The 57,671-nt window shown below is 41.7% G+C and carries 49 protein-coding genes (2 of these 49 cut by a window edge); 20 read left to right on the forward strand and 29 right to left on the reverse strand.

Features of this window, described 5'->3' with window-relative positions; translation table 11 throughout:
• On the forward strand, window positions 1–1,244 hold the 3' portion of the coding sequence (gene dxs, locus ACEZ3G_RS05185; protein ID WP_432424381.1) for a 1-deoxy-D-xylulose-5-phosphate synthase. It extends 526 nt beyond the left edge of the window; 1,244 of the gene's 1,770 nt are visible here — the last part of the coding sequence; its start codon lies beyond the left edge, outside the window; the stop codon is at window positions 1,242–1,244.
• A 1-nt stretch (window position 1,245) separates the two neighbouring features.
• Window positions 1,246–2,385 carry a DUF3078 domain-containing protein gene (locus ACEZ3G_RS05190; protein WP_432424382.1) on the forward strand — a complete coding sequence of 380 codons (1,140 nt, stop codon included), beginning with the start codon at window positions 1,246–1,248 and terminating at the stop codon, window positions 2,383–2,385.
• A 106-nt stretch (window positions 2,386–2,491) separates the two neighbouring features.
• Here the strand turns inward: ACEZ3G_RS05190 and ACEZ3G_RS05195 are convergent, their stop codons facing one another.
• Genes ACEZ3G_RS05195 through ACEZ3G_RS05215 form a run of 5 tightly spaced genes read right to left on the reverse strand, consistent with a single transcriptional unit; the run spans window position 2,492 to window position 6,347 of the window.
• Entirely contained in the window at window positions 2,492–3,379 is an 888-nt protein-coding gene (locus tag ACEZ3G_RS05195; protein WP_432424383.1) for a DUF5777 family beta-barrel protein, read from the reverse strand.
• 4 nt (window positions 3,380–3,383) lie between these two features.
• On the reverse strand, window positions 3,384–3,926 hold the full coding sequence (locus tag ACEZ3G_RS05200) for a YceI family protein (protein WP_432424384.1): 543 nt from the start codon (window positions 3,924–3,926) through the stop codon (window positions 3,384–3,386).
• A 5-nt stretch (window positions 3,927–3,931) separates the two neighbouring features.
• Entirely contained in the window at window positions 3,932–4,354 is a 423-nt protein-coding gene (locus ACEZ3G_RS05205) for an OB-fold protein (RefSeq protein ID WP_432424385.1), read from the reverse strand.
• Window positions 4,355–4,366: 12 nt separating this feature from the next.
• A complete protein-coding gene (locus ACEZ3G_RS05210) occupies window positions 4,367–4,723 on the reverse strand; it encodes a c-type cytochrome (RefSeq protein ID WP_432424386.1) in 357 nt (118 codons plus the stop codon).
• 19 nt (window positions 4,724–4,742) lie between these two features.
• Window positions 4,743–6,347 carry a hypothetical protein gene (locus ACEZ3G_RS05215; protein ID WP_432424387.1) on the reverse strand — a complete coding sequence of 535 codons (1,605 nt, stop codon included), beginning with the start codon at window positions 6,345–6,347 and terminating at the stop codon, window positions 4,743–4,745.
• Window positions 6,348–6,477: 130 nt separating this feature from the next.
• Here ACEZ3G_RS05215 and ACEZ3G_RS05220 point away from each other — a divergent pair, with 130 nt between their 5' ends.
• Together ACEZ3G_RS05220 and ACEZ3G_RS05225 are read left to right on the forward strand one after the other, a co-directional pair.
• Window positions 6,478–7,608, forward strand: a complete 1,131-nt coding sequence (locus tag ACEZ3G_RS05220) for a LytTR family transcriptional regulator DNA-binding domain-containing protein (protein WP_432424388.1) — start codon at window positions 6,478–6,480, stop codon at window positions 7,606–7,608.
• Between the two features lie 403 nt (window positions 7,609–8,011).
• The gene (locus ACEZ3G_RS05225) at window positions 8,012–8,869 is read left to right on the forward strand and encodes a hypothetical protein (RefSeq protein ID WP_432424389.1); all 858 of its coding nucleotides are present in this window, start codon (window positions 8,012–8,014) and stop codon (window positions 8,867–8,869) included.
• A 150-nt stretch (window positions 8,870–9,019) separates the two neighbouring features.
• On the opposite strand, the gene dgt is transcribed toward ACEZ3G_RS05225, so the two are convergent.
• Entirely contained in the window at window positions 9,020–10,372 is a 1,353-nt protein-coding gene (gene dgt / locus ACEZ3G_RS05230; RefSeq protein WP_432424390.1) for a dGTP triphosphohydrolase, read from the reverse strand.
• 192 nt (window positions 10,373–10,564) lie between these two features.
• Between dgt and ACEZ3G_RS05235 the strand changes: the two genes are divergently transcribed.
• The 3 genes from ACEZ3G_RS05235 to ACEZ3G_RS05245 all read left to right on the forward strand — a co-directional run bounded on the left by ACEZ3G_RS05235 (window position 10,565) and on the right by ACEZ3G_RS05245 (window position 16,064).
• Window positions 10,565–13,369, forward strand: coding sequence for a TonB-dependent receptor (locus ACEZ3G_RS05235; protein WP_432424391.1), 2,805 nt, complete (start codon window positions 10,565–10,567; stop codon window positions 13,367–13,369).
• 41 nt (window positions 13,370–13,410) lie between these two features.
• Complete coding sequence (locus ACEZ3G_RS05240) at window positions 13,411–15,456, forward strand: hypothetical protein (protein WP_432424392.1); 2,046 nt, start codon at window positions 13,411–13,413, stop codon at window positions 15,454–15,456.
• A gap of 236 nt (window positions 15,457–15,692) precedes the next feature.
• Entirely contained in the window at window positions 15,693–16,064 is a 372-nt protein-coding gene (locus ACEZ3G_RS05245; RefSeq protein ID WP_432424393.1) for a carboxypeptidase-like regulatory domain-containing protein, read from the forward strand.
• A gap of 76 nt (window positions 16,065–16,140) precedes the next feature.
• Here ACEZ3G_RS05245 and ACEZ3G_RS05250 read toward each other — a convergent pair whose 3' ends face one another.
• Complete coding sequence (locus tag ACEZ3G_RS05250) at window positions 16,141–16,500, reverse strand: toxin-antitoxin system YwqK family antitoxin (protein WP_432424394.1); 360 nt, start codon at window positions 16,498–16,500, stop codon at window positions 16,141–16,143.
• Window positions 16,501–16,878: 378 nt separating this feature from the next.
• Between ACEZ3G_RS05250 and ACEZ3G_RS05255 the strand changes: the two genes are divergently transcribed.
• A complete protein-coding gene (locus ACEZ3G_RS05255; protein ID WP_432424395.1) occupies window positions 16,879–18,081 on the forward strand; it encodes a porin in 1,203 nt (400 codons plus the stop codon).
• A 70-nt stretch (window positions 18,082–18,151) separates the two neighbouring features.
• Window positions 18,152–20,419, forward strand: a complete 2,268-nt coding sequence (locus tag ACEZ3G_RS05260; RefSeq protein ID WP_432424396.1) for an inorganic phosphate transporter — start codon at window positions 18,152–18,154, stop codon at window positions 20,417–20,419.
• 44 nt (window positions 20,420–20,463) lie between these two features.
• On the opposite strand, the gene ACEZ3G_RS05265 is transcribed toward ACEZ3G_RS05260, so the two are convergent.
• Entirely contained in the window at window positions 20,464–22,209 is a 1,746-nt protein-coding gene (locus ACEZ3G_RS05265) for a Na/Pi cotransporter family protein (protein ID WP_432424397.1), read from the reverse strand.
• 272 nt (window positions 22,210–22,481) lie between these two features.
• On the opposite strand from ACEZ3G_RS05265, the gene ACEZ3G_RS05270 reads away from it, so the two are divergent.
• From ACEZ3G_RS05270 to ACEZ3G_RS05285, 4 genes are all read left to right on the forward strand, one after another.
• Window positions 22,482–24,782 (forward strand): inorganic phosphate transporter, encoded by a 2,301-nt coding sequence (locus ACEZ3G_RS05270; RefSeq protein WP_432424398.1) that lies wholly within the window; start codon window positions 22,482–22,484, stop codon window positions 24,780–24,782.
• 56 nt (window positions 24,783–24,838) lie between these two features.
• Entirely contained in the window at window positions 24,839–25,558 is a 720-nt protein-coding gene (locus tag ACEZ3G_RS05275) for a DUF6503 family protein (protein ID WP_432424399.1), read from the forward strand.
• 166 nt (window positions 25,559–25,724) lie between these two features.
• The gene (locus ACEZ3G_RS05280; RefSeq protein ID WP_432424400.1) at window positions 25,725–26,636 is read left to right on the forward strand and encodes a CAP domain-containing protein; all 912 of its coding nucleotides are present in this window, start codon (window positions 25,725–25,727) and stop codon (window positions 26,634–26,636) included.
• A gap of 131 nt (window positions 26,637–26,767) precedes the next feature.
• Window positions 26,768–27,181 (forward strand): hypothetical protein, encoded by a 414-nt coding sequence (locus ACEZ3G_RS05285; RefSeq protein WP_432424401.1) that lies wholly within the window; start codon window positions 26,768–26,770, stop codon window positions 27,179–27,181.
• A 3-nt stretch (window positions 27,182–27,184) separates the two neighbouring features.
• On the opposite strand, the gene nadD is transcribed toward ACEZ3G_RS05285, so the two are convergent.
• From nadD to ACEZ3G_RS05320, 7 genes are all read right to left on the reverse strand, one after another.
• Window positions 27,185–27,772, reverse strand: a complete 588-nt coding sequence (gene nadD / locus ACEZ3G_RS05290; RefSeq protein WP_432424402.1) for a nicotinate (nicotinamide) nucleotide adenylyltransferase — start codon at window positions 27,770–27,772, stop codon at window positions 27,185–27,187.
• Window positions 27,769–28,377 (reverse strand): guanylate kinase, encoded by a 609-nt coding sequence (gmk, locus tag ACEZ3G_RS05295; RefSeq protein ID WP_432424403.1) that lies wholly within the window; start codon window positions 28,375–28,377, stop codon window positions 27,769–27,771. Before gmk ends, nadD begins: the two co-directional genes overlap by 4 nt.
• Window positions 28,377–29,234 carry a YicC/YloC family endoribonuclease gene (locus tag ACEZ3G_RS05300; protein ID WP_432424404.1) on the reverse strand — a complete coding sequence of 286 codons (858 nt, stop codon included), beginning with the start codon at window positions 29,232–29,234 and terminating at the stop codon, window positions 28,377–28,379. The genes gmk and ACEZ3G_RS05300 overlap by 1 nt, the downstream gene beginning before the upstream one ends.
• A 215-nt stretch (window positions 29,235–29,449) precedes the next feature.
• Entirely contained in the window at window positions 29,450–29,614 is a 165-nt protein-coding gene (locus ACEZ3G_RS05305) for an SdpI family protein (protein ID WP_432424405.1), read from the reverse strand.
• 19 nt (window positions 29,615–29,633) lie between these two features.
• Complete coding sequence (locus ACEZ3G_RS05310; protein ID WP_432424406.1) at window positions 29,634–30,458, reverse strand: 3-keto-disaccharide hydrolase; 825 nt, start codon at window positions 30,456–30,458, stop codon at window positions 29,634–29,636.
• A 32-nt stretch (window positions 30,459–30,490) separates the two neighbouring features.
• Entirely contained in the window at window positions 30,491–31,258 is a 768-nt protein-coding gene (locus ACEZ3G_RS05315) for a 3-keto-disaccharide hydrolase (protein WP_432424407.1), read from the reverse strand.
• Window positions 31,259–31,268: 10 nt separating this feature from the next.
• Window positions 31,269–32,321 (reverse strand): sugar phosphate isomerase/epimerase family protein, encoded by a 1,053-nt coding sequence (locus ACEZ3G_RS05320; RefSeq protein WP_432424408.1) that lies wholly within the window; start codon window positions 32,319–32,321, stop codon window positions 31,269–31,271.
• Window positions 32,322–32,632: 311 nt separating this feature from the next.
• On the opposite strand from ACEZ3G_RS05320, the gene ACEZ3G_RS05325 reads away from it, so the two are divergent.
• A complete protein-coding gene (locus ACEZ3G_RS05325; RefSeq protein ID WP_432424409.1) occupies window positions 32,633–33,097 on the forward strand; it encodes an ASCH domain-containing protein in 465 nt (154 codons plus the stop codon).
• A 59-nt stretch (window positions 33,098–33,156) separates the two neighbouring features.
• Here ACEZ3G_RS05325 and ACEZ3G_RS05330 read toward each other — a convergent pair whose 3' ends face one another.
• The 4 genes from ACEZ3G_RS05330 to ACEZ3G_RS05345 form a co-directional block, all read right to left on the reverse strand.
• Complete coding sequence (locus ACEZ3G_RS05330) at window positions 33,157–34,296, reverse strand: Gfo/Idh/MocA family protein (RefSeq protein ID WP_432424410.1); 1,140 nt, start codon at window positions 34,294–34,296, stop codon at window positions 33,157–33,159.
• Between the two features lie 63 nt (window positions 34,297–34,359).
• Window positions 34,360–35,586 (reverse strand): nucleoside permease, encoded by a 1,227-nt coding sequence (locus ACEZ3G_RS05335; RefSeq protein WP_432424411.1) that lies wholly within the window; start codon window positions 35,584–35,586, stop codon window positions 34,360–34,362.
• 14 nt (window positions 35,587–35,600) lie between these two features.
• Entirely contained in the window at window positions 35,601–36,044 is a 444-nt protein-coding gene (locus tag ACEZ3G_RS05340; protein ID WP_432424412.1) for a DinB family protein, read from the reverse strand.
• 15 nt (window positions 36,045–36,059) lie between these two features.
• Window positions 36,060–37,058, reverse strand: coding sequence for a sugar phosphate isomerase/epimerase family protein (locus ACEZ3G_RS05345; protein ID WP_432424413.1), 999 nt, complete (start codon window positions 37,056–37,058; stop codon window positions 36,060–36,062).
• 143 nt (window positions 37,059–37,201) lie between these two features.
• Here ACEZ3G_RS05345 and ACEZ3G_RS05350 point away from each other — a divergent pair, with 143 nt between their 5' ends.
• The 3 genes from ACEZ3G_RS05350 to ACEZ3G_RS05360 are packed head-to-tail and all read left to right on the forward strand — an operon-like array spanning window position 37,202 to window position 40,488.
• Complete coding sequence (locus ACEZ3G_RS05350; RefSeq protein ID WP_432424414.1) at window positions 37,202–38,914, forward strand: GMC oxidoreductase; 1,713 nt, start codon at window positions 37,202–37,204, stop codon at window positions 38,912–38,914.
• Complete coding sequence (locus ACEZ3G_RS05355; RefSeq protein WP_432424415.1) at window positions 38,914–39,561, forward strand: gluconate 2-dehydrogenase subunit 3 family protein; 648 nt, start codon at window positions 38,914–38,916, stop codon at window positions 39,559–39,561. Before ACEZ3G_RS05350 ends, ACEZ3G_RS05355 begins: the two co-directional genes overlap by 1 nt.
• Window positions 39,562–39,570: 9 nt before the next feature.
• A complete protein-coding gene (locus ACEZ3G_RS05360) occupies window positions 39,571–40,488 on the forward strand; it encodes a hydroxypyruvate isomerase family protein (RefSeq protein WP_432424416.1) in 918 nt (305 codons plus the stop codon).
• A gap of 791 nt (window positions 40,489–41,279) precedes the next feature.
• Here ACEZ3G_RS05360 and ACEZ3G_RS05365 read toward each other — a convergent pair.
• From ACEZ3G_RS05365 to ACEZ3G_RS05410, 10 genes are all read right to left on the reverse strand, one after another.
• A complete protein-coding gene (locus ACEZ3G_RS05365; protein ID WP_432424417.1) occupies window positions 41,280–43,766 on the reverse strand; it encodes a ribonucleoside-diphosphate reductase subunit alpha in 2,487 nt (828 codons plus the stop codon).
• Window positions 43,767–43,855: 89 nt separating this feature from the next.
• The gene (locus ACEZ3G_RS05370) at window positions 43,856–44,842 is read right to left on the reverse strand and encodes a ribonucleotide-diphosphate reductase subunit beta (RefSeq protein ID WP_432424418.1); all 987 of its coding nucleotides are present in this window, start codon (window positions 44,840–44,842) and stop codon (window positions 43,856–43,858) included.
• 443 nt (window positions 44,843–45,285) lie between these two features.
• On the reverse strand, window positions 45,286–46,200 hold the full coding sequence (locus ACEZ3G_RS05375; RefSeq protein WP_432424419.1) for a methyltransferase domain-containing protein: 915 nt from the start codon (window positions 46,198–46,200) through the stop codon (window positions 45,286–45,288).
• A 73-nt stretch (window positions 46,201–46,273) separates the two neighbouring features.
• Window positions 46,274–46,498 (reverse strand): hypothetical protein, encoded by a 225-nt coding sequence (locus ACEZ3G_RS05380; RefSeq protein WP_432424420.1) that lies wholly within the window; start codon window positions 46,496–46,498, stop codon window positions 46,274–46,276.
• 881 nt (window positions 46,499–47,379) lie between these two features.
• Window positions 47,380–47,994 (reverse strand): hypothetical protein, encoded by a 615-nt coding sequence (locus tag ACEZ3G_RS05385; protein ID WP_432424421.1) that lies wholly within the window; start codon window positions 47,992–47,994, stop codon window positions 47,380–47,382.
• Window positions 47,995–48,067: 73 nt separating this feature from the next.
• Window positions 48,068–48,418 carry a hypothetical protein gene (locus ACEZ3G_RS05390; RefSeq protein ID WP_432424422.1) on the reverse strand — a complete coding sequence of 117 codons (351 nt, stop codon included), beginning with the start codon at window positions 48,416–48,418 and terminating at the stop codon, window positions 48,068–48,070.
• Window positions 48,419–48,640: 222 nt separating this feature from the next.
• On the reverse strand, window positions 48,641–48,784 hold the full coding sequence (locus ACEZ3G_RS05395) for a hypothetical protein (protein WP_432424423.1): 144 nt from the start codon (window positions 48,782–48,784) through the stop codon (window positions 48,641–48,643).
• Between the two features lie 7 nt (window positions 48,785–48,791).
• Window positions 48,792–49,250: a hypothetical protein gene (locus ACEZ3G_RS05400; protein ID WP_432424424.1), complete on the reverse strand. Its 459-nt coding sequence runs from the start codon at window positions 49,248–49,250 to the stop codon at window positions 48,792–48,794.
• Window positions 49,251–49,790: 540 nt separating this feature from the next.
• Entirely contained in the window at window positions 49,791–50,156 is a 366-nt protein-coding gene (locus ACEZ3G_RS05405; protein ID WP_432424425.1) for a hypothetical protein, read from the reverse strand.
• Window positions 50,157–50,398: 242 nt separating this feature from the next.
• Window positions 50,399–54,376, reverse strand: a complete 3,978-nt coding sequence (locus tag ACEZ3G_RS05410) for a two-component regulator propeller domain-containing protein (RefSeq protein ID WP_432424426.1) — start codon at window positions 54,374–54,376, stop codon at window positions 50,399–50,401.
• A gap of 711 nt (window positions 54,377–55,087) precedes the next feature.
• Here ACEZ3G_RS05410 and ACEZ3G_RS05415 point away from each other — a divergent pair.
• From ACEZ3G_RS05415 to ACEZ3G_RS05425, 3 genes are all read left to right on the forward strand, one after another.
• On the forward strand, window positions 55,088–55,261 hold the full coding sequence (locus tag ACEZ3G_RS05415; protein WP_432424427.1) for a hypothetical protein: 174 nt from the start codon (window positions 55,088–55,090) through the stop codon (window positions 55,259–55,261).
• Window positions 55,262–55,346: 85 nt separating this feature from the next.
• A complete protein-coding gene (locus ACEZ3G_RS05420) occupies window positions 55,347–56,081 on the forward strand; it encodes a LytR/AlgR family response regulator transcription factor (protein ID WP_432424428.1) in 735 nt (244 codons plus the stop codon).
• Window positions 56,082–56,087: 6 nt separating this feature from the next.
• Window positions 56,088–57,671, forward strand: partial view of a tetratricopeptide repeat-containing sensor histidine kinase gene (locus tag ACEZ3G_RS05425; protein WP_432424429.1) — the 5' portion only. It continues 393 nt past the right edge of the window; 1,584 of the gene's 1,977 nt are visible here — the first part of the coding sequence; it begins with the start codon at window positions 56,088–56,090; its stop codon lies off the right edge, out of view.

Consider the following 57,671-nt stretch of genomic DNA (forward strand, 5'->3'; position numbering starts at 1 on the left):
CCATTGGAATCGACCCCAGCGTGGGGGCACTGAAAAAATACCTGACCAATGTGAAAAGGGGCGTTGCCAAAGATGAAAATATTTTCGAATGTCTCAACTTCGACTATTATGGCCCTGTTGACGGCCATGATCTAAATGCCCTGCTCAGCGAACTCAAAAGGCTAAAATCGGTCAAAGGCCCTAAATTGCTACATGTTATCTCCACCAAGGGCAAAGGCCTGCAACAGGCTGAAAAGGATCAAGTTACTTATCATGCCCCAGGCAAGTTCGATAAGAAAACAGGTGAACTGGAGAAAAGATCCGCCGACGGACTACCGCCCAAGTATCAGGATGTATTTGGACATACAATGGTTGAACTGGCCCATCAAAACAAAAAAATTGTAGGGATCACTCCTGCCATGCCTACCGGTAGTTCTTTAAAATATATGATGGAGACCTTTCCCGACAGGGCATTCGACGTCGGTATCGCCGAACAACATGCCGTTACCATGGCTGCCGGAATGGCCGCGGAAGGCCTGATACCATTTTGTAACATATACTCCACTTTTTTACAACGGGCCTATGACCAAGTCATTCATGATGTGGCCCTCCAAAATTTACCCGTTATCTTTTGTCTGGATCGTGCAGGCATCGTAGGCCAAGATGGAGCTACCCATCATGGCATGTATGATCTTGCCTACTTGCGCTGCATACCGAACCTTATTATTTTTGCCCCCTTGAACGAAACCGAACTCCGCAATATTATGTATACGGCCCAGATGGGATTGCAACATCCGATCGCGATACGTTATCCAAGAGGTAGAGGCGTCGTTACGGATTGGAAATTGCCCTTCGAAATAATTGAAATGGGAAAAGGGAAGGAGTTAAAGAAAGGTTCGAAAATTGCGATATTATCCGTCGGCCATATCGGGAATATGATTTCCGATTTAATCGAACGTCTTGATTTCAAATCACTTATCGGACATTATAATATGAGATTTGTCAAACCCATCGACAAGCATCTGCTACAAATGGTCTTTGACCAGTACGAGTATGTAATCACCGTAGAAGATGGTTGCAAAATAGGTGGTTTTGGCAGTGCCGTTTTAGAATCGGCCAACACCATGGGCCTAAAAAAGAATATTAAAATATTTGGGGTTGAAGATGTTTTTGTTGAACATGGAACTGTCGAAGAACTTCACCAAGTTGCGGGCATTGACATTTTGACCATCGAAAAATATTTAAGCTCCCTTGTCAATAAATAGTATGTACAAAAAAATTGCACTAAGTTTTTTCTTGTTTTCTTCATTGAATATCATTTGGGCTCAAGATACCATTCCACCTTCAAAGAAAGCGGATACGGTCTTAATTGAAACTACCATCGACACGATGGCAATAGATACGACGGTGGTCGACACTTTGGTCATCAGAAGAGAACAGGAAAGAATCAAGGACATAAAAAAAGGGGTTACCCTAAATACTTCGGTTATTTCCTTTAAGAAAACGAAGCCCTTGGACAAAGAGTATAAAAAGTTTCAAGTGCCGTCGTTCTGGCAAAAAATCAACCTATTGGGACTTAATTTTAGCGAAGTGGCGTTTGTCAATTGGAATGCGGGGGGAAACAACTCAGTATCCGCCTTGGCAAATATCCGTTTCGAACGAAATTACAAGTTTCGATATATTCAATGGGAGAATTACCTCGAAATGCGCTATGGTCTCAATGCCCAAGACAACCAAAAACTGCGGAAGACAGATGATGCATTACGCTTTAGTTCTACGTTCGGTTACCGCAGGGATACCATTAGCAATTGGTACTATTCTGCCAAGGCCAATTTCAATACACAGTTCTCGAACGGATATAAATACCCCGATAGAACCGCGCCCATTTCACGGTCACTATCGCCCGGATACTTCTTTCTAGGGGCAGGTACCAGTTATATTTCTGAAGGACGTAAATTCAATCTTTATATTTCACCCCTGACTCAAAAAGCGACCGTCGTTCTTGACCAAGACCTAGCCGATAAAGGCGCTTTCGGTGTGGAAAAAGCGGTTCTCGATGCCGATGGCAATGTAATTCAAAATGGGAAGAACCTTTTTCTCGAGCTTGGTTTTCTTGTCACCAACCATTGGGAAACCCAAGTTGCCAAGAACATAGCCTTAAAACATAGAATAAACCTATATACCGATTATTTGCGCAAATTCGGCAATATAGATGTAGATTGGGAGCTGAATATGGATCTACAGGTGAACGAATATATCGTCACGACAATCGGCACTCATTTGATATATGACGACGATATTCTTTTTGATCCGGTAAAAGATGCCGATGGAATTGTGATCGATCCCGGAGAGCCCCGTATTCAATTCAAGCAATTATTGGGGGTCGGGGTGTCGTATAATTTCTGAGATTCTGCAAAATAACGAAAGCCTTCCCGAAGGGAAAGCTTCCGCTTTTCATAGCAATTTCTCTCTTTGGCCCGAGAGCAGGGCTACTAACAGTCAAAAACTTACTTCAGTTTTGTTTTGCTTTTTTTACTTGAAAGGCCCTTGAAATATTGAATCCGAAATGGATATCCCCATTAAAAAAACCACCGTTGGTTTCGGCGATGAACCCTTTTTCGATCATCGACACCGCATTGGTAAAGACGAGTTGGAAGATGTGGCCCCCCGTCTCGATATCGACCCCAAAAGCAATCGAGTTCTTTACGTCGATTGATTCAAACGGATTCAAATTATAGTAATACTCCCCGTTAATAGAAACGCGCTGGCTTATTTTAATACGCGTACCAATGCCAAGTGCTACCATATCGTGCGGGTCATTATTCTCGGATACCGTATTAAAATGAATGAATGTGGGCATTAACTGTAATGAGACATTCGGGCCAAATTTTCTAGCCACCAATATTTGACCGGTATAGGTCAGCCGTTCACTAAAGGTGGGTTTGTTCTCTGGCAAGTAATCTTTTATCGTCTTTGCGGTTGTGCTACCAAAAAGTGTCATGCCAAAAGGAAATGGGTTTTCGCCCGACTTTTGTTGAAGCAGCCGGTATTTTCCATAGATATCAAAAGTCTTTTCGAACGAGCTGCGCCCAACGGCCAAGGTGAGCCTATCGTTCAAAGCATATTCAAAACCGAATCTTATGTTCGAATCATCAAGGCCAAAGAGTTGGTCAAAACCGGAATTTATGCGACCGAAACGGTGAGAAATCAAAAATTCCAAAACTCCCGTTTTACGGGTCTCTACAGAGTGCCCGTTCAACAATCGCGTGCCGTTAAAAGTGCCTGAAACCGTCAAAGTGGTGTCTGATGCCTCTTCCTCCAAAATGGATTCCAAATCTTGGGCCAAGTTCTTGAAAGGCAACACCGAGACAATGATGAATAAAAAGAGATAGTTCTTCATACGATTATTCATAGGGTTTGTGATGTAGTTCAAATGATACCTTAATGGTCTTTGCAATGTTATTTGCCACTATGGCCGGAATCTTAATCTTAAAATCGGCGACATCTACCTTAAAATCGCCTTTTAAGATAATCTCGTCATCCATCATTTTTATATCTACCATGGTGCTGATTTCCTTTTTCTCGCCATGAACGGTCAAGGTACCGACTATTTCGGTCGCCGTATTGGTGCCATCAATTTCATTTAGGTTCTTTATCTCGCCCGAGAAAGTAGCCTTAGGGTACTTGTGCGATTCGACATAGTTCTCATTGAAATGCTCTTGCATCAAGGCCTTTTCGAACATGAATGAACGCATCAAAAGCTGAATGGCAATCTTACCCGTGGTGGTATCGATTATGCTCAAGACCTGATTGTTATCGGCCTTGATATCTTCTACGATCGAATGCGAAAAAAAAGATACAAAACCTTCTTTGGTAAGAAACTTGTCTTGGGCACTTGCCATATTCACGGCGGACAACAAAAAAAACAATCCGAAAATTTTTGCCATAAATCTCATTCTACTATAGTACATCTTACCATTATTACATCTAGCAAATATCCTGTGCAGATGCCCTTTATGCCGATATCCTGTCCAACTTTTAAATTCAAAACCTTTCCGTTTTCTTCCGGTAACAAATGGCAAATAATACTGGATTCGGAATCTTCATCCTTTAAAGTAATCACGCTGTTGCCCTTTAGAGTAGATACTTCAAAAACCCTTCCTTTTACCAAAATTACACTTTCAGAGTATTTTTCATTGGTAGCAATTTCATTTTCCTGATATTCATCGATTAGGTTTTGCGCGGTCAAAACGTACGATGCTTCCGCCTGCTTGACATCTAGATGGGGTTTATTGTACCAATAAATCGAGGCCAATAGCAAAGGTATTGCCAGCAGTAAAAAACCTAGTATTATATTAAACCGTGTACCTCTCAAATCAATCGTTTTTTAATTGTTCATGGCTCCGTCATCCACCCAACACTTAATTGCGGTTATTTCGGCCATGGTCAAACTACCCTCTTTGGGCATTGCCCTTGATTGTGTAACATCTTTTATCAAACCCGCGATACCGGCAACACCATTGTATGTTGTAAGATTTGGCGCAAAAGGCTCACTACCGTCGCCATTATGGCAGGGCATACAGTTCGAATCGATCAAAGGCCTGATCGTTTCGCCGTAAAGCACCGGAGTTTCGCATTCGCCATCAACCTGTATTTCTTCATTTTCGACGTTATACTCACACGACAATATCGTTAATGCCATTGTGCCTATTGTCATACTCTTAAGTATTACTTTAATTCTCATATAGGTTTAAAGATAAAGATTAGTCCGTTAGGGGGCTGGTACCGGTATTTAGGATCGGCCAAACCCCCGGGGAAGGGAAACTGATTCCTTTATTGTCGCCACGTGCCTCATCTTGTCCGAAATAATATAATGGCCAACCTTTATACGTTAATTGGGTTCTACCAAAGACATCGATGGCGCCAAAATCGGCAGCGTTGAATATGCTGGGTATTTTGTCCAAAGTGATTTCAGCGATGGGCCAGACCGAGTTATTGGAAAAATCCGGGTTGGTGAAATTATTAGTGTCTTTGGTATCATTGATAAACCCGTAAAGTGTTCTTCCATCTATATCGGTCATATAAAATGTTGCCCCATCACCAGGAGAATAATCCCCTAAATAATTTACTCCATCATGACCCACCAATTGAGCACTGACATACATTAAGGAATAATCGGGTTTGGCGATATACCATACATTGTTCACAGCATCTCCATTAGTGTCACCTGCGGCCGAATCACCTACAAAATAATACAAGGGCCAACCCTTATAGGTGGTTTGCTTCGAACCATCGGATCGGTCGATTGTTGCAAAATCAGAGCTATCCAATCCATCATCGACAATAATATCTTCGCTGTAAAAAACGGGCCATGTGTTCAAACACCCATCAATGCATTGCGATGTTTCCTTTGAATCTAGAGAAAAAAAGTATAATGATATACCCTCGGCATCGGTCATAATACTTCCGAAGCCGGGATCCTCTGCAAGTTTGACCGTGCTCTGTGGTGCCGGCGCGATTTCTGTGTTCAAATTCGCTATTGGCCATACCCCCGGAGCCGGAAAACTAATCCCTTTATTATCTCCACGAGCTTCGTCCTGACCGAAATAATATAATGGCCAACCCTTATATGTCAGCTGTGTTCGGCCAAAAACATCGATCGTGCCGAAGTCTTCAACATTTAGAACACTAGGTATTTTATCAAGGTCAATTTCGGCAATGGGCCAAACGGCATCGTTCGAGAAATCAGGATTTGTAAAATTATTGGTGTCTTTTTGATCATTGATAAAGCGATACAAGGTATTGCCCTCAAAATCTACGAGATATGTGGTAGCACCATCACCTTGCGTATAGTCTTCCAAATAATTATTGCCATCATGGCCGACCAACTGGGCACTGGCATACATCAACGAATAGTCAGGTTTGGCGACGTACCAAATATCGTTGACCCCATCACCGTTGGTATCTCCTTCTGACGTATCGTTGGCGAAATAATACAAGGGCCACCCTTTATAAGTTGTTTGTTTGGCCCCGTCAGTTCTATCAATGGTAGCAAAATCAGCAGTATTCAAGCCCGTATCGACTGTAATGGTCTCTTGAAAGAAAACCGGCCAAGAACTTAGGCAACCATCTAAACACTCTGATGTATCCTTGGTATCGCGCGAAAACAAATAAAGTGATTTTCCTTCGGCATCGGTCATTATTTTTCCGAATGCAGCATTGTCTATGAGCCTAATTGTATTGGGCGTTGGTTCAGGATTATCAATTGGTTGGCCACCACCCGTCTCTGGCGGATCGGGAGCGTCATCTTTACTACATCCAAAGAGCAAAAAAACAATAGTTAGCGTTAAATGGCCTAGATTTTTCATAATTTGTGTTCTTTGTAGTTCTATTTAAAGCCTAAATTAAACCCGTTACCTCACCTGTATCAAATAAAAGACGGTGAACGTGAAAAAATCAAGCTTGAAACCGAATTATTAACCCTAAAGTACTTTCTCTTTGAAAAAAGATAATCTCTACCTGTTCACCTTATTGGCCATCTCGATCATCGTTTTCCTGATCGGCTATTTTAGCATGGCGTATATGGTAAAGGTGAGTACCAACCAATTGTTGGAGATTCAAATTGAGTCGAGCAAGCGAGAGGCACGTGAATTTGCCGAACTTGTTTCGTCGCAGTTGGCGAACGGAATACCCCGTGAGGTCGTCGTCGACAACATTCAAAAAAGTATAGAGGGCACCGACATAGAAACAGGTTTCGTATGTATGTTTGATTGGTCAGGGGTAGAAATATGCCATCCTGACCCCAATAAGATAGGGCAACAGACCAATCCGAACGAATCATATGTTAGATCTATCGAAGACCAGATCAATTCAGAGGATTTTTATGATCTCTTGACCAACAAGAAGTCACAAGGTGGAATCAGGGATTTTTCCAATGAAAATCGAAGCTCTGAGATTATCTACCTGTACCCGGTCAAAAATTCGGATTGGATTATCGCGGCCCACGCGAACATTACGAAAATCGAGAAACAGATCAAACAGTTGAAGTTCAACTTTATGTTGGTCTACCTGTTATCGAGTGCCACCATTGTACTATTATGCCTTCTTATGGTCCGGTTTTTAGGAAGCTATTACGAAAAGACCTTAGAAACCAAAAATGAAAAACTGGCAGAAGAGGTCGTAAATCTTTCGAAACTGAATACCGATCTAGGCAACTATCGCAATCGCATCGCCAAAAAAATAGAGGAGGAAAATCAGGTAGAAAACGACAATTCGGAAGATCAGGTGAAAATTAAGAATAGGCTGTTGACCTATTCAAAAGACAAACTGATAAGCATCAAAGTTGATGAAATCGCCTTTATCGGCACCGAAAATTCAATCACCTGGATCACCTCTCTAGATGGTAAGCGCTATAGCAGCAACTCTAGCCTTGATGAGCTCTATAACAGTTTGGATCCCATGCTTTTTTTCAGGGCCAATAGGCAGTACATCATCTCGGTCCAGGGCATCGATGAAATCTTAAGGTACGGAAACAATCAACTAAAGATAAGGCTGAACCCACCTTCGAGTGAAGCGATTATTATTAGTAAAAATAAGGCTTCAGAGTTTAAAAAATGGTTGAATATGTAGTTTAACGGCATTTTTATCAGTGCCGAACCATAGAAGTTCAGTACTAAAATTTCCGTTTCAAGCGTGATTTTTTCCCCTTCACATAGTTTTATTTGAAAATTGGCATGTAAATTCTTCCCTTTACACCATCAAACAAAAGGTGGTTCCCTACTATTGCCATTCTTCTTTTGTAAACTTTGGGGTTTCTATTGAAATTCTTTTAAAAAGGATTTTTTAAAACACGAAGTGAGCGAGATTATGACGGTTATTTAAGTCATAGAATCGCGGCAATTAATGCACAGGTAATATTCTATTTACCGGTGTCAGACAAAAAACTTCCCTAAGCATATTGATTGTTCGTGACGTCTAAGTCGGCGTACGAACAAAAAATATCGAATATTTAACCATTTTAATATATAATGCAATGAAAAAAAGGAAGTTTTTAGTCACACTAGGGATTATAGGGTTTATGTCCACATCATGCTCTGTGGATGACAATGGATTGAACGTGGCCAATCTAAGAGCGGATCTCGATGAACTCAACAATATTACTACCTCAGGTTCTTGGAGGATCGCTAATTTCTCGGAATCAGACGACGATCATACCAGTGACTTTACAGGATATGACTTTTTCTTTGAAGACGATGGCAGCTTATTTGCCATTAGCCAAACAAACAATATCAATGGCCGATGGTCGTTGACCATGGACGAATCTGGGGAGGATTTCAGTTCGAACGATGATTGCGGAAACTGCACAAATTTTCAACTTCTCGACGTCTTGACCGCCTGTTCTGACTGGTATGTTGATAAACTGGAACGTAATGATGAAGATTTGGAAGACAGCCTTTCGGGATATCGGTTCAATTTTTCCAATGACGGAACATTTAGTGCCATGAAAGGTACGACCAGCTACCAAGGCAGTTGGGAAAGTAGTGGCACCGGTAATGACATCACAGTGTTAATTACAATTTCGGATATTCCTGAGATCGAGGAAACATGGAGGCTTCATGAAATAGAACTGGAAAATGGGGAAAGTAAAGTCGACCTAAGGATAGGCGATGATAGATTGCGTTTTAAAAATAATTGTTCGCGACTAGATTTGGCGAACACGAACAGTGGTCAAAATGAGGTGGATTTCAATATTTTCTTTGAAAGCCCTGTCAATTTCAACCGCCTAAGCCAAGATTGGGAAATCATTTCATACACGAGTTCAAAAATTGAATTGGTACACGTCAGTGGGGGTAATGGCGGCACCGATTTATTGACCTTCGAAAAGAACTAACCTACTCTACCAGGCCCCTGGTCGCTGTACTAGTTGAATGTCGATTGATAGAACCTTTATGGGAAAAACATGCTATGAAAAAGTGAAAGGTTCTCAACAAACCGCCCCATACTATCGGGGCGGTTTTAAGTATGGCATTGTGAATACCTATTAAGATAAATTGAAGTCCGTTCCGGTAATCTTAGAATGTAAATGTACAGCGCTACTATCTGATAGGCTGGCCACATAGCAACAGGCATTCAATACTATTCTGTATAATGAGGTCTCTTCCCCTGTATAAAATTCGGGCAGTATTTTCAATATCAACCCATCATACTTTGATGCTTGCCCGCTCATCTTGCCTACCAAAGCGTTCGTCAATACCTCCAAAATATCGAAAATGACCTTATAACCGGCAATCTCTTTATCGACAACTTCCCTTGAGTTATAGATATTACCAACACTTATGGCTAGAATATCCCTTATCTGGGCTTGATACTTGCTTTTGTCCAAAAGGGAAGTTTCAAATGTACCGTTAAGTATTTTACTTTCATTGGCAACAAACAAATCCACCGCATCACTGATAAGCGTGTTGATGGCAAGTGCCCTCAAATAACTCAACCTGTCTTCTTTATACCGTAAGGTATTATACTTTTTGGTATTTATTCGGTCTTTTACGAGGTTGATCAAGTACTCCAAGGCAAAATCCTCAGAAATCAGTCCGAGATTGATCCCGTCCTCAAAATCGATTATGGTATAGCAGATATCATCTGCCGCTTCGACCAAGTACGTCAACGGATGTCTTGAAAACGAAACATCGGCTCCTTCCCTTGTTGGTATCAAACCCAATTCGGCTGCCACCTCGACAAAAGCATGCTTTTCCGATTGAAAAAACCCGAACTTCTTATCGGCGATATGCCTACTCGGCTTTTTGGGCAACGATTCTTTGGGATACTTCATAAAAGCCCCTAGCGTGGCATAACTAAGCCGCAATCCGCCATCAACCCCTTCGCGTGATTCTGTCAATAATCTAAACCCGTTCGCATTGCCTTCAAAATTGATAAGATCTTGATATTCTTTCTCCGACAACTCTGACCGATATTTTTTTCCGTTTCCCGTTTTGAAATATTCCCCAATCGCCTGCTCCCCGCTATGACCGAAAGGTGGGTTCCCGATATCATGGGCCAACGAGGCCGCCGCCACTATAGCTCCGAAATCGTTAAAATGATAACCATGTATTTCGGCTAGGTAAGGATGTTTTTTTAGAATCTGTTTTCCTGCTATCCTACCAAGGCTTCGACCGACAACAGAAACCTCAAGGCTATGGGTCAAACGGGTATGCACAAAGTCGGTCTTTGAAAGCGGTATTACTTGGGTCTTGTCCTGTAAGCTGCGAAAAGCCGATGAAAAGATGATGCGATCATAATCGACCTCAAAACCCAAACGCGTCTCATCTTGCTCTTTTCGCAGTCGTTTATGGGTATCGCCATGGCGTTTTAGCGACAATAATCTTTCCCAATCCATAATTCTTGTTTACGCCGCAAGATAGTCCTTTTTCAAATTGTCGTTCTGCGGTAATTCGGGAGTTAACATTTGATTAAGCCCATAACATTTAAGTAACAATATCACAATATCGATTTAATAAACACCTAACACACGCTTTACAACGCCTTGGTTTCTTTGCTGCGGTATTTAAAAACATAGTAAAACAAACTAATGAAACGATTTTTTTTGAGTCTGCTCATTTTAGCAGCAATGCATTCAAATGCACAGGATAACGGCAGCATTGCCGGAAAAATTACCGACAAAGAAGTGAATAACGAACCTCTACCTTTTGCCAATATCTTGATCAAGGGAACGACCAAAGGAACCACCTCTGATTTTGACGGGTTATATGAAATAGCCGATTTAGAAGCAGGTACCTATACAGTGGTCTACAGTTTTGTGGGATACGAAACCGTTGAACTGCCGAATATAGCCGTTGTAGCAGGCAAGGTGACCACCGTCGACCTGGGCATGGCCGCCAATGAAGGTGTATCGCTAGACGAAGTCGTCGTAACTACCGTGGCACGCAAAGATTCTGAAGTAGCCTTATTGCTCGATCAGAAAAAAGCGGTCGAAATAAAAGAAAGTATCGGTGCCCAACAATTGGGCAAGATCGGAGTGTCAGATGTTGCCACCGCAACCACTAAAATTTCCGGAGTATCCAGTAGTGAAGCATCAGGCGATGTTTTTGTTCGTGGGCTCGGAGACAGGTATTTGATTACTACATTAAATGGTCTTCCCGTGCCTTCCGATGATGTGGAGAAAAAGAATATAGATCTGGGGCTTTTTCCTACTAGGGTCATTCAGAATGTAAGCGTGAGCAAGACCTATTCGACACAAACATCGGCAGATCAATCATCGGGCAACATCAATATTAGTTCTCGAGAACTTTCCGGCTCAAGTGAGTTGAGCTTCGGCCTGCAAACGGGTATCAATTCGAACGTTGCCAAGAGTGGTGTTTATGATGACTTTAAAGTATCACGGAATTCTGCGAATACCGATTTTGGCTTCTATGCCCAGAACCGTACAACCCAAGAACTTATTACGCAGCAAGGTTGGAACACCGTACAAAAGGAAAATCCAATCGATTACAGCTTCAATTTTGTGGCCGGAAAAAAAATCAAGGAAAGGTTCGCCGCCCTTTTAACGGCATCGCACAATACCTCGCATACCTATGGTCAAGGTCTTTTTAGGCAATTCCGCTCTAACTTTATCGATGATACCATTACCGATGCGACCAATTTTAACAGAAGGGCTGTTACCTCTGCATTGCTCGATTTTAGCTTCTTTGCCAACGACAAAAACAAACTAAAATCATCTACCTTCTTTATCAATACTACCAACGACGAGGTTTATGAAGGAGGGCGCAATGGCGAAGGAACCATTTTTGAGGAGACTGATGTCAACGAGGCCTTTCAGTTTGTTAGAGATCAAAATATCAAGCAGACACGTTTGTTGGTGACCCAACTTTTAGGCACACATAAGCTTGGCGAAAAAAACAGCCTAGAATGGGCGGGTGGCTACAACAGCGTAAATGCCGACGAACCGAACCGAATACGAAACGAAGTCAATATCATGAATGATGACGGCCGTATTCAATTGGGAAGAACCGGTGGATTTCAACAACGAAAATCGAAACAAGAAATAGCCGATAAAGAATTTAGCGGTTATCTAAAAGATGTTTTACAGCTTATCGATGAAGAAGAAAAATCATTTAAGGTAGAACTTGGAATCAATTACCGAAACAAAGAGAGAGATTTTTTCTCTCAGTTCATCGGTGTCGAAGAGCGCGCTACTGACGTCATCAATCCGCCTTCGATCGATAATTTGGGCAGTATCTTTCAACAAGGCAATTTCGATAATGGATTGCTTGAGTTCAACATTTTACAACCCGACCTTTATAATGGCAAATTGATTTCCCAAGCGGCGTTTGCAGATTTCAATGTAGGATTGGGCAAATGGAATTTCAACGCCGGCTTACGTTACCAAAAAGATGAGATCAAAGTCAGTTTCGATGTAGGCAACTTTTCTGGAAGGATCGGCGAATCGGTCAAGGAATATAACAACCTTTATCCAAGTCTTAACGTCAAGTACGACATTAACGATAAAAATGGCCTAAGATTGGCCGTTAGCCGTACGATTACCTTACCCGAGTTCAAGGAAATATCACCATTTGAATACGTCTCGCAGACAGGACAGGTGACTCGAGGTAATCCTGACCTAGAAGCGTCACGAGATTTAAACTATGACCTGAAATGGGAATATTTTCCATCCAATGGACAATTGATATCGTTAGCGGCATTCTATAAAGACATTTCAGACCCTATCAACAAGGTCCAAGATAGAGGTTCGGCAGGTGTGTTTTCTTTTTTCAACTCAGGCGAAAAAGCGGAAATCTATGGATTCGAAGCGGAAACAAAAATCGACCTTGTTTCGCCGATAACCAATGAGGAAGATGGAAGCATGTCGGGTTACGGCCTTAATCTAGTCTTTAACGCTACCAGAATGTGGCATACGCAAGACTTGAAGGAGGTACGTGACGAAAATGGAAATTTCATAAGAACCTTTAGATATAATGGGCTTACGGAAACAGGACTTCAAGGAGCTTCCGATTGGATCGTCAATACAAGTTTGAACTTCAACACCGCTGGAGAAAATTCGTTTAACGCATCGTTAACCGCAAACTATGCCTCGGATAAAATCTTTGCACTAGGTGCTCCAGAAATACAAAGTCAGAGCGAGACTTTTTACAATGATGCCATTGTTGAAAAAGGGTTTGTTGTACTCGATGCTGTAATCAGTAAAGAGTTTGGCGAACACTGGAGAGTTCGTCTGATCGGCAGAAACCTACTTAATCCTGAAATCAAAAGAACCCAATTGGTCAAACCGAGCACGACCAATCTTGAAACCGAAGAAATTGTACGCTCCTATACAGCTGGATCACAGCTTAGATTAGGTATCAATTATACATTTTAGAGAACCCACAACTAATGAATTAACATTTAAAACTGAAAATTATGAAACTGAAAACGATTAGATTTTTTTCATTGTTCGCTGCCGTGCTTGCATTTACCCTTGTAAGTTGTAGTGACGACGACAACTCGCCCGACCCTGGGCCGATTCTTCCAGATGCTACCTGCGACGACGGAGTTAAGAATGGTGATGAGACGGGTGTAGATTGTGGCGGTAGCTGCAGTAACTCGTGCGATACCCCGACCGAGGGCACCGAACTAAGTGGCAGCCAAACTGATGATTTGACCTTAGACCCGACCAAGACCTATACTTTGACAGGTACTTATAGTATTGAATCTGGTGCTACCTTGACAATTCCTGCGGGAACAATGATTGTTGCCGATTCAGGTACCGATATATATATCGTGGTGAAAAAAGGTGGAAAAATCGATGTGCAAGGTACTTCAGCCGCACCTGTAGTAATGACCTCGGCCAATGAGACTCCTGGGGATTGGGGCGGTTTGGTCATAGCCGGTAACGCGACGACCACCGAGGGTGTCAATGCCGTTGCCGAAGTGGGCGGAATCGTTTATGGCGGTAGCGACGATACCGATAACTCAGGTTCGATCAGTTATTTGATCATCAACTACGCCGGGGCGCAGATTAATTCTGAATCTCAGTATAATGGTTTGACACTATACGCCGTTGGTTCAGGAACCACAATCGATAATGTCGCCATTTTGAACGGAACTGACGATGGTGTCGAATTTTTTGGCGGTACCGTAAGTGCCAGTAACTTCTATTTGGAAAACAATGAGGATGATGCCGTTGATTGGACGGAAGGATGGAACGGAACCTTGACCAATACCTATGTTTTGCATACCAATGCCGGATTTTCAACTGCTATAGAGGCCGATGGGGCAAATAATAATCCGACCATAGTGAACTTCACGGCTGTCTCTACGCAGGGTGGAACTGCACTACAGTTCAAAAAAGAATCAGGTGCAACTATAACGGGTCTTTCACTGACCGGATATGAAATTTCGGTCGATATGAAGGATAATGGCCCATTGACAAATGTACAAATCGATGGTTCTGACGCTGATCCCGCCCTGACCTACCTAGCAGATGCCTCTGTCGATGCTTCCGCTTTTGCTTGGGTCGATACCGACAATCAAGTAACCATCATGTCATTGGAAGGCACACTGACCGAAGATATGACGTTGAACGCTAATACTATTTACAATCTGAACGGAAGTCTTAGCGTCGAAAGCGGTGCTAAGTTGACCATTCCGGCTGGTACGGTCATTATCGCCGATGCCGATAGCGGTACAGAGACCGACACCTATATCGTAATCAAGAAAGGGGCTCAAATAGATGTACAAGGTACGGCCGCCGACCCAGTGGTCATGACCTCTACGAATCAAAGTCCCGGTGATTGGGGCGGACTTGTAATCCTTGGTGATGCAACGACCACCGAAGGGGTAGACGCGATTGCGGAAGTTGGTGGCTTTACCTATGGTGGAACCAACGACGAAGATAACTCAGGTAACATCAGTTACTTGATAATCAACTATGCCGGGGCACAAATCAACTCAGAATCACAGTATAACGGACTTACCTTATATGCTGTTGGGTCAGGAACGACCGTTGAAAACGTGGCAATTTTGAACGGTACCGATGATGGTGTCGAGTTTTTTGGAGGTACGGTAAGTGCATCAAATTTCTATCTGGAGGACAATGAAGATGATGCCGTCGACTGGACAGAAGGATGGACAGGCACTTTGACCAACACTTATGTGCTGCACGAAAATGCCGGTTTCTCAACTGCTATCGAGGCCGATGGTGTCGATGCTGCAGTAGGTGTCCCCACAATTGTCAATTTCACCGCAGTATCTACAGCCGATGGTACCGCACTTCAGTTTAAGAAAACAACGGGGGCCACAATGACCAATGTATCGCTTTCAGGATATACAACCAATGTCGATATGAAAGACGGTGGACCGGTGGGCAACATAACTGTTGATGGCACGGCATTGACAAGTGTCGATGATGATGTATTTAACGGCACTGTAGTCGATATTACTATGTTTGATTGGGCCAACGACTAAGGGTCGGGTTTGATTAAATACCACTGAAAGCCCCGCCTTCGGCGGGGCTTTCTTTGACATATTGGGGCGGGCCGCAAGTGATTTTCCTGATAAATTTCATTGAAAAGTAATGGCGTTATAACCCAAACCTTACCTACAAATAATCTATGCTTAACCTAAACTTTACTTTGCTGGGTTTTCTTTGTATTCGTAATCTTAGATTCGATATGAAAAAACTAGGTCTAATTTTTATTTTAATGATCTCTATAAGTCTGTCGGCCCAAGAAAAAGGTAGCGTACAGGGTAAGATTATCGATTTGGAGGGTAATAACGAGCCTTTGCTTATGGCCGAAGTTCAAATCAAGGATACCGAATTCAAGACCATGACCAACTTTAACGGCAATTTTAAGATCGAGGGAATCGAACCTGGTTCATACACTATGACAGTACGTTTCTTAGGTTACGAAAGTATAGAGCTTCCGGTTGAGGTTACGGCAAATGAAACGGTACGGATCGAAAGTGGCCTCAAAGCACAAACATTGGATCTAAGCGATATCTCCGCTTTGATTTTTGCCGATGCGGAGACCGCCTCGTCAGTCGCCAGCATTGAAAAAGAACAAAAAAAGTAGCACATTTAACCATAAAAAAGCCTCCATGTATTTTCATGGAGGCTTTTTTATTTAAGTCCGTTATTTTTAAAGAATGTCAATCTTTGGTTACCACCCTCGATTTGCTTTCTTTATCGATAACACTCGCGATTATGTTATTATCGAATACAACTTCTTTCATCTTGCCATCTTCCCAAAACAGCCACTTTCCTGTTTTAACGCCCTTTTCATAAGAACCTTCCGAGGTCTTGTCGCCAGCATCATTATAGCTTACCCAATCTCCTTGAAGTTTCCCTGCCAGGTCAAAAGTGCCTTTTTGACTTACCTGTCCATTTTCATGAAAATAAGTAGCCTCGATTAGATTGGTCTCTTTGTTCAATTTGATTTCTTTCTTTTGTTGGGCAAAAGAGGCGGAGACCATAAATGAAACAACAATTAATAAAACATATTTTTTCATGACAAACGCGCTATTATAAGTTCATATATACCAAATAAAGGTAAAAAATAATTTACACTATATCAACACTTACATAACGTTAAATTTACATTCAAATTGTAACATCTTGAAAAACAATGAAAAACCGTTTTCTAAAAAAACTTAATGATTACTTAATATTAGAATTACCATAAGATTATGTTGGAAAGCGATTTTTGTCTGTCATTACTAAAATAAACGGATTTCTTTTTGGATATTAGTTTTTGTCGACTATTCTTAGAGATCCCGAAGCTACCTTTCTCAAGGTAGCTTCTTTTGTTTATGACAAGATATAACATTTAGGAAACATTAACTTAACATTGAGGTGGGTTCTTTGCAGCGACAAAAACTAATACCTTAATGAAAATTCTTCGATTGGCCCTTGGGCTATTTTTTCTCGTTTCTGCAAACCTATACGCTCAAGAAAAAAATGCACCGGCTTTTGGAAAAGGGCTGTTCAACTTGGTTGGAAAAGACAGTTCTTGGAGTATGAAAATCGGTACCCGTATGCAAATTTTGACCGTAGCCGATTGGTCGGAAGGTTCAGATGGCGGCATGTCAAATCCACAACAGAACTTCTTGATCCGCAGGGCGCGTCTAAAATTTGACGGGTTTGCATATTCCCCAAAGCTTAAATACAAAATAGAGCTTGGACTGTCAAACCGTGATATATCAGGTGGGTCAGAATTTACCCGAAATACGCCACGATATATTCTTGATGCTGTCGTGATGTGGAATTTCTACGAAAATTTCGAACTATGGCTGGGCCAGACCAAATTACCCGGCAATATCGAACGGGTAATTTCATCTGGAAACCTTCAGCAGGTCGACCGTTCTTTAGTGAACAGTAGATTTAATATCGACCGTGATGTAGGTTTTCAATTAAGGCATCACACCCTTTTGGGCAAAAAATTCTTGATGCGCGAAAAACTGGCCTTTTCACAAGGTGAGGGAAGAAATGTAACCAATGGAAATCTTGGAGGGCACCAATATACGGCAAGGTTGGAATTTTTGCCGTTCGGTGAATTTGTTGGCAAAGGTGATTATAGTGGTAGTGACCATAAACGCGAAGAAACACCCAAAGTAATGTTCGCGTTCAATTATGATACCAACAAGAATGCGGTCAAAACAAGGAGCAACCTAGGTTCTTATATGACCAACGATACGGGGTTTCACGAAACCGACATCAATACTTTTTTCTTTGACGGTATGTTCAAATACAGTGGTTTTTCATTTATGTGGGAATATGCCGACCGAACTGCGGACGACCCAATTGCAAAAAATTCAGATGGCACCGAGACCGGTGACATTGTCTGGGTCGGTAACGGTCTTAATCTACAAACCGGATATTTATTTAAGAACAATGTAGAAATATCGGGAAGATATACCAATATCGAACTCGACCAAATTACCGGAAGAAACCCTGAAACCCAATATACTCTTGGTCTATCAAAATATATCGTCGGCCACAAACTAAAAGTACAGACAGATTTAAGTTACCTCAAGGTCGATAACGGTTCAGATGAGCTTATGTATCGACTTCAATTGGATGTTCATTTTTAGCATGATAACGATCATTTAAGTTGTAAATTGGTTTTTTCAAATTTGTACCCAGTACCAACCGAACTGAATTATGGATAATATTTACTTTTTAATGATCGTTGCCCTGGCCATCTTGGCCATTGCCGATTTAGTTGTGGGGGTCAGTAATGATGCCGTTAATTTCTTAAACTCTGCAATCGGCTCAAAGGCCATCTCTTTTCGGTCAATGATGATCGTGGCAAGTCTCGGAATTTTTATTGGAGCCGTTTTTTCAAGCGGTTTAATGGAAGTCGCCCGAAAGGGCATATTCGTTCCCGGTGAGTTTTATTTTAGCGAGATCATGATCATCTTCATGGCGGTAATGATAACCGATATTCTGTTATTGGATTTTTTCAACACCCTGGGCATGCCAACATCCACGACAGTATCGATTGTCTTTGAACTCTTGGGAGCAGCCGTCGCCATGGCATTGATCAAAATAGGTGCCGATAGCGGTTCGATATCTGAATTGTATTCCTATATCAATACGGCTAAAGCAACAGAGATTATCCTTGGAATTCTCTTATCGGTCGTTGTGGCTTTTTCGGTAGGCGCGTTTGTACAATACGTTTCAAGGGCTTTATTATCATTTAATTTTGAAAGAAAATCGAAGTGGGCGGGTGCCATTTTTGGCGGCGTGGCGTTGGCCGCCATTACCTATTTTATTTTTATCAAAGGATTAAAGGGCACCGATTATTATACTGAGATCAAACCCCTGATCGAAGGTAAAACAGCCATGATAGTGACAATAAGCTTCATAATCTGGACTTTGCTGTCATATGTCTTAATAAAATTTCTCAAGAAAAACATTTACAAGCTTATTATCGCCGTAGGCACCTTTGCATTGGCCCTGGCCTTTGCAGGCAATGACCTCGTGAATTTTATCGGGGTGCCCATAGCCGCATGGCAGTCTTATGAAGCTTGGTTGGCCTCAGGTGTTCCGGCGAATGAATTTGCCATGGACGTTCTGGGAAGCAAGGTGCCGACCCCGACATTGTTTCTCTTGTTTGCCGGTTTGGTAATGGTGTTGACCCTTTGGTTTTCAAGCAAGGCGCGAAGAGTTGTAAAAACTTCAATAGACCTATCTAGTCAAGAAGAGACCCAAGAGCGCTTCGAGCCTAATTTCCTATCTCGAAATTTGGTCCGGTTTTCCATGCTGGTCTCAAAATATACATCCACGGTAATTCCCGTTACAATCCAAGAAAAAATAGAAAAACAGTTCGAAAAACCAGTAATCGAATTACCAAAAGGAAAAATACATGAGCTGCCGGCATTTGACATGGTGCGTGCCGCGGTAAACTTAATGGTCGCAAGTGTATTGATTTCTGTGGCAACATCCATGAAATTACCGTTGTCCACTACCTATGTCACTTTTATGGTCGCCATGGGTACCTCATTGGCCGACAGAGCTTGGGGCAGCGAAAGTGCCGTTTACAGGGTAGCCGGGGTTTTGAACGTAATCGGCGGTTGGTTCTTTACCGCTCTCAGTGCTTTCGTCGCTGCCGGAACAGTAGCCTATTTGATTCATTTGGGCGGCGGTACCATGATCGCGATGTTATTGTTACTGGCGGTTCTTCTATTGGTAAGAAACTATATTAGACACAATCAAAGGGCTAAAGTTGTCAAGGCCGAAGATAGTCTGAACAAATCAGAAAGCAGTTCGATACAAGGGGTAATCGAAGAGAGCGCCGATAACATTTCGAAAGCACTAAAACGGGTAAGTAAAATAAACAATAATACGATCAATGGCTTGATCAATCAAGATTTGGATTCGCTCAAAAAGGCCAAGTCAATGGTGGTTAAATTAGAAACCGAAATAGAGGAACTGCAAAATGATATCTTTTACTTTATTAAAGATCTAGATGATTCTTACTTGGGCGCCAGCAAGTTCTATATCGATGTAATCGGAAGTATTCAAGATGTTGCACAATCTTCTAGTCTTATTGCAAAGGTGAGCCATAAGCATGTAAACAATAATCACAAGTCACTAAAGAAAAAACAGGCCGAAGAACTGTTGGCTATCAATGAAAAACTCATTCACCTATTTGACCAAATACGCGATGTTTTTGACACGAGAACCTTCGATAGAATAGTACCGCCAATTATGGAAGAAAAACAGTCTCTTTTGGACGAGGTAACCAATTCGATACAAAAACAGGTCGAACGCACACGATTCGAAGAATCAAGTCCGAAAAACACCACTTTGTATTTCAGCATTCTTCTGGAGACAAAAGATTTGATCAAGGCCAATATGAATATTCTGAACTTGTATTATGAAGAACATAACCGTTCAAAGGAAATTCTAAGGTCAAATGAATAGACCCTTACCTTGTTCAAATAGGGTAAGTTGTCAAACTTCATATACTAATCACCGTTTTCAAGCAAAGAATCTTTGTCGCCATAAAGTAGTTCAGCCACAGAAATTAGATTCTTGATCGTCTCGTTCAAGTTATCCTTATCATTGACCAAAGAAGAGGCCATCTCTGGTGTGATCAAATTTTCGCTTATTAGTTTATTTATTGATCTTGTAGTCTGGTACTTTCCTTCTTTTGCCGCATGCCTTAGCTTCAGCAATTTGGCATAGTGTTCTTCTTTACCATCTTTGGTCCTGAATAAATAGATAATTTGCAAAACCTTGGCCATCTTCTTCCGAAATTTATCATATTGCTTTGCCATGTGCTTATTTTCCGAATTCTGATAATTTGAGACATTGATACTTATCTCTAAAACCGCCTTAATAATTTCGACCATCTTACGGTTTGCAATAATGATATTTGTGATTTGGTCGTTCTGACTTTTGCCCATCTTTAAGGTGCTTTGGGCGGTTGTGGCATATCTTATTATTTCACCGTAAATAGTTTTGACCTTGTTGTAATAAAGATTTCTAACATCGGTGCCAAAATCCTCTTGGGACTTTTTGATGATTTCCTTCGGCTTTAAGTCCGACTTTATATCTTCCCTATGAATGTTCAATGCATGGGTCACTATTTCGAAAACCGCGTTCTCATAGAGGTATTTTGACTCTTTGAGAAGTGAAAAAATAACCGTCTCAGGATATTTTATAATCTCCTTGTTCAAATATTTGGGCTCATCGATCTCTTTTTTTACCTCTAATTTTGATGGCACTAATTTTTCTACGACTTTGGCAATAGGTGCAATGAACCAAACCAGAATCAAAGTGTTTGTAATATTAAAAGTGGTGTGAAACAAAGATAAGGCGACCGGAATTGCGGCCGCACTGGCATATGGCGATTCCGCACCCGTTAATGATACCAGCCATTCTATAATTTTTAAGAACGGATAGAACAATACCAGAACCCAAATAACACCGATTATATTAAAAATCAAGTGGGCCCGTGCCGTGCGTTTCGCATGAAAGTTGGCCACAATGGCCGCCAAGTTTGCCGTAATTGTAGTCCCGATGTTCTCCCCCAAAACCATTGCCGCAGCCAATGGAAACGGAATCCAACCTTGAGCCGTCATGATAAGGGTAAGTGCCATGGTGGCACTTGAGGATTGAATAATGACCGTCAATAGGGTGCCGATGAACAAAAACAATAAAACGGACCAAAAGCCCAAATCGGTATACCGTTTTAAAAATTCAAGAATTTCAGGATTTTGTCTTATATCGGGTACCGCATCTTTTAAAAATTGCAACCCGATAAACAAGACCGCAAAGCCGATGATAAAAGTGCCCCAATTCTTTAAATTTTGCTTTTTTGCAAATGTCAGCGCAAAGCCAAGACCTACCAAGGGCAGTGCAATAGTGCTCATACTCACTTTGAAGCCAAGTATTGTAATCAACCATGCCGTAATGGTAGTGCCGATATTGGCCCCCATGATAACGCTAATTGCCTCTGTAAGGGTCAACAACGATGCATTCGAAAATCCAACTACCATTAAGGTGGTCGCAGACGAAGATTGAATAATCGATGTAATGAAAAATCCGGTGAATATACCAAATACCCTATTCGAGGTCATGGTGGCCAGAATTTTCCTCATCTTGTCACCGGCCAAACTCATTAAGGCATCGCTCATGACTTTCATTCCAAAGAGAAATAGCCCGAGCGAACCTAAAAGTTGAAGAATATCGTAGAAACCGTAATCCAAATCGACTATGATGAACTGTTACATTAAGGTAAATATAAGGTTAATTAATTGTAAATATTTGAACAGTATATGATCGAGGCTCTTTTGAACAATGGCATTATTTAGCCCTTGATGGGCCTTAAATTTTGAAAAACCTCTTTTTATCAATTTCAAGCTCGTTCTATTTCATTCCATTCCACAAAATGCCCGTTCAGAATCCTAAATTCATAACGTTTTGGTTACATTGATTGAAAAGATTTGAAGTAGGTTTGCATCCTTATTTCTAAGCAGTTATGGATAATATTTACTTTTTGATGATTATTGCATTGGCCTTTTTGGCCATTGCCGATTTAGTCGTTGGCGTGAGCAATGATGCGGTCAACTTTTTAAACTCGGCGATTGGATCAAAAGCTATTTCATTCAAGACCATAATGATCGTGGCGAGTTTAGGAATAGCCCTAGGCGCCATTTTTTCAAGTGGCATGATGGAGGTAGCCCGTAAGGGTATTTTCAATCCGGGGCAATTCATGTTCGATGAAATCATGTTCATATTCATGGCCGTGATGATTACGGATATTTTATTGTTGGACTTCTTCAATACCGTAGGCATGCCGACATCTACCACCGTTTCGATTGTCTTTGAACTTTTGGGAGCTTCCGTCGCCATGGCCCTGATAAAAGTAGGGGCGGCCCATGGCAACCTTGGCGATGTCATAAATTACATCAATACTTCCAAAGCCACTGAAATCATTTTTGGTATTCTATTGTCAGTTGTGGTGGCATTTTCAATCGGAGCCTTGGTACAATGGGTATCAAGGCTATTATTATCATACAATTTCGAAAAAAAGGCAAATTGGATAGGAGCCATTTTTGGTGGCGCGGCACTTTCGGCAATTACTTATTTCATCTTAATGAAAGGTATTAAAGGTACCTCTTTTGCCAGCGAGAGTTTTGATCTTATAGGAGGCGTCACCATTAAAGATTTCTTAGAGACAAAGTGGGCTTCCATTATAGCATTAAATTTTGCGATATGGTCGTTACTTTCTTATATCTTAATCAATTTTGTGAAAATCAATATTTATAAGTTGATCATTGGGGTCGGCACATTTGCCCTGGCTTTGGCATTCGCCGGCAATGACTTGGTCAACTTTATTGGCGTGCCCATCGCGGCTTGGCAATCGTACGAAGCCTGGGAAGCTTCTGGAATAGCAGCCTCTGAGTTCAGCATGAGCGTATTATCTTCCAAAGTGCCAACTCCTACACTTTTACTTTTCATATCAGGAATGGTCATGGTCATTACATTATGGCTATCAAAAAAGGCTCGCTATGTGGCCGATACCGAAATTAACCTGGCCAGGGAAGGCGAGGCCAAAGAACGTTTTCAACCTAATTTTCTCTCAAGGGGCATCGTGCGCTTGGCCATGAGTATTTCACAGGTAACCTCATCACTTGTTCCAAAATCGATGCAAGAAAAAATCGATGCACAATTCAAGAAACCCGTAATATCCTTGGCCCGTGATAAAACTTACGAAGTTCCTGCCTTCGATATGGTACGGGCCGCAGTCAACCTGATGGTTGCCGGCATTTTGATCTCGATTGCAACATCATACAAATTGCCACTCTCCACGACCTATGTAACCTTTATGGTGGCTATGGGCACATCACTTGCTGACCGTGCATGGGGCGCCGAAAGTGCCGTATATCGTGTAGCGGGCGTGCTCAACGTAATCGGGGGTTGGTTCGGCACCGCAATTATAGCCTTCATTTCGGCAGGAACAATACTTGCACTCATAAGCTTTGGTAAAGGTGCGGCCATCGCTATCTTGTTGTTTTTTGCAATCCTGATCTTGGTAAGAAACTACATTGCCTATAACAGAAAATCAAAGGAAATAAGGGCTGAAGATTCCTTGAACAAGGCAGAAAGCAGTTCGATACAAGGTGTAATTATCGAAAGTGCCGAAAACATATCGAATGTCTTGAAAAGAACCAATAAGATATATACGAATTCTATAAACGGACTCGCGAAACAGGATCTGGATCTGCTAAAAAAGAATAAAAAACAAGGGGCAAAACTTGCTTCGGAAATCGAAGACCTGCGTGATCATCTATTCTATTTTATTAAAAACCTGGATGAAAACAGTGTTGGAGCCAGCAACTTTTATATTACCGTACTAGGATATTTGACCGATATTAGCCAATCTTTGGAGTATATCGGAAAGGTGAGCCACAAGCACATCAACAACAATCACAAAAAATTAAAGTACAATCAAATAAAAGAGCTTAAGGAAATTGACAATACATTGGAGGAAATCTTCGATAAGACCAAAAAGGCGTTCGATGAACTTTCATTCGAGCAGGTCGGTTCCATAATAGACCGAAAACAAGAATTGTTCGCTCTTGTTTCGCAAAAAATTGAGAAACAGGTCGCTCGCACGCGAACCGAAGAGTCAAGTCCGAAGAACACCACATTATACTTTTCCTTACTCTTGGAGACTAAAGATCTGATTACGACTACTATGAATCTGCTAGAGCAGTATTACAGGGCGCATGACAGTTCAATATCACCTACCAAAATCGAAGAATCAGAAGAATAGAACGGTCGAACGATTCCCAAAAAATTAAGTACATTGTATTCATAAATAAAATAGACATGACGCCGTATTCTCTTTTTTTCTGTTTATTAATGACGGTTTCGACGGGCATTGCACAAGAAATTACAGGAGAACAACTTTTGAACAAGGCCATAGAATATCATGATCCGAACGGTAATTGGGGCTCTTTTCAGGGCACTTTACAGGTAACCATGACCACCCCCGATGAAAAACAAAGAATAAGTGATATTGAAATAGATCTGCCGGGGCAAATATTTCAATTGGAGTTCGATCAAGAAGGCGATAGAATTTCTCAGCGCGTCGAAAAGGGTAAATGTTTATTGGCCTTGAACGGAAGCAGTTCAATCTCGAACGAGGCTGTCGAAAAGCATAGATTGACCTGTGAAAGGGCCAAGCTTATGAAAGACTATTACACTTATCTCTATGGCCTTCCGATGAAACTAAAAAACCCTGGCACCATGATTTCACCAAAAGTCGAACGTAAAGAATTCAAGGGAAAAGAATATTTGGTATTAAAGGCAAGTTACGACGAAACCATAGGAAAAGACACCTGGTATTTTTACTTTGACCCAAAAACATATGCCATGGAGGTCTATCAATTCTTTCATGACGAGGCCAAGAATGATGGTGAATATATTTTGCTGAGCGACGAAGAAAATGCCTCCGGAATCAAAATGCCCAAAACAAGGGCCTGGTATTATAACAAAGACGACAAATACCTGGGTACCGATGTTTTGACCAAGACCTCTTCACTGTAACCATGTAACCATTCAAAACCATCCTTTTCGATAAAAGGTAAGGCCGTTCATCGAAGAATTATATCAATTTACGCAATCGGCACGTTAGCTATAGGATAACACAACTCTTATCCCTTATATAGCCTATATGTGTTCTGTTCTTAAGAAGCCCCTATTACAAGTTTTGATGGTATTATTTTTCATGACCTCCTGTTCCAAGGATGGGGAAAACAATACTGACAATTTTCAGGAAATACCAGCGGACGAGTCCGCAAAACTCGCCGCACTAAAACTCTACAACGACTACTACCTAGTTGCTACCACTACTAACGATGATACTGAGTGGACAGGAGATGAGCCTTCTTGCGACCCCGGAAATATTCCTCAAGGCGTGAAGGATAAAATACTTATGCGGCTTATGTACTTCAGAAAGGCTTCTGGGTTACATAATGAAATTATCGAGAATTTGACGAAAAGTGAAAAAGCACAACAAGCCGCACTTATGATGTACGCGAATAATCAATTGGAGCATTTTCCACCTGAAAGTTGGAAATGTTACTCCGCCCATGGCAAGGACGGTGCGGGCAATTCGCTACTTGCCATGTCAAAGAATGCCGAGGCGATAGACACCTATATACGTGACCAAGGTTCGGCCAATGGCCCGGTCGGACACAGAAGATGGCTTCTATGGCCAAGACTTCAAGAAATTGGGCTCGGCAATACCGAAGCTTCCAATGCCATTTGGGTGTTGGGCAACCCAGGTAGCCCTCCGACCGATGCCCCCGATTTTATCGCTTGGCCCCCAGAAGGCTATGTGCCGAACAGGTTGGTCTACCCACGATGGTCTTTTTCGATCCAAGACGCAGACTTTACCGAAACACAGATAAGCATGAAAGACTCCAAGGGCAATTCAGTTCAATTATCAGTCGAGGAGCTGGACAATGCCTATGGCGACAGAACCATAGTCTGGGTTCCTGAAGGGGTAAATACCAATTCCGCCAAAGACGAATTGTACCAGGTTACCCTCGAAAACGTAAAAGTCAATGATGAATCGCATGATTTCGAATATTCGGTCATCTTATTCGACATTGACGGTTGATCGACTTTTTGATTCCTTTTCAACTCTTGTATATTAAATACAATCTACCGCCGCTTAGCTTTTAAAAATATTTTTTACGGTAGCCCTTTTTTCCTTCTTAACAAATTGTATCTTGTTAAGATAAATCGAAAATGGAAGCAACCCTACCGACACGGCAAAAGTTAATTCTTGAGCATAGGCTTGATATTGGTAGGTTTCTGTTCTACACGAATATGGTCATCGGTGAATTTGATGAAGGAATTCATGTTACCAAGCGCAATGCGGCCAAGGCAATTGAAATCGCCCTCCAATTATATGGCGGTCGCACATCGATAGTTTATATTTCACATAGGCTTAATTCGTACTCCATGGATCCTGTTGGATATGGAGAAATAGTGAAGATGTTTCCGAATTTTATCGGCTTTGCCGTTGTCTCCAGAAATAGATACCGCAGAATGTTGGCAGCAATAGAAAAATTGTTCATTAAAAAACCGGTCGGGGTTTTTTATGACCTTGAGGCTGCTTTTACATGGGCCGAAGATTTGCTTCTAAAACCTCGAGAATAAGGTCTACGTCCGGTAAAAATTCATCTCGTCCATATATTTCCATACTGCATCCGGCAGCATGGGGCGTATGTTTTTTCCGGCTTTATGCTGTTTTCTGATAAAGGTCGATGAAATTTCCATTACCGGGGCATCTATCCTGTGTATTCTTGCATGATTCTTGAACTGGTGTTCGACGGTACCTTCAGAAATTCTTGGATATACATAGATGTCGTGATGTTCCAATATAACGTTGTAGTTCTTCCACTTGTGAAATCCTTTAAGATTGTCCTCTCCCATTATCAGCGAGAATTCATGCCCATTCTCATTACTATCGAGCAAGTATGCCAACGTATCGACCGTATAATTGGGTTGCGGAAGGTCGAATTCAACTTTGCTCGGTTTTAGCTTCGGAAAGTCTTGGGTAGCCTCGAAGACCATTTGATAGCGGTGGTGATCGTCTAGCAAGGTCTTCTTTGTCTTGAACGGACTCTGGGGGGTAACCACAAACCAAACCTCGTCTAAATCGGAAAACTCGACCATATGATTGGCCAATACCATGTGCCCGACATGAATTGGGTTGAAAGTACCGAAGTAAAGCCCAATCTTCTTCACTTTTCAGTGCCCTTTTTATCTTCTTTTGCGATTGGCTTTGCCAAGAAATCTTTGACCAGACCGTAAGCCTCGTTTAAAGCAATATCGAGGTCATAGTTCTTGATAATGGTATCAAATTGGGGTGCTGTGGCCATCTCTACGGAAGCCTTGGCGATACGCATGTTTATCTTGTCATCACTCTCGGTACTTCTTTTCTTTAGACGTATTTTGAGCTCATCAACGCTCGGCGGTTTTACAAATACCGCCAAAGTCTGTTCTGGGTATTTCTTTTTTATCCGCAGGCCACCGACGACATCGATATCAAAAATAACGTTCTTGCCCTCGCCCCAGATTCTTTCTACCTCACTCTTTAGCGTTCCGTAGAAATTATCGCGGTACACTTCTTCCCATTCCAGAAAATCATCGTTCTTGATATGTTTCTTGAACTCGCCTACCGTCATGAAGTAATAATGTTCGCCGTTCTTTTCCTTACCACGGCGGGGCCTTGAAGTCGCCGATACCGAAAAAGCCAAATTCAGGTCATTTTGTTTTAAGAGATGACGAACAATGGTAGTTTTGCCGCTGCCCGAAGGGGCCGAAAATATGATAAGTTTACCGCCTTCCATTATAATACGTTCAACATTTGTTCCTTGATTTTCTCCAGCTCATCCTTCATCTGAACTACGAGCTGTTGCATAGGGGCATAGTTTGCTTTTGAACCTATCGTATTGATTTCACGACCAATTTCTTGAGTGATGAAACCAAGTTTTTTTCCGTTTGAATCGTTCGATTTCAAGGTCTTTGAAAAATAATCGAGATGATTTGCCAATCTTACTTTTTCTTCGGTAATATCGTACTTTTCGAGATAATAAATCAGTTCTTGCTCAAAACGATTCGCATCGACTTCAGCTTGAATTTCTTGCACGGCCTTTTGCAAACGTTCGCGAATGGTCGTGGTACGCTCAGGGTCCATTTGAAGAACTTGCCCCAATAATGCCTCGAGATTCTCAATTCGCTTTGCGAAATCTTGTTCAAGAACGTGGCCCTCTTGCGAGCGGAATTTATTGATTTCAAGCAACGCCTCTTTAAGTGCCCCACGAATCGTTTCATACTCTTCTTCGTCCAAATCTTCACGTTCGGTCTTAAGTGCGTCCGGCAATCGCAAGGCCATATCGAGTAAACGAATATCATCGCCATTCGCAATTGTTTTCAATTGCTTCATGTATTGGCGAACAACACCTTCGTTCACTTGGGCAGAGGTCTCATCACCCGTCAGTTCGACATAAAGGTTGAAATCGATTTTACCTCTTACCAGTGACTTTGCGATTTCCTTTCTTAGCTCAAGTTCTTTTTCGCGATAGCAAGAGGGCATTCGGGCGTTAAGGTCAAGACTTTTACTGTTCAACGATTTCAATTCTACCGTAATCTTCTTTGCGGGAAGTTGAACGACATTTTTCCCGAAGCCTGTCATTGATTGAATCATATTAAGATCTTGTTTCGACGTAAAGGTAAATAAAATTAGGGCGCGTTCTTTGGGTTACCGTATTTGTCGAATCGTTTGTTCAATTGGGTCTCGCACCAATATAATCCAATTCCTATACCGATAAGTGCCGTTGGCACAACGATAAAGAGAATATAATTTGACGGTAGAAACAGTCCCACCAGGATTCCTACTGCCAAAACAATTAAAGAATGTCGTCAAATCATCTTGGCACCCAATCGATTTGCATACTCCCAAACCTCTTGATTTGCCATTGATCTCTTGGTGCGATACCCATAGAGCCAATTGATGTTTTTAGGCGGATGTTCTTTGTAATACCAGGCCAAGGGCAAGAGTAACAGGCCAGGCACAACGGCTATCATAAAGACATCCCAATTCACGCTAAAGTTCCCGAACCCAAATATTACGATAGCTTACACGACTATTATCACCATGATCTTGAAGCATCAAAGGCCCTTTGCCATGGGGGTCGTTCTTAGGCCAACCGATATAGGGCGTGGTTCCCTTTATCTCTGTATGGTCTTGAATCAATATACCATTGTGAAGAACGGTTACCGTGGCCGACTTTATTTTACCACCATCGGCATTGAATTCGGGCATATGGTAAATAATGTCATACGTGTTCCATTCACCGCTTGGTACCGATGCCATCGCCAAAGGAGGCCCCTGTTTGTATATAGAACCGACCTGTCCGTTCACATAAGTATCGTTATCATTATTGTCCAAAACTTGGATCTCATAGATCCCGTTCAGAAAAATGCCACTGTTGCCACGGTTCTGACCTTCCCTACGCACTTCTGCGGGTGATTTCCATTCGATATGCAATTGAATATCGCCAAAATTCTGTTTGGTCTGTATGTTTCCGGTCTTATCCTTAACCGTCATACTTCCATTCTTGTTAAGATGCCATGGGGCGGCCGTGCTGTCATTAGAGCTTATCCATGCATCAAGATCACTTCCATCAAAGAGCACGATCGCATCGCTCGGTGCGGCACCTTTTGCATTTGGGGTCACAACAGGTACTTTTGGTTCATAATACTCCGTTTCTTCGGGAGTGGTAGGTTCGGTACCTGAATATTCTTCGTAGGTTATGACCGGCACTTGCTCTATTTTTTCGACAGTATCTTCAGTCATTTCAGGTTTTGGTGCTTCCTTACATGAAAAAACCAAGGCAGATAGGGTCATCAGACAAAGTAATCGCTTCATACGTATTAGGTTTTGGTTATTTTGGTTTGCGTTTATTTCAATTCTTTGATCTTAATGTTACGGAATGCCACAACATCACCATGATCCTGCAACGCGATCTTACCGGTCTTGAACTTTCCAAAACCATCCCAACCATCAAATTTGGACCCTTTCAAAAGCTGATCTAGTTCGGGTCCACCCACAGGAAAAGTCGCCACCTCGACACCGTTAAGAACCGAACTGCCTTTATTGGCGGCATAGTCGACCGTGATTTCCGCTAAATTCCATTCACCGACAGGTTTAGTGGCATCTTCTGAAGGCTCGACCAAATCATAAAGGGCACCTGCTTGATGCGTTGTGCCATTTTTGGCATCGGGATGCTTCTCGTTATCAAGCACCTGGATCTCCAATCCGGTATGATAGGGTTCCTTGTATTTGTCTTCTTCGCTTACACCCCACATAATACCGCTGTTACCAGTATCCGATATTTTCCATTCCAAGGAAAGCACAAAGCTCGAATAGTCATTCTTGGTGACAATATTAAAGGATTTTCTTTCACCATCAGGACTCATTCGGGCCTCGTCACTTGGTGGATAAAACACAATGGCCCCGTCTTCTTCTTTCCAAAACTCGGGCGCAGGTCCGCCCTTAAAGGCTTGCCAATCATCTAATGAAAGTTCGGTCCATTCATTATCTTCCGACATTTTCATGTCCGTCTCGGCCGCAGTCTCGGCATCTATATCTGCGGATGTTTCTTTGGCATTCTCTTTGCAAGCCTGCAATGCCAAAACCATTAGGGCAACAAGTAATACTTTTTTCATTGATTTCATTTTAAGTTCCAAGAATCTTTTTTAATACATCTTTATCTATTTCGGCACCGGCAAAATCATCAAAAGTCTTTTCGGTCGCCTCGATGATATGATCTCGAATGAAGATGGCACCCTCACGTGCACCTTGTTCAGGGCTCTTGATACAGCATTCCCATTCCATCACGGCCCAAACATCACAACCATATTGTGTCAATTTTGAGAAGATGGTCTTAAAATCGATCTGTCCATCACCAAGTGAACGGTATCTTCCCGCTCTATCGCCCCAATCGTTATATCCGCCAAAGGCACCTTTCTTTCCGGTAGGGTTAAATTCCGAATCTTTTACATGGAATGATCTGATGAACTCGTGATAGTGGTCGATGTATTCGATATAATCCAATTGCTGTAACACAAAATGGCTAGGATCATAAAGAATATTCACTCTTTTATGGTTTCCTGTGGCTTCCAAAAATCGTTCAAAAGTATCTCCGTCGTGCAAATCTTCTCCCGGGTGTATCTCATAACAGACATCAACCCCCTCTTCATCGAAATGGTTCAAAATAGGCATCCATCTTTTGGCGAGTTCCTCAAAGCCCATTTCGACCAGGCCAGAGGGCCGCTGCGGCCATGGGTGCCAGGTGTGCCATAGCAAAGCCCCTGAGAATGTAGCATGGGCTTTTATACCGAGCCTACGGCTTGCAGTGGCCGCTTTCTTTACCACATCGACCGCCCATTCGGTACGTGCCTTGGGATTGTTCTTCACTTTGTCGGGAGCAAAATTATCGAACATCAAGTCGTATGCCGGGTGTACGGCCACCAACTGGCCCTGCAGGTGTGTAGACAATTCGGTAATCTCCAATCCGTATGAATTGACCTTTCCCTTTAATTCATCGCAGTAGGTCTGGCTTTCAGCCGCTTTGTCCAAATCGATGAGAAAACTTTCCCAAGTGGGGATCTGTATTCCCTTATACCCCAAATCGGATGCCCATTTACACATACCGTCCAAGGTGTTGAACGGTGCCTTGCTATCTACGAACTGTGCCAAAAAAACCGCTGGCCCTTTTATAGTCTTCATTATAATACTTTATGCGTGTTATTGAAAATTGGTTCTGATATCCTTAAATAATTATATCCTATATTTAGAAATCAAATCGTAATGACTTGCTTTCTTTTGAGTCAAGTCATAAATATAGCAAAAGCCTAATGATTAAAACAAGAAATATAATACGATTTGAACCAAGGCAACACGTAAGACCTGGTCAAAACATTTTAGGAAATAGCGCCAAACTACCAACACACGGATAGAACGGTTGGCTGCCGAAAAATGGAATATTTACGTGACGACCAATAAACAATATAAACCAAACCAAATACGTTTTAGGAGACATGGACAATGCTTCAGCTAGAAATATGTGGGGAGATTATTTGGACAAGCATCTTGAGGATGCTTTTCACGAAGCCCCCAATACCATTCATTTTTGCGATAATGAAGAAGATGCCAATACCTGTGCTTCTTTGGTCAAAAAGGGCATCAAAAAGGCGACTTCGGATTCGTTGTTGGGCTTACAGCATAGAAAAGAACGACTGCCTAAAATCGGTGATTTCACCGTAATAACAAATTGGGAGGGAGAGGCACAATGTATCGTCAAAACAACAAAGGTAAGGCTCAAGCCCTTTTTCAGTATCGATGAAGAATATGCCAAACTTGAAGGAGAAGGAGACCAATCATTGGACTATTGGAAAAAGGTGCATTGGGATTATTTTACCCGCGAACTGGAACCGTTCGGACGGGTACCCAGGGAAAGTATGATCATTGTCTGTCAAGAATTCGAGAAGGTGTTCGAAAGGTAAAACAAAGGGGCCGCAAAAGCGGCCCTTCTTATTTGATATAATTTAAGAATCCCCTAGGTTCATTTTTTCAATTTCACCCAAACATTCCCGTCTTTATGTGAGGCTACGGTAGCTTCGATGAAATCCATACCGCGAACGCCGTCGTTCATGGTCGGAAATTCGCCGTCATTGTATTTCTTGCCACGAATGGCCTTGGCCGCCCCCAGATAAATATTCGCCATTGAATCAAAGATGCCTTCGGGGTGTCCAGGAGGTAACTTTGTACCGTCAAGAGACAATTTTGAATTATAGGCATGGCCGGGCTTGTACACTTGGGTAGGCTCTGTATCGCTTAATTTGTAAAGAAAATTCGGGTTTTCCTGCTCCCACCTAAAGGCACCTTTCGAACCATAAATGGCAATGGCCAGTCCATTTTCCTCGCCCGTAGCGACCTGACTTCCGCGAATGACCCCTTTAACATAGTCATCCATACGGATCAATACAGTGCCATCGACATCCATTTTGTTATCCTTATATAAGTAATTAAAATCACAGAGCAGTGATTTTACCTGAAGACCTGTAGTATATTCAATGAGGTTGAAGGCATGCACCCCAATATCTCCCATGCAAGAACTGATTCCCGCTTTTTTGGGATCTAAGCGCCAAACGGTCGATCGCTTTTTCTTGTCATGTATAATTTCATTTATCCACCCCTGATAATATCGCGCATCGACCTTATGTATTTTTCCTATGGCACCGGCCTTTATCATTTCACGCATTTGGCGAACCATCGGGTAACCGGTATAGGTATGGGTCAATGCAAAAACGGTACCCGCTTTATTATGGGCCTTCTGTAAAATCTTTGCTTCTTCATAAGTAGTTGTCATCGGTTTTTCGCAGATGACATGAAAACCGTTCTCCAATAATTTTTTGGCCATTGGAAAATGCAGGAAATTCGGGGTTAGCACCGAACAGACCTGAATACGTTCGCTTTCGGGCAATTTCATCTCTTCTTCGATCATAGTGTCGAAGTCTTCATAAATTCTGTCAAGAGGAACATCGATCTCTCGCGCAAAAGCCTTATTGGCCTTAAAGTCAGGGTTAAAGACGGCCCCTACAATTTGATAGTTATCGTTAATATGTGAGGCTACCCTATGTAACACCCCGATGAGAGAATCACCTCCCCCTCCTAAAACTCCTAATCTTATTTTTTTTGGCATAATCAATTGTTTAATACGACAGAATTATCGATGTTTTCTTCTATCGCTCAATTTATAAATTTTCTAGGATTTATATTCGATTTTTTCGTTTTTGAACAACAAGGCATACAATACCAAAACCCCTGCTGCAAACGCCGCGGGGTAAATCCATATCGTTTTCCACTCATGTACGCCATCTGCAATTACATAGGCATCCGTTATCTGTCCGGCAATCCAAAATCCTATGAGCATACCGACACCGTAGGTAGCCAATGTGATCAAGCCTTGTGCGGCACTTTTATAGGCAGATCCCGCTTTCGTATCGGTATAGATCTGGCCGGAAACGAAGAAAAAGTCATAACAGATACCGTGCAGGGCAATGCCGATCATGATGAGCAAAGACAGTTCGCCGGCATTGCCATAGGCAAATGCGAGGTACCGAAGCCCCCAGGCCAGCATCGCGATAAGTATCGTATTTTTAAAGCCAAAGCGTTTAAAAAAGAAAGGCAATAACAGCATAAAAAGAATTTCGGACCACTGACCGATAGTCATCTTTCCGGCGGGATTGCCAACTCCTATTTCCCCCAAAAACTGTCCGGCGTGCTGATAGTAGAAAGCCAAAGGAATACAAATGAAAACAGATGCCAAGAAGAATATCAAAAAATTACGGTCTTTGAACAACGCCAGGGCATCGAGCCCCAATAACTTTGAAATCGTTATCTTTTCATTTCGGTCGGCACGGGGCGGTGTTTTGGGTAGCGTAAAACTGAAGATGCCCAAAATTGCCGAAGAAATAGCTGCCATCAAAAAGGTGTTACGGAGAATACCTTCAGAGATTCCTTCCTGCGAATCCCAGTTCAGATAGCTGATCAAGGATCCTGCGGCAATCCAACCAATTGTTCCAAAAACGCGAACGAACGAAAACTCTTTCGCCGGGTCTTTCATTTGGTTGAAAGAAACGGAATTGACCAAGGCCAAGGTCGACATGTACAAAATCATGTACGACAACAAAAAAGGATAAAATATAGTAAAATCTGTTGCTGTATAAAGTAAGTACATCAATATTGCCCCTATGAGGTGCAACGCCCCTAAAATTCGTTCAGCATTGAAATAACGATCCGCAATAAGACCGATAATGAAGGGAGCCAAAATTGCACCCCATGATTGCGTGGAATAGGCCTGGGCGATTTCCGCGCCGCCCGACCCTAAGGTATTCGGCAGATAAATCCCCATGGTCACGTACCAACTTCCCCATATAAAGAACTCAAGGAACATCATGAGCGAAAGCTGGGCACGTACACCATTATTCATATGAAGAGCAAGTTCTAACGTTTGTAATAAATATAATCCAACGATAAAGGTTCTATACCGTTAGACCTAAAGTTTGTCGCAATCTGCCCCCTGTGATGGGCAGAGTGGTTGACTATATGAAAAAAAATATCCTGCAAGGTATTCGTGAATGAGCGGCCTTCTGAGTTTTCATAGTCTATTCGCTTTTCGAAGTCATCGGTATTCGTGATAATCTCGAAAGAACCTCTTTGGTTCTCGTAATGGATATCTCCCCATTGCTTTACATCATGAAGCTGCCATACTTTATATTCGGGCGATTTACCCAAGATTCTTGAATTCCATAAATGATGGGCGTTCAATATATGGCTAAAGAGTTCGATACTCTTTTCTGGCACTGAGTCTAAGGTGCAACAAACTTCGATCAATCTTTTGTTGCAATAGAAATTGTAATCGAACAGCTGGTTAAAAAACACCTTCATGAAGCATTTATCGATTTAATTGACCTCTTTCGAAGCTCTGATAAGTAAATCACGTGTAGCTAAAATTCCCGCTTCTTCACTAAGTTCGTTTCCTTCATACTCGACACCTATATATGAGTCGTACCCGGCATCTTTCACGATCTGCAACATTCTTGCATAATCGATGTTGACCTCGTCGCCATTTTCGTCGAATACGTTCGATTTGGCACTGACGGCTTTGGCGTAGGGCATGAGTTCAGCGACTCCCTTATAGATATCGTACATCTCTTCACACTCCCAACTGTCTTTTTTTCGGGTAATGCAAAAATTGCCAAAATCGGGCAGGGTACCACAGTTATCCATATTTACCGCTTTCATTACCTCAGCATGCATGGCCCCGTTCGATGAAAGTCCTCCATGGTTTTCAACTATGATGTTGATGTTTTTGCCCTTGGCATAGGTGGCAAGCTGTGTCAGGCCGTCAATGGAGTTTGCCTTCCATTTTTCAGGATCGCTTTCCCCATTAAGATTAACCCTAATAGCGTGACATCCCATGGCAGCGGCGGCATCGACCCACTTATAATGTCTTTCTACTGCCGCTTTTCTTTCGGCATCGTCACTGACAGCAAGATTTCCTTGCCCATCGATCATTATCAGCACATTTTGCATACCATGTTTTTTGGCCTCAGCGTTCGACCTTTCAACAAAGGCGTTCATTGCTTGTTCTGAATATTCGTTATTTTCCAAATCGGCGGGATATAATTGGCTGACATACTCCAATCCCGAAAAGCCCCAGCTCTTTGCTTTTTCAGCAAAACTATAAGGGTCTACGCTATCGTTCCTGATCATCTTATGAATGGACCATTGCGCAAGCGAAAGCTTAAAAAAAGGCGCTTCGCTCTCTGTCATGGTCGTTTCCATGTCCTCTGTTTCGACTTCCTTTTCCTTTTTGTCCTTACAGGCAAAAAATACCAATGAAAGCAAAAGGGATACAACTAATACATAACGCTTTGTGGGCATATAATCTTTTTTCATTTTTTTGTTTGTTGATTATTGAATCTTATTTAACTAAAACATATACTCAATCGAAATAGTGCCGTACAGTCAATAAGTATGAGGTTTAAATGTAGAGAATTAATTTTATATTTAATAAATTTAGAAGCTAAACAATCATATACATGAATAAATTCTATTACAACGACGAGCAGGAATCGTATGATGCGATTGTTGTAGGAACGGGTATCAGCGGAGGCTGGGCAGCCAAGGAATTATGTGAAAACGGTTTAAAAACATTGGTTTTGGAGCGCGGCAGAATGGTCAAGCATATCGAGGACTACGAAACCGCCAATATGGATCCGTGGGATTTTCCCAATGCCGGGGAACCCACAAAGGCCGATCTCGAAAAACAGCCCAAACAGAACAGAACCGGTTATACAACGAATGCTGCTAGTAAAATGTGGTTCGTAAACGACCTTGAGCACCCATATAACGAGGTCAAGCGTTTTGATTGGATGCGTGGTTACCACGTCGGTGGGCGCTCATTGCAATGGGGCCGACAGAGCTATCGTTGGAGCGATATCGATTTCACGGCCAACCAAAGAGAAGGTATCGCCGTCGATTGGCCCGTTCGGTACAAAGATATCGCCCCTTGGTACGAAAAGGTCGAAAACTATATCGGTGTGAGCGGTGAAGCATTGAACCTGCCCCAGTTGCCCGACAGCAATTTTCTGCCCATGATGGAGCTTAATTGTGTAGAACAACATGTAAGAGAGAAGGTAGCCGAACATTTTGACGGCAGGGTGATTACTGCCGGGCGTACAGCTCACATTACCGGCACCAAAGAATTTGAAGGGCGCAGTAAGTGCCAATTTAGAAACCGATGCATCAGAGGTTGCCCTTTCGGGGCTTATTTCAGTAGTCTCTCATCTACATTACCGGCGGCCGAACGAACTGGCAATATGACCTTGAGACCCGATTCCATTGTACATGAGGTAATCTATGATCCCGATACCAAGCGTGCCACCGGTGTAAAAGTTATCGACCGGGTCACCAAGGAAGCCCACGAGTTCAAGGCGAAGGTCATCTTTTTATGCGCCTCGGCCATTGCGTCGACCTCAATATTGATGCAATCAAAATCAGACCGTTTTCCGAACGGAATGGGAAATGATTCCGATCAATTGGGAAGAAATATCATGGACCACCATCTCGGTGTCGGTGCTTCAGGTAAATTTGACGGTTTTGACGACAAATATTATAAAGGAAGGAAACCCAGCGGGGTCTATATTCCTAGGTTTCGAAATCTTGGCGGCGACTCAGATAGAAAAGACTATAAACGAGGTTTCGGTTACCAAGGTGGTGCCAGTAGGGGCAATTGGGAAGATATGGTCGCCGAAATGTCACATGGTAAAAGTTTGAAAGAAGCCATTTTAAAACCAGGTGGATGGACAATGGGAATCGGTGGTTTCGGTGAGGTATTGCCTTATGAGGACAATCGAATGACCTTGGATTACGACAAAAAAGACCAATGGGGACTTCCTACGGTTACTTTTGACGCCGAATTCAAGGAAAACGAATGGAATATGCGCAAAGACATGCAAGAATCGGCCATTGAAATGCTCGAAAAAGCGGGGCTTCGAGATGTCCAAGGTTATGATCGACCCGGCGCACTGGGTCTGGGCATACACGAAATGGGTACGGCCCGTATGGGACGTAGTCGAAAGACATCGGTTCTGAACGGCAACAATCAAATTCACGATGTGCCCAATGTTTATGTAACTGACGGGGCTTTCATGACCTCGGCAAGTTGCGTCAACCCTTCTCTTACCTATATGGCCTTTACGGCAAGAGCTGCCAACCACGCGGCCCAAGAACTTAAAAAAGGAAATATATAATGAACAGAAGAAAAGCACTTAAGAATATGGGGCTGTCATTGGGCTACGCCGTGGCAACACCTACATTGATCAGTATCGTACAAAGCTGCAAGACAGAGAAAGTACTGGAGTGGACGCCTGAATTCTTTTCAAGGGAGGAAGGGGCTGTTTTGACTAAGCTTGTGGATATTATTCTGCCGAAAACCGATACTCCTTCTGCCTCAGAAGTACAGGTCAATATTTTTATCGATCGTTTCGCCGATCAGGTGATGGAGGCCGAACAACAAGATTTTGTTAGAATGTCACTGGGTAAATTTTTGGGCAAAGCTTTGGAGAATGCCGGAAAAGAAAAGATCGAAGACCTTACTTCAGAAGACCTAGAACCGGTTCTTGCGTCGTCACTGAAGGTAAGCAAGGAAGACCAAGTAACTTACCATGAAACCATCAACTCCTACAAAGAAGCCATTGCCGAAGGCCAGGCCGCCCAGATGGATGACAATGTTGCGCATTTTGCCTTTGCGGATAATCTTAGGGGAATGACTATTTGGGGCTACAAGGCCTCTGAATTTGTCGGTGAAGAGGTTTTGGCCTATCTGCCGGTACCAGGTGAATATATCAGCTGTGGAAACCTTCAAGAATTGACAGGTGGTAAAGCTTGGTCGTTATAAATCAAACTCATGAAAAGAAGGAATTTTATTCAAAAAACAGTACTAAGTGCGAGTGCGCTGACCATGGGTAGTGCTCTTGCAAATATCAATGGACGTTCGACTCCCTTGGCACCACACAAGTTCAATCTTAAATATGCCCCACATTTGGGGATGTTCAAAAACCACGCTGGCGATGACCCTATTGATCAGTTGAATTTTATGGCCGAACAGGGTTTTAGCGCTTTTGAAGACAATGGTATGATGGGTCGCGATGTTGCCTTACAGACCAAGATGGGAGAGACCCTTGCAAAACACGGTATGACGATGGGTGTTTTTGTTGTCGACAAGGGCGGCAATATGGCAAACACCTTGGCCGCTGGCAAGAAAGAACATGTAGACATATTCTTAGATGGTTGTAGAAGGGCGGTCGAAGTCGCCAAACGTGTCAATGCCAAATGGATGACCGTTGTACCCGGCGGGTACGAACGAAGGTTGCCGGTCGGTGTTCAAGATGCCAACGTTATTGAAGCTTTAAAGAGAGGTGCAGAGATTTTCGAGCCCCATGGCCTAGTAATGGTTTTGGAGCCTCTCTCAGATTCTCCGGATCTGTATTTACAAAATTCAGATCAAACCTATATGATCTGTAAAGGAGTAGATAGTCCGTCGTGTAAGATATTGTATGACATCTATCATTTACAGAAAACAGAAGGACATCTGATCCATAACATGGGACTTACTTGGGATGAAATCGCCTATATACAAATTGGCGATAATCCCGGACGAAAAGAACCTACAACAGGTGAAATCAATTACAAAAATGTATTCAAATGGATTCACGAAAAAGGTTTTGATGGCGTTCTAGGAATGGAGCACGGTAATTCAAAACCTGAAAAGGCCGGTGAGCAGGCTGTTATTGATTCTTATAAAAAAGTAGATGATTTTTTATGATTTTTCAATCGATCTAACTGAAAGGAGGCCTCTTTGATAGAGGCCTTTTTTATTTAGGCCACACCTTATGGACCATTTAAAGGTCATTCATCGGATCTAAAAAAAAGATCTTGCAGTTTGTCGAAAATATTTCCCTTTTTCGATGTATGACACAATATCGGGGTAAGATATTCTCTACTATGGCCGTTCTTTATATTATGACCCCTTATTTATACCTACTTATCAGTTACATTGCATTGCTATTGGTCTCAAGAACGGCGTATCGACACTTTTTCAGAAAGTCACGGCCATTGGGTTTCGAAGACCGGTAGTTCTAAGATGGTAATCAAAATTAAAAAGGTTTCCCCATCCTATTAAATGCAACATGACACACATGGATCGGATATTGAAACGGTCCATGTGTGCCATTTTCCAATTTTCTTTAGGTCTTTTTTGCCCACTTTTCAGAAGGTTCTCAAGCTTTTGTTATTTTTTTCACAATTTTTGAAATTTAAATAGTCTTTTTGCGTTCTTTATTCGTAGATATTAATACATACAAAATCCGGGGCATGGACAAGTATCTTATTATTCTTATTATTTACGCAATGGCATTTGTCTTTTCAAGTGCGCTTCGACCCTACTTTGAAAAGTAGCGGTTCATTGTCTATTTCGTATTTTTGCAAGTTGTTCTGAGCAACCTATTGCACATTATTCTTTTGCTTTGATTTACCCATTTCCATTTCAATAATGGCAAACAAAAACCCTGACTTATAGCCAGGGTGCTTGCATTTGTTTAACCAGCCCATACCATATTAAGATCCGCACATCAGGCAATCGTCATCGGCCTGACCTTCTTTGGCCCGGGCTATCATCTCTTTCATTTCTGCAGGTGTCATTGGCTGTATATCCAACTCTTGAGAGGTTACAGGGGTCGAACGAACTTCAATTGTTTTTGCCGCTTCTTGATTTGGCAATGCTTCGACGGATACTTCAGCCTCGGCAGCCACACTGACCGGTACTTCCTTTTTCTTGGTATTGTCCAGCGTAAATTTAATGGCGTCTACGGCAGCTTTGGTCCGCAAGTAGTACATTCCGGTCTTAAGGCCGCTTTTCCATGCATAGAAGTGCATCGAGGTCAGCTTGGCATAGTTTGCGTTCTCCATGAACAAATTCAATGATTGGCTCTGATCTATGAAGTAACCCCTATGTCTTGACATATCGATAATATCTTTCATGCTCAGCTCCCATACGGTCTTATAGAGATCTCGAATATCTTGCGGTATTGTCTCAATATGCTGGATCGACCCATTGGCACGCATCAACTCTTGCTTCATATTTTCGTTCCACAAACCTAGTTCTACCAAATCTTCCAATAAATGTTTGTTAACAACGATAAACTCACCGCTCAATACCCTCCTTGTATAGATATTGGAAGTATAAGGCTCAAAACATTCATTGTTTCCCAAAATCTGTGATGTAGATGCCGTGGGCATCGGCGCCACCAAAAGGGAGTTGCGAACGCCGTTCTTTTTGACGTTCTTCCTAAGTTTTTCCCAATCCCACCTTCCGGAAAGTTCTTCATCTTTGATCCCCCATAGGTTATGCTGAAATTCACCCTTCGAGATGGGCGAACCATCGTAAGTGGAGTAAGGTCCTTCTTCCTTAGCGGCCTCCATTGAGGCGGTAACGGCCGCAAAATACAAGGTCTCGAAAATTTCTTGGTTCAATTTCTTTGCTTCATCGCTGGTAAAAGGTAGCCGCAACATGATAAAGGTATCGGCCAAGCCCTGCACGCCCAAACCTATAGGTCTATGGCGCATGTTCGAATTTTCAGCCTCTTTGACAGGATAGTAGTTTCTATCGATGACCCTATTGAGGTTCTTGGTCACGCGTTTTGTTACCTTGAATAATTCCTTATGGTCAAACTCACCATTTTTAACGAACATCGGCAATGCTATGGAAGCCAAATTACAAACAGCTACCTCGTCTGGCGAAGTATATTCCATAATCTCGGTACAGAGGTTCGAAGACCGAATGGTACCAAGGTTTTTTTGATTACTTTTTCGGTTGGCCGCATCTTTGTACAACATGTAGGGCGTGCCGGTTTCAATCTGCGATTCCAAGATTTTCTCCCAAAGCTCTCTTGCCCTTACCGTCTTTCTACCCTTTCCTTTTGCCTCGTATCCTAGATACAATTTTTCGAATTCTTCACTATGATTGGTAAATAACCCTGGACACTCATTCGGACACATCAATGTCCAATTTTCATTGGCCTCTACCCTTTTCATGAACAAATCGGGAATCCACATGGCGTAGAACAAGTCACGGGCCCTCATCTCTTCTTTTCCATGGTTTTTCTTCAAATCAAGGAATTCATATACATCGGCATGCCATGGTTCCATATAAATTGCAAAACTTCCCTTTCTTTTTCCGCCACCTTGATCGACATACCTTGCCGTGTCGTTAAAGACCTGAAGCATCGGCACGATTCCGTTCGAAGTACCGTTCGTGCCTGCGATATATGATCCCGTAGCCCTAACATTATGGATAGAAAGTCCTATACCACCCGCCGATTGCGAAATCTTGGCCGTTTGCTTCAACGTGTCGTATATACCATCGATGCTGTCTTCTTTCATCGTCAAAAGAAAACATGAGGACATTTGGGGTTTTGGTGTTCCCGAATTGAACAGGGTCGGAGTGGCATGTGTGAAATATTTCTTCGACATCAATTCATAGGTCTCGATTGCGGAATCAAGATCATTCAAATGGATGCCAACGGCAACACGCATAAGCATGTGTTGGGGCCTTTCTGCAATTTTACCGTTCAATTTGAGCAGGTAGGATCGTTCAAGCGTCTTAAAACCGAAATAATCGTAGCCAAAATCACGGTTGTATATTATCGTCGAATCCAAACGTTCAGCGTTCTCTGAAATCACTTTATAGACTTCATCTGACAACAACGGGGCCTTTTTATTGGTTCGAGGGTTTATGTACTCGTAAAGATCCTTCATCGTTTCAGAGAACGATTTCTTTGTGTTCTTGTGCAAATTCGATACAGAGATACGTGCCGCCAATTTTGCGTAATCAGGATGGGTAGTGGTCATGGTAGCCGCAATCTCGGCGGCAAGGTTATCGAGTTCTGAAGTCGTCACACCGTCATAAAGCCCTTCAATGACACGCATGGCCACTTTTAACGGATCGACCAGTGCATTGAGGCCATAACATAATTTACGGACCCGAGCGGTGATCTTGTCGAACATCACCAGCTCTTTTCTGCCATCTCTTTTGATTACATACATTTGCTACAGTTGTTTTTGCGTTTGTTATTTGGTTGTCTTTCTATTTGTATTATTTTTTTTGATTTAAAAGGCCATTGGCCAAATCAAGGTTAAAAGTCGGCGTCAAAACTGATTTTTTGTGCATCCTCATCTTTCTCTTTGTTAAGCACACCGGCCTTTTGATACTCAGAGACTCTTTTTTCGAAAAAGTTTGTCTTGCCTTGAAGCGAGATCATATCCATAAAATCAAAAGGGTTCGTAGCGTTATATACCTTATCGCACTCAAGCTCGACCAAAAGCCTATCGGTCACGAACTCTAAATACTGGGTCATCAATTTCGAATTCATACCGATCAGGCTAACCGGAAGCGATTCGGTGATAAACTCGCGTTCGATATCAAGCGCATCGGTCAAAATCTGCGTTATACGTTCTTTCGGAACTTTGTTCATCAAATGCTTGTTATGCAAGTGTACCGCATAATCGCAATGCATACCCTCGTCCCTTGAAATCAGTTCGTTTGAAAAAGTAAGGCCCGGCATAAGCCCTCGCTTCTTCAACCAGAAAATAGAGCAAAAAGCCCCGGAAAAGAATATACCCTCGACCGCGGCAAACGCAATCAGTCGCTCGGCAAAGCTTGGCGACTCTATCCAATTCAATGCCCAATCTGCCTTCTTTTTAATGGCAGGAAAGTTTTCAATGGCCTTAAAAAGAATATTTTTTTCCTTCTCATCCTTCACATAGGTGTCGATCAAAAGCGAATAGGTCTCTGAGTGGATGTTCTCCATCATAATCTGAAACCCGTAGAAAAACTTCGCTTCGGAATATTGCACTTCACTTACGAAATTTTCGGCCAAATTTTCATTTACAATACCATCGGACGCCGCAAAAAAGGCCAATATATGTTTGATGAAATACCTCTCATCGTCGTTCAACTTATTGTTCCAATCGTTCAAATCTTCATGAAGGTCGATTTCCTCCGCCGTCCAAAAGCAGGCCTCACATTTTTTATACCATTCCCATAAATCATGATGCTGAATAGGAAATATTACAAATCGATCTTCATTTTCTTCAAGAATTGGCTCCAATGCTGTTGACATAATATTGTTGTTTTATTCGTTATTTCAAGAATTCGCCCAAGAATCAAATCACACTTCGATAACTTTTAAAGTCAATCGGACCTGAAATTTTCACAATCGGAAAATCGACCGCCAACCTGTGTAATTATGCTAATTTTTGATAAGCAAGGCGAAAAATACCTTACTGTCGGGATGAACAAAGATGGAAAAATGTGAGCGATCAAAAAAGGTGATTTTGGCAAAACGATCACAAAGTTTTTAACACGATTTGTTGAAATGTAGCTTCACTGGTGATGTTCATTGACCTTTCGAAATTATCTCTGATTTTAAGGATTTTCAAAAAAAGTGAACATCAAAAAAATAAACCAAAAAGTATATAACGAACATACTTTTTGGTTTAAAATTCAGGGTGAAATAATAGGTCACATTACAATGCGGTCGATTTGATTCATTTCGAGAAAATCTTACGCCCGTAAATGCAAATAAAGGATTACATTATCCGGTGTACGGCCAACAGATACCCCAGTACTAAACCCGGCCTGCTCGGCCAAGTGCCTCATTTGGGTCTCGGTACGATGAATCAAGTGCCAGTCTCCGAAAACCTCCATATAGTCACGACTCGGATTATAGTCATCGTTATAGTTTCCAATGACTATCTCACCTCCTTTCTTCTGCCACCTTCTAAATCGTTTCAACAATTTCACAAAGGCCCTGTCATCGAGATAATCAAAAAGCCCTGCCGCCCATATCAGGTCATAAGTATTCGAGGTCTCGTAACGGAAAATATTGGTGTTCGTATATTCAATATTCTTTATATGATCTTTGTTCAAGTTCTTAGAAAATTCAATGGCCTCCTTATCGATTTCAACACAGGTCGTATATATATTCTTTGTACTGCCCTCATTGTACAGTTCGAACAATTCTCTTCCTGATCCGCTTATCACATTTAATACATTGATCTGACAGCGGCCCATAGCTTTGTCTTTCACCAGACCTTTAAAATAATCTTTTCGGTTTCGTACGGCTTTCGGCGCTGCGTGCTGTTGCAAATACATATCCCATATGCCATAATTTGGATTATTGGAAATATGGTTTGTATAGATCCGATCGAGAAAAAGATAATCTCCAGGATAACCGTTGGGCTTCAAGAAGCCCCTTCCATGCAAGGTGTTTTCCAAAAAATCCTTGCCCAAATTTTGATTAAGTTCAATAATCTCGTTCCTCGAAATATTTCCTTTGCGTAATTCAGATGCCGCAAAAGACAACAATGTCTCCAATTGTTCAAAGTAAGCATACGACCATTGTTCGTTTTTCAAAAAGTTCTTCAACCTGTTTAAAGCTACACTCTGGGTTTTCTTGTTTTGTTCGATTTCAATCATGATATTTATAATTTTAGACTTAGAGCGAAGATTACTTAGACATCTTAAATACCCGTTCAAAAATTGATTTGGGTCATTCGGCTTTATTGGCAAATACATCGATATGCCCCAGATCAATTTGAAATGCCCGGTGAATATTTTCTAACCATTTATTCAAAAAATAACCTAAAAGCAAAGCTGTTTCGGCACCCAAGAATATGAAAGGGTCGATTCCCTTTGTCAATAAAGCGACTGGTTCGGCAACTAAGAACATTGTATTAAGTAATAGTGCGGTGATTATACCTATTGATGTTTTCATTGTATAGATTTTTGGTTATTGATTGTTCATCGATCTTAAAGCCTAAAGTGCCTCTCGTCGAATAGTTTTATCGTTTGAATATTTCTCCTAAAAATTTTACGCCTGACGCTACTTTTACCAGTATCATTAAAATCAGCAATATGGCCATGGCCAACCAAGGCAAAGACTTATTTTCCATCGCTTGTTAAAGTTACAGGGGGTGTATCGTTTTCAGATAATGGACCAGTTTCCCTTATCAAAGAATCTATCACGGTCGCTCTCAGGTAAACAGCGCTGTCATTAGTTCGACTGCCATAACGATCGCAATCACCGGTTTCAAAACAATCTTCAAACTCATTCGTACTGTTCAAACTACAAATGGCCAACATTGTTAGATAACAACTTATGTAGAGAAAACTTTTACCCATAATCGTTGTTTTAAAGATTAATGCTTTTTGTTCAGTGCAAGATATTCGCATCTTAAGCACCGTTCAAGAGGCGTATGTCCTTATCAGTTAGGGGGAAATACCCCATTTTCAAAAGGTCAAACACGACCACAAGGCTGACATTCTGTAAGAAAAAGATGATATTAAAAATATTTGCTCATAGGGCATGCTGCCACCATAGCAATTCTATAGGTCTTTCATTCCAGTCAATTATCTGGACGCTTTGTAGAAAAGATTTTAAGTATGGTTGCTCGAAATCAAAAGTGAGTTGTACTCTGTCAAAACCAAGCCCCTTTAATCTGCCATTTTAGTACGGGTATATATTATGTTTATGAAAAGTTTATTTTGTTGGTGGCAATCTCAATTTTGTAATAATAGTGACACATAACATTATGAATGCCCGAAAATGGTTCGCATGGGCCAAGTCCAACCTTTATTCTCAAGAATGTCGCATTTTTATATGGACACTTTAAACTCACCCGATATTGGCACCACTTTTCCATCTGCAGATTTTCCGACTCCTTTGAATTTTGCGGTTACTAGTCCAAGAATCAAACTGGCATGGAGCGGACCCTCAAAAACAAAAGTCCGACCATCCTTTTTTATATTAAAAACAAGAGGTTCACGCCCATCAACCTCATTAAAACCGGGAAGCTCAAATTCATAAGTTCGGATTGCACTCCATCGTTCGATGGTCGGAAATTCGAAAACGATGACCGGTGCCCCGGGCGGATATAGCTCAAGCCAAACTCCCTCGTCATAATGAATTCGGCTTTTTTTGCGGTCAATAGTTTGGTAATTATAGGTATTTCCATCGATAGACAGCGTACCCTTGGCAACCGAGGAGGGCTCAACAGGACTATCTTCCCCATCCTTATCGGACTGCTGGTTCATTTGCTCTTCGACCTGCTCCATCACCTGCTTCATAACCGGGGAGTTCATAAGGCTATCTTGTATTTTCTGGGCTTCTTCAATCTGTTTTTGTTGCTCAGGTGTCAATTGCTGGGCATGAACTGCTATACCAATGAACATAAACAGAAGCAATAAGCGTTCCTTTACATTTTTCATCATACTCAATTTTTAGTTTCATACCAGTTTCTTGGAGAAATATTCGAGCTCTAATATAAAGTTAGCGCTATGGCTCTCATGATTGAAAGTCTTGGTTACAGTCAAGTTCTTGTAGTTGATCCCTGCTATCATCAAGAGCCTTGGCGTAAGCATCTTTGTTTGCGGGCACTACACATTCTTCCATATTCTCAAGTGCCTCGATGTAATCGAGAAGCGCCGTTCGAACATTTTCACAAGTTTCCTTACTTGGTGAATTGGAAAAAGCAATAGTGGCCTCTGCTGCAGCATCGGCTTCTGCACCTGTCCGTTCGCCCCAAGATTCATCACCACAGGCGTTGAATTCCGATAGAAGTTCACTTGGATCACAGTTGAAACCCAATAGGGCCAATGCCAATAACATTACTGATTTTTGGATTGTTGTTTTCATAAATTGTGTATTAAGTATTAATTATTCCGAGTTTTTGAAGGATTTCGCTCTTATTCTTTTTGATTTCTTATGTTTCGCCCATGGCAATGATCTCAATAACCTTTTTAGGAAATCATTCTCTAAAATTATTTTTTCAAAATTGTATGGGGGGAACATCCCTTTTTGAACTAAAAGGAATATATCGCACTTCAAAGCGTTGTAAACGCCCTTGTTCAAGTCGAATCAGCCAGTTTTTGTCATCAGTACGGTACCAATCAACCAAAGGGCTACCAACAAAATAGAGATGAACAATAGGGTAACTTCATCCAATTTCCAGATGGTGTTCTTCGTATTCAAAGTCGATGAGGGTTTTCTAAACAATTTCATTTTGCTCTTATTGTATTCGTAGAATCAATTCTCCTTTTTGGTTCGATATGACCTTGGCATTGGCCGCTCCCAATCTGTAATCATCGCCTGAATTAAGTTGTACTTTCGACAAGAAACCCTTGTTCGGAAAAATACGCTGCTCGGTATAAACGGTAATGATAGTTCCCTTTATTGGCAGTACAAGATGGTCTTCTCTCAGTTCGTACTTTCCTTTTAGCAGCCCCTTATAAAACTCGTGTTTTGGGAAAGCCTCGACAATATCCTCTTCGGTTCTTTGCAAAAAATTATTCAACGGTTCTATCATAGCGAGTTGATCGGATTCAAGATCGGTCACCAATACTATGGGCATGTCGTTGGTCGTACGTGTTTGGGCCTTTATCTCTACTATCGATATCATTGTAATGAAAAGAATGCCCATCACATCGATAAGAGAGATTCTATTAATAATCTCGAAACTTCGCAACATTGCTTTTTATTATTACCCTTGCGCTGTAAACAATCTTAGGCTTGGTATGTGCCAAAGGTTCGTTTTAAAATATACAAACAAGTGGTCGTTAATGTCTGATCGGAAGTTTTGAAACAATCTCAAGAGAGTCAGACTGAGTCTCGGTCATACCCCCAGGAAGAGCACAACCATCTTCTTCTAGGCACCCACATAGGTATGATAACTGTCCCGCAGATGGGTCGCACTCTCCATTTTTGGTGCAAGAAATACTGATTAACACAACTACCAAAACAATCGCTTTAGACAAAAGGAATTTTTTCATGGTTTTTTTATTTAGTTATTAATTCGTTATGGTTGGTCACAAAGTATCAATAATAGCAATTTACGTTACAACCTTTACTTTCTATACCACGTATGTAACATTGTATGCAAGAAATGTAACAAGGATGCCGAGGGCCCCTAATTGCTTGACTTATGGCATGTTTTGATGGTCTTGCCATCATAAAAAGCCAAGAGAACCGTGTTCCATTAAATTTCATATCAATTCGATCCGAGAACTTATCAGTCTTCACAGGTATACACCTCTCTGTCTTGGTCCAATTCCATTCTTCTCTTATCGATTCGGGCTCCCAGTTCGGTCATTTCCTCTTCGGTAAGGTCGCAACCACGATAATCACCGGTCCTGTAAAAATTCAATTCATACCAGTAGGCATAAGTTGTTGCCTTCCTCCATTTGCAAACCTTATTGGACTCTACATTACCATCCTCATCTTTATAGACGGTCATTTCATACTGAAATTCATCCTCTAACTCGTCAAGATCGTTTTTAACACTCCAATAGCAATCGGTTTTTCCCAGATTCAGTGCATCTTCACATGCACTCGTTAGGCAAATAATCGACAACATCAATACCAGTTTTGTTTTCATTATTCGTTTTTGGTGATTATGATTCATATGGCGAAGCTATTCGAAACAGGTTCGTTTTCGTACCACAGATGTAACAATATGTGCAATAAGTGTAACACCTCTCAATTAATGGAATACTTTGGCGCGCAAATTGTTTATATCTTAGATATTCGACTAGGAGGCCAACAAGGTCAGAGATTCAAAAAAACGGATGGGAATATTGCAAGGCAAATGAATAGCAGGTTCGTTACCGAACAGTAATTTTAATTGGACGCCACATTTTGAAGGTATTCGCTAGGTGTCGTTTTATAAACCTCTTTAAAGCATTTTATAAAATAGGAAGGTGTATTAAAACCTACGGTATAGGCGACCTCATTGATCGAGGCATCGGAGGTTTTTAGAATATTCACGGCCTGTTTCAGGCGCTGTGAGCGAATGAATTCGGTGGTGCTGAGACCCGTGTACATCTGTAATTTTCGATGCAATTGCATACGGCTCATACCCAAGGTTTTACAAAATATGGCGGCATTGAAATCGGAGTCGGACAATTTTTCGTCCAAGATTTTCTGTACCCTGTTCAAGAATATTTCATCGGTCGGCGTTATTGCGATGTCCTTGGCCTTAAGCACTACTTCTTGACCATACCTATTGCGAAGTATTTTGCGGGTCTCGATAAGGTTTTCGACGCGCTTCTCTAGAATTCTCAATTTGAAGGGTTTTTCAATGAAATCATCGGCACCCGATTCCAGGCCCAACAACTCCTGTTCTTCACCGATTCCCGCAGTGAGCAGAATAATAGGTATATGACTGGTTCTTTGGTCTGTCTTAAGCGTGTTGCAAAGTGTTATGCCGTCGCAAATGGGCATGCGCACATCGGATATAATCAGATCGGGAACCTCTTTCAATGCCTTTGCAATGCCTTTTTCTCCATCGGCTGCCGCGATAACCCGATATCTGTTCATCCAAACCGAAATAAGAAATTCGCGCACCTCTGCATGATCTTCAACAATCAATATGATGGGAAGTTCTTTATCTTCCTCCGTTTTCGATGTGCCGAGTGTCATATCGGCCTGGGGGACACCATCTTCTTTTATACCATCGATTAAAGAAGAATTATCTGAATTTGGTACGTTCTCTGCCAATTCATTATTTAAAGGAAGGTCTATTTGAAAGTGAATGGTATTATCGTCTTCTATTCTTACATTAACATTCCCTTTATAGAGTTTGACCAATTCGCTAACCAATGAAAGACCAACGCCCGCCCCTTCGGCATAGTCGTCGAGTTGATAGAAACGGTCGAAAAGTTTGTCTATTTTAATCTTTTCGGGGTCATCTACGGTGTTTCGAACACTTAGGCTCAACCTACCTTTCTTACCATTGGCTTCAAAAGAACATTTTCCGCCAGATGGGGCATATTTAAATGCGTTCGACAAGAGATTGGTGACAATTTTTTCCAAGGCATCCTCATCATACCAACCGTTTTTCAGGTTTTCGATCTTGACCTGGTACGTTATGTTCTTTCTTTCCGCCTGATATTCAAAGGAAGCGGCCATTGCCTTTAAAAAAAGGCCAAGGTTGCCTTGAAATAGGTTTATGCGCAATTTCCCCTTTTCCAATTTGGCAAGATGCAGTAGCTGGTCCACCAAAGCCATTAGCCGGTCAGTGTTGCGTTTGATCATCGAGAAATTCGAAAATTCTGAACGGGTCAAATGCCCTTTGGCCAACTCGGCGTCAATGGGCCCTGAAATCAAGGTCAGCGGAGTTCTGAACTCATGGGAAATGTCGGTATATAGTTTCGATTTAAGGTCATTTAGCTTTTTGAGCCGCAAGGCCTCTCGCTCCTTCATCTTAAGATCGAGTCTCATTTTCATACGCCATTTCAGATACTGATAGATCGTATAGATCGCCGTGAAAAACAAAATCAAATAAATGAACTTGGCCAAATTAGTAAGATACCAAGGTGGGGCAATAACGAACTTAAAAGTTGCCGGATTTTCGTTCCAAATTCCATCATAATTACTCGACTTTACCTGAAATTCATACTCCCCCGGAGGCAATTGGCTGTAACGGGCAAAATTCACATTGCCGGCCCGAACCCAATCATCATCGTAACCTTCAAGGCGGTACTGGTATTTGTTTTTTTGAGGAAGTGAATACTGCAGGCTTGAAAATGTAAAGGTCAACGTATTTTTATCAGATTCCAGTTTGGCTTTCGATGACATAGGAAAAGGTTCATCAAAAATTTCAAGACCGGTAATCGTAGTTCTCGGCATTATGTCGTTTTCCTTTATTTCTTTAGGGTTGAACCAGTAAATACCATCTAAGCCACCAAAGTAAAGACTCCCTCGATCGTCTTTGAAATGGGCCCCTGTGTTGAACTCGGTCGCAAGGCCGTCATAATTGTCGTAATTGACTATTTCGGGGGCTTCTTTAAAGGTTGTTGGTGGTGTGAACCTTGTAATCCCTCTATTGGAACTAAGCCATAAATTACCTTCTTGGTCGGGCAGAATCGCATAAATCACATCATTGGCCAGACCATCCTCCATCGTATAACTATAGAACCTTTGGCTCTTTAGATCAAAAGCACTAAGACCGCCGCCATTGGTGCCTATCCACAAAATACCTTTCGGGTCATAGTGAAGGGATTTGATCCCGTCGTTTGCCAATGAATTGGAATCATCGGTTTTACGATACGGGGTAAACTGCTCGTTTTGGGTGTCAAAAAAAACAATGCCGTTTGATTCCGTTCCGATCCATAGATTACCCGAACCATCTTCTGTAATGACCCTAATATTATTACTGGAGGGGCCTTTTTGGGTATTCGGGTCAGCAACGTATTTCTTGATTTCTCCCTTCTTCTTATCAAATAGTATTATCCCTGTTTCGCGTGTGCCCAGCCATACCCTATCTTTCGAATCCTTATAAATGGCCCATATCGTTTTTGCCGAAAGCCTTGGTTTCGAGTTCGTCGAAAAATATGTCATTTCGTCCTTATCATCCAACAGCATCAACCCCCCGCCTTGTGTACCTATCCATAATGAATTGTCACCATCGACCATAAGGCTCATTATTCTATCTGAACTAAGGGCCCTATTATTGCCCAGCTCAACGTTAAAAGTTCGCCAGCTATTGGTTTCAGGCTCATATTGTGTCAATCCCTTTCCCGAAGTCCCTATCCATACCGCATCTTTCTTATCAACTACTATGGACCGGACCACATCAACATTGATACCATCGGGAGTTTGATAGTTTTTTATGGAATTGAATTTTTCGAGATACTCGTCGTAATAACTCAGGCCTGCACCATCGGTTCCGAACCAAAGTGTGCCCGAATAATCTTCGTAAACGCACAGCACATCTTTGTAGTGCAAGGCTCTTGGGTTATGCTTTTCTACCTTAAAATGGTCGATTTTCATCGTATCAAAATCAATCATATAAAGGCCCCTGCCATAAGTCGCTACCCATAACCGCCCTTTTGTATCAATATACAGGTCAAGAATATTCAGATCAACCGGCAAGGCGTTTACAAAAGATAGTGAAGAAATTCTGTTCAATGCGCCTTCATTGCCATCCTTAAAATAAAGTCCGTCACCAAAAGTTGAGATCCATTGTCGATTTTTTCCTGTGTAGACCACATCGCTGACAATGGCCTCTATTTTTTTGCCATCCGCCGTTCGCACGTCCATTGGCTGAAAGCGGTTCGCTTGTGGCCTAAATTTGATGATACCTTTATTGGTCAATAGTAGAAGGCCTTCATTCTCTGGATTTCCTTGAAGGATCTTAAAGATGGTTCCCTTGAAATTCGGAATTTCAATCTCAGAAAAGGTTTTAGTTTTTGAGTCGAATCGCAAAAGGCCTCTTTCACGCGTACCCAGCCAAATATTCAATGCCAAGTCTTGATAAATGAAACTGGCCCCATCGGTGTCATGTATTGGTTCGAATTTTTGTCGGGCGACATTGAACTTGTGGAGCCGTTGGTCTAAGGGAATAATCCAGACTGTTCCATCCCGGTCTGTATAGACCTGTCCGAGGTCGCTATAGTCAGGTTTTGTGATATCCAAAAAAGAGTAAGGGAATTTGGTAAACTTTTTTCCATCATACCTGTTCAGTCCGTCTTGGGTAGCTACCCATAGGTAACCCGTGCTATCTTGGGAAACTGAAATGGCACTGTTCTGCGAAAGACCATCTTTGACCGACAGTTGTCTAAAGGATATCTGCGATTGAGCATTGGCAAATGGCATGTTTGTCAAACACACTATCAGAATAAGAGTTTGCGAAAACCATTTTGCTTTTTTTCTATTCACTTTGAATTCAAGGATGGTAGGATTTTAAGGTACAAAAAATAAAGTTGTAACCTAAGAAGAAGTATTTTTCAACCATTTTTGGGCAGCTAAGGTATTGAAATGATACTGCCAAACCGTACGGTCCTTCCGATGCATCACGAGTGATATCTTCATCGTTTGGTGTTGACTCAGGTAGTTCCCCCGAAACCTAATATCAAACAACGCCCAAAACCAGCTTTGTGGTAGGGTGCCCAAACTTCAGAACTTCATCAGACGGGCCTGTTCAAAACAGAATACGTTCTTTTCTTTAACGCACTTCCTTAGGACCGTACCTTTTTGGAATGGCAGCTTCATAATTTATTACCTTCTATTATTGCCTTATAGATTTTCGATATACCTCACCGTCAAGATCAACCGTTCAACAACTTCTGTACTATCTATTAGGTTATCTCAATTTTTCGTTTCAAAATCTTCCAAGTACGTTTCTGAATCGGTCTGATCCAACACTAACCGAGTATCTGGACTATTCTCTTCAATATCTTGTGTTAAACTTGCTATCAAGAGCGTTACGACAAGAAGAAGAAACATTATGATACATTTTTTCACGATACTATATTTTTAAGTTCCTAAAATGGGGCGTTGAATTTTTGGGGAACCTAATCGAATGTTATGAAGTCGAAACTAAATCAAAAATCAAAACTCAAAATTTCATTATGTATAAATGGTATGGAATACTGTGTAAATGGTTTTCAGATGGCCATACCGAAAGCATGGAAAAGTACAAATACAGCATACCAAAACCTGTTGGCCATTCTCGGCTATTTTCATACCAACCGTACTTAAAATCAATCTATCGATACATCTTTTGAACCTTTGTAAAACATTAAAACTATTTTTGACTAACTTTCTTTGTTCAGAAGATAATCTCATGATAGAAGCCGTTATTGTTGATGATGAAATGAAGGCACTGCAAAGCCTATCTTGGGAACTTACCAATTTTAGCAATGAAATAAAGGTAGTGGCCTCTTTTACCGATCCGTTCGAGGCTTTGGCGCATTTGGAGAAAAATACGCCCGATTGTCTTTTTTTGGACATAGAAATGCCCACCATGGACGGCTTTCAGTTCATTCAGAAACTAAAGAACAAAGATTTTCCGGTCGTAATAACTACTGCCTATAACCAATATGCCATCAAGGCCCTAAAAAATGAGGCGATAGACTATTTGTTAAAACCAATCGATACGGATGATCTAAAGGAAACAATCGCTAAAATCAAGAAACACAACGCCAAGAATTTTACTTCAGAACGGCTCGAAAAAATTCTGTTGAACTTCAATTCGAATTCCTTGGACAAAAAAATCATGTTCAATACAGACGGCAAACTGCTGTTCCTTGAAAATGACGAGATACTTTACGCTGAATCCGATGGCAACTACAGTACGATTTTTTTGACCGATGGGCAAAAAATCGTTCTTACCAAAAAATTGAAAGAAGTCAATGAAATGCTTCCCGAAGACTCCTTTTTTAGAATACATAATTCGTATATTATCAATCTGAACAAAATCAAAGAGTTTCTTAAGACCGATGGTTATGTTGTTTTGAAGTCAAATCACAAAATACCGGTCTCAAGACAGAAAAAGTCGGATTTTTTAGATATGCTATAGGCTTCCATGGGATTTTTCAAGCCATATATAATTCGCCCACGGGCATCGCTGATTGCGGTCATCAGATGTTTTGTCTGTCTTTCTTTTTTGTTCATTTTGCCCTCTACTGTTTCTTCCCAAGAAATTACCCAAGCATTTAAGAACAGAGTGGACAGCCTAATACAAGCGGGGCCAAAGACTTACAGCGAAATCGATAGGGTCGTAAAACCAGAACGCAGAGACACTATTTATATGCGCTATTTTGCTCAGCGTTCGGCAGAAGAAGAATATTTTGACGGAGAGGTATATGCACTGAGCCAACTGGGCAGAGTGTATCGTGACAAATCACAGTTTTCGAGGAGTCTCGCAATACATCAAAAGGCATTAGAAGTTGCCAAACAAGCCGAAAATATTGAGTTCGAGATTTACAACCTGAACATGATAAGTGTCGTATTCCGAAAGACCGATGCCATTAAATCGGCACTTGATTATAGTCAAAAAGCGCTTGCTTTGGCCGAGACGGTGAAGAATCCTTCCATGGGTATAAAAAGGAGTATCAATGTGTCATTGAACAGCATCGGCAATATCTACCAATCACTTGAGCAGTATGATCTTGCCATAGAACAATTTCGAAAATCATTGCAAAGGGAGGAAGAGCTTGGAAATAAACTAGGGCTGGCCATCAACTATCAGAATATCGGCGAATGTTTTGAAGCCCAGGGCAAACTCGAAGAATCGCTGGAAAATTACCAGATTTCCCTGGCTTATAATGAAGAAATCAATTCTGACAAGGGCCGTGTTATCTGCAAGAGCGGAATCGCCCATGTATATGTACATCTTAAAAGAACCGAAGAGGCCCTCGACATATTTAAGACCATACTACCCGAGGCCGAAACACTTGGTGATCAGGAAATTGTTGCGATGATCAATATCAATCTTGGTTGGACCTTAATCGATCTCAATAAACTCTTTGAGGCGGAACAACATCTTATAAAGGGACTTGAGTTGGCCCAAAAATATAACTTGCCCTCCGAAATATCAGAGGCGAATAGGTTTTTGTCCGACTTATTTTCCAAAAAAGGTGATTATAAGAAATCGCTTGAGTATTATCGCACCGCCCAACATTATGAAGATGAGATATCGAACGATAGAAATCTTCGTTATGTAAACGACATGATCGTACGTTATGAAGCCGAAAAAAAAAGCGATCAAATAGCGGCTTTGGCAAAAGACAATGAAGCTGTAAAACAAAGGTTGGCCAAGAATAAGGTTACTTTCTTAATCAGCGGAATCGTTTTGATCTTTCTCGCAGGACTTTTTTATGTGCTTTATCGCCAATATCAACTCAAAAACGACAAAAAATTGTTGACTTTGGAGCAGACCATGTTACGAAGCCAAATGAACCCACATTTCTTATTCAATTCGTTGAATTCCATTAAGTTGTATATAATAAACAACGAAAAAAAGAATGCGGTGCACTATCTCAATAAATTTTCGAAATTGGTCCGTAAGATATTGGAGGCCTCATCTTTAAAAGAAATTCCCTTGGCCGAAGAACTTGAAACCATTGAACTGTATATGAATATCGAAAACATAAGATTTTCGAACGAG

Origin of the sequence: Meishania litoralis (assembly GCF_042611095.1) — a bacterium.
In the GTDB taxonomy this organism is placed as follows: Bacteria; Bacteroidota; Bacteroidia; order Flavobacteriales; family Flavobacteriaceae; genus Meishania; species Meishania litoralis.

Bases quoted from the DNA above. Each gene is read 5' to 3' on its own strand.
- ACEZ3G_RS05305 (WP_432424405.1), bottom strand. From the start codon at position 29,614: ATGATAGCCGTTGTGCCTGGCCTGTTACTCTTGCCCTTGGCCTGGTAT.
- ACEZ3G_RS05285 (WP_432424401.1), top strand. From the start codon at position 26,768: ATGGAAGCAACCCTACCGACACGGCAAAAGTTAATTCTTGAGCATAGG.
- ACEZ3G_RS05370 (WP_432424418.1), bottom strand. From the start codon at position 44,842: ATGTCAACAGCATTGGAGCCAATTCTTGAAGAAAATGAAGATCGATTT.
- ACEZ3G_RS05280 (WP_432424400.1), top strand. From the start codon at position 25,725: ATGGTATTATTTTTCATGACCTCCTGTTCCAAGGATGGGGAAAACAAT.
- ACEZ3G_RS05260 (WP_432424396.1), top strand. From the start codon at position 18,152: ATGGATAATATTTACTTTTTAATGATCGTTGCCCTGGCCATCTTGGCC.
- ACEZ3G_RS05415 (WP_432424427.1), top strand. From the start codon at position 55,088: ATGAAGTCGAAACTAAATCAAAAATCAAAACTCAAAATTTCATTATGT.
- ACEZ3G_RS05330 (WP_432424410.1), bottom strand. From the start codon at position 34,296: ATGCCAAAAAAAATAAGATTAGGAGTTTTAGGAGGGGGAGGTGATTCT.
- ACEZ3G_RS05390 (WP_432424422.1), bottom strand. From the start codon at position 48,418: ATGAAAACAACAATCCAAAAATCAGTAATGTTATTGGCATTGGCCCTA.
- ACEZ3G_RS05275 (WP_432424399.1), top strand. From the start codon at position 24,839: ATGACGCCGTATTCTCTTTTTTTCTGTTTATTAATGACGGTTTCGACG.
- ACEZ3G_RS05215 (WP_432424387.1), bottom strand. From the start codon at position 6,347: ATGAAAAATCTAGGCCATTTAACGCTAACTATTGTTTTTTTGCTCTTT.
- ACEZ3G_RS05335 (WP_432424411.1), bottom strand. From the start codon at position 35,586: ATGAATAATGGTGTACGTGCCCAGCTTTCGCTCATGATGTTCCTTGAG.
- ACEZ3G_RS05225 (WP_432424389.1), top strand. From the start codon at position 8,012: ATGAAAAAAAGGAAGTTTTTAGTCACACTAGGGATTATAGGGTTTATG.
- ACEZ3G_RS05355 (WP_432424415.1), top strand. From the start codon at position 38,914: ATGAACAGAAGAAAAGCACTTAAGAATATGGGGCTGTCATTGGGCTAC.
- ACEZ3G_RS05375 (WP_432424419.1), bottom strand. From the start codon at position 46,200: ATGATTGAAATCGAACAAAACAAGAAAACCCAGAGTGTAGCTTTAAAC.
- ACEZ3G_RS05420 (WP_432424428.1), top strand. From the start codon at position 55,347: ATGATAGAAGCCGTTATTGTTGATGATGAAATGAAGGCACTGCAAAGC.
- ACEZ3G_RS05380 (WP_432424420.1), bottom strand. From the start codon at position 46,498: ATGAAAACATCAATAGGTATAATCACCGCACTATTACTTAATACAATG.
- ACEZ3G_RS05360 (WP_432424416.1), top strand. From the start codon at position 39,571: ATGAAAAGAAGGAATTTTATTCAAAAAACAGTACTAAGTGCGAGTGCG.
- ACEZ3G_RS05400 (WP_432424424.1), bottom strand. From the start codon at position 49,250: ATGTTGCGAAGTTTCGAGATTATTAATAGAATCTCTCTTATCGATGTG.
- ACEZ3G_RS05255 (WP_432424395.1), top strand. From the start codon at position 16,879: ATGAAAATTCTTCGATTGGCCCTTGGGCTATTTTTTCTCGTTTCTGCA.
- ACEZ3G_RS05410 (WP_432424426.1), bottom strand. From the start codon at position 54,376: ATGCCATTTGCCAATGCTCAATCGCAGATATCCTTTAGACAACTGTCG.
- ACEZ3G_RS05235 (WP_432424391.1), top strand. From the start codon at position 10,565: ATGAAACGATTTTTTTTGAGTCTGCTCATTTTAGCAGCAATGCATTCA.
- ACEZ3G_RS05195 (WP_432424383.1), bottom strand. From the start codon at position 3,379: ATGAAGAACTATCTCTTTTTATTCATCATTGTCTCGGTGTTGCCTTTC.
- ACEZ3G_RS05245 (WP_432424393.1), top strand. From the start codon at position 15,693: ATGATCTCTATAAGTCTGTCGGCCCAAGAAAAAGGTAGCGTACAGGGT.
- ACEZ3G_RS05365 (WP_432424417.1), bottom strand. From the start codon at position 43,766: ATGTATGTAATCAAAAGAGATGGCAGAAAAGAGCTGGTGATGTTCGAC.
- ACEZ3G_RS05405 (WP_432424425.1), bottom strand. From the start codon at position 50,156: ATGAAAACAAAACTGGTATTGATGTTGTCGATTATTTGCCTAACGAGT.
- ACEZ3G_RS05190 (WP_432424382.1), top strand. From the start codon at position 1,246: ATGTACAAAAAAATTGCACTAAGTTTTTTCTTGTTTTCTTCATTGAAT.
- ACEZ3G_RS05270 (WP_432424398.1), top strand. From the start codon at position 22,482: ATGGATAATATTTACTTTTTGATGATTATTGCATTGGCCTTTTTGGCC.
- ACEZ3G_RS05200 (WP_432424384.1), bottom strand. From the start codon at position 3,926: ATGGCAAAAATTTTCGGATTGTTTTTTTTGTTGTCCGCCGTGAATATG.
- ACEZ3G_RS05315 (WP_432424407.1), bottom strand. From the start codon at position 31,258: ATGAAAAAAGTATTACTTGTTGCCCTAATGGTTTTGGCATTGCAGGCT.
- dgt (WP_432424390.1), bottom strand. From the start codon at position 10,372: ATGGATTGGGAAAGATTATTGTCGCTAAAACGCCATGGCGATACCCAT.
- ACEZ3G_RS05350 (WP_432424414.1), top strand. From the start codon at position 37,202: ATGAATAAATTCTATTACAACGACGAGCAGGAATCGTATGATGCGATT.
- ACEZ3G_RS05325 (WP_432424409.1), top strand. From the start codon at position 32,633: ATGGACAATGCTTCAGCTAGAAATATGTGGGGAGATTATTTGGACAAG.
- gmk (WP_432424403.1), bottom strand. From the start codon at position 28,377: ATGGAAGGCGGTAAACTTATCATATTTTCGGCCCCTTCGGGCAGCGGC.
- ACEZ3G_RS05345 (WP_432424413.1), bottom strand. From the start codon at position 37,058: ATGAAAAAAGATTATATGCCCACAAAGCGTTATGTATTAGTTGTATCC.
- ACEZ3G_RS05320 (WP_432424408.1), bottom strand. From the start codon at position 32,321: ATGAAGACTATAAAAGGGCCAGCGGTTTTTTTGGCACAGTTCGTAGAT.
- ACEZ3G_RS05240 (WP_432424392.1), top strand. From the start codon at position 13,411: ATGAAACTGAAAACGATTAGATTTTTTTCATTGTTCGCTGCCGTGCTT.
- ACEZ3G_RS05250 (WP_432424394.1), bottom strand. From the start codon at position 16,500: ATGAAAAAATATGTTTTATTAATTGTTGTTTCATTTATGGTCTCCGCC.
- ACEZ3G_RS05385 (WP_432424421.1), bottom strand. From the start codon at position 47,994: ATGATGAAAAATGTAAAGGAACGCTTATTGCTTCTGTTTATGTTCATT.
- ACEZ3G_RS05300 (WP_432424404.1), bottom strand. From the start codon at position 29,234: ATGATTCAATCAATGACAGGCTTCGGGAAAAATGTCGTTCAACTTCCC.
- ACEZ3G_RS05395 (WP_432424423.1), bottom strand. From the start codon at position 48,784: ATGAAATTGTTTAGAAAACCCTCATCGACTTTGAATACGAAGAACACC.
- ACEZ3G_RS05340 (WP_432424412.1), bottom strand. From the start codon at position 36,044: ATGAAGGTGTTTTTTAACCAGCTGTTCGATTACAATTTCTATTGCAAC.
- ACEZ3G_RS05310 (WP_432424406.1), bottom strand. From the start codon at position 30,458: ATGAAGCGATTACTTTGTCTGATGACCCTATCTGCCTTGGTTTTTTCA.
- ACEZ3G_RS05210 (WP_432424386.1), bottom strand. From the start codon at position 4,723: ATGAGAATTAAAGTAATACTTAAGAGTATGACAATAGGCACAATGGCA.